Source organism: Arthrobacter sp. PvP103 (genome assembly GCF_017833075.1).
Classification (GTDB): domain Bacteria; phylum Actinomycetota; class Actinomycetes; order Actinomycetales; family Micrococcaceae; genus Arthrobacter.
In genome coordinates this window covers 3370507-3425861 of record NZ_JAFIBQ010000001.1, presented here as the reverse complement: position 1 = coordinate 3425861, position 55355 = coordinate 3370507, and the positions used below count along the sequence as shown (strand labels likewise).

Genomic DNA, 55355 nt, shown 5'->3' with positions numbered 1-55355 from the left:
GGTGGCCCACGCCGTAATGGTGGGAGAGGGCAAACCGTACCTCGGCGGCCTCGTGCTGCTGGACCCGGAATCCGTCGCGGCCTGGGCCGCGCGCGAGGGCATCGCGGACCTGGCCGGTTTGCGGATCCCGGACGACGGCGGCGCAGTCCAGGTCGACGACGCGCGGCTCCTCGCCGCGATCGGCAGCGCTGTCAGTGCCGCGAACGCGAAGATCGCGCAGTCCGAGCAGGTGCGCCGCTTCGTGCTGCTGCTCACCGACCTCAGTGAGGCCAGCGGTATAGTGACGCCCACCATGAAGCTCAAGCGCGCGGCCTTTGCCGAACGCACCCGGCACATCGTCGAAACCCTCTACGCCCAGCCAAGGAGCCAAGCATGAACGTCCGAGTCAAAAAGTGGCTGCTCGGCTACGCGGCCGCGGCCGTCGTCTTCGCCGTCATCGACGTTGCCTGGATCATCACCGTGGCGAACAGGCAGTACGAAAGCCAGATCGGGAACCTGCTCGCTCCCAGCGTGAACCTCGCCGGCGCCGTCGTCTTCTACCTGATCTTTGTCGTGGGGATCGTGCACTACGGCATCCGGCCCAACGACGCCGGCGCCACCATGCGGCACCGGGTGACGGGTGCCGCCCTGTTCGGCTTCTTCACCTACGCCACGTGGGCCCTGACCGCCCTCGCCGTGCTGAAGGACTTCCCGGTCCTGGTGGCCGTGACTGACATCGCCTGGGGCGCCGGGGTGTGCAGCGCCGTCACCTGGCTGACGGCCACCGTGTTCCGGCCGGCCCGTGTCCAGCAACGTGCGTCGTAATCCCCGACGCCGCCAACCCGGTCAGTAGCTCCCTGATGCCTGGTCACGGCGCAGGGGTGTTCCCCGGAGCGCAGAGCCAGTCCCAGCCCACACTCGCGGACGTGGCGCGCTCGGCCGGATCGGAAATCGTCAGCGTCGTGGAGATGCCGGCCGATGACCAGCAGGTTGTGGCGGGGTCGGTGCTGTACGATTCGACGGCCGCCCCCGCCAAGTTTCCCGGCGCTGTTGCCCTGGCCATCGGCCTGTCGCTGTCCGGAAAGCGCCTGCGGGCCAAGGTCCAGGAGCTCAAGGACGCCGGCTACGTGGCGATTGTCTACAAGACCAACGGGAAACCGGATGCCGCCCTCCGGGCAGCGGCCAGGGAAACGGGCATGGCGCTCTTCCGGGCTTCCGACTCGGTGCCGTGGAACCAGCTGGCGGAAATCATGGACGCCGCCGTCATCCCCCACCGGCAGTCAGGCCGCACCCTGGTGGACATCCGTCCCGGGGACCTGTTCGACCTGGCCAACACCGTTGCGGCCCAGGCCGGCGGTGCCATTGCGATCGCCGATCCGGACCAGACGATCCTGGCCTATTCCACCCTCCCGGACCAGCCCATCGACGAGACGCGGCGAAGCTCGATCCTGCGCCTGCACGTGCCCCATTCCGTGCAGACTGACAAGGACTACCGGCGCGTCCATGCCGCGAGCGACGCGCTGGATGTGGCGACGGAGGACCCCCGGCTCCGGCGCACGGCCATCGCCATCCGGGCCGGCGGCGCGGTGCTGGGATCGCTCTGGCTCCTGGAACGCGCAGAGCACCACAACAAGGATGCAAACCGGATCCTGCGCGAAGCCGCCAACGTTGCCGCACTCCATATCCTGCACAAGCGCACCACCTACGTCTCGACCCTCACCCGCCAGATGGACCTGGTGAAGCCGCTGCTGTTCGAACCCGAGCGCGCCGAGCTGGCCGCCATCCGGCTGGGAATATCGGCGGCTTCCGTCCGTGTGGCCGCGCTCAGCGTCTGGCCCGCGGACGCCATAGCGGCCGAAACGCTGCAGTCCCGCCTCCGGCTGTTCGACACCATCCGGACCGCCTGCGCCATCCGGCTGCCCTCCGCGGTCTGCGGGCTCTCGGACGGCATCGTGTACATCGTCCTGCCGCAGAGCACTGAATCGTCCCTGCAGTTCCAACGCGGCACGCTACTCAAGATTGTCCAAAACGCCCGGCGGCTTCTCGCACGCCCTGTCCTGGCCGCACTGGGCGCGGCGGCCACGATCGACCGGCTCACAGAGTCCCGGGTCAACGCGGAACTGGTCCTGTCCGAGCTGGTCCGCAACGTCGTCGACGGCCGGATAGCCGCCGACTCCGATGACGTGGTGGCCGACGACGAGTCCCTCGGCTCGCGGCTGCAGCTGCGCCAGATCGCCTCCTCCCTGACGGCGTCCGGTCAACTGCCCGGGACGCATGCGCTCCGGATCGCCGAGTACGACGAACACCACAAGAAGTCGTTTGAAGAGACCATCTATGCCTACCTGAGCTGCGGCGGCAACGCTGTCGAGGCCGCCAAGGCCCTGGACGTCCACGTGAACACTGTCCGCTACCGCCTGGCCCGGGTGCAGGCCCTCTTCGGCATCGACGTGGATGACCCCGAGACGCGCCTGCTGCTGTGGCTGCAGTTGTGGGCGAGGCACAACCGCTAGGTCCGGTTCTTTCGTCAGCGTCTTTCGCCCGTGTCCGCGGGATGCCAGAGTTGAACGATGAACGAGGAAACCGGCGTGCTGGTCCTGAACCTGGAGTGCACGCTTCCTGCCCGTCCGGAAGAAATCTTCCGGATGCTGACGGAAGCGTCCGAGCTGGAGAAGTGGTGGGGCCCGCACGGCTTCGTCATCCCGTCAGCAGACGTGAACCTCGTGGAGGGCGGCCGCTACCGGTTCCGCATGGCGCCCCCGGACGGAGAACCGTTCCACCTCTCCGGCGAGTTCTTGGAAATCGATCCGCCCTGGCGCCTCGTGTACACCTTCCGCTGGGAGGAACCCACGCCGGATGACCGGGAGACCGTCGTCGACCTTTCACTCCAGACGGCCGACGACGGCACGCGCCTGGCGCTGTCGCAGGGACCGTTCCTCACGGAGGAGCGGCTGGAACTGCACCGCGGCGGCTGGACTGATTCGTTCGAGAAACTGCAGTCAGTCCTGGCGAGCCGCGGCTGAGGCGGCAGCCGCTCCAGAGCCGCCCTGGACGACACCTGGCAGGCCGGCATCAGCCCCACCGCAAAATAGCGGGTTCCGCCTTAGTCCGTCAGTGGTCCAGGCCCTTCGCGTAGGCGGCCTGCCCCACATGCTGGAGGCAGTCGGCGATCGTGCTGACCAGCCGCACCCCGAGGGTGACCGGCGGGTCCCAGCGGGTGTCCACGACGCGGTCGAAGTCGTCGTCGCCGAGGGTTTGCAGGAAGTCCGCGGTCTGCCGGTGGACGGCGTCATAGTACTCGAGCAGCAGAGCCGCCGGGGCCTTCACGGAATCGACTTGGGCGCTCGAATGGCCGTAGCCGGTGTCACGCTCGCGAAGCGGCAGCTTGAAGCGGCCCACAAATCCCTGCGAAGTCCAGACCTGGTCCAGGCCGGCGGCCGCGGCCACCTGTGCGTCCTCCACCCGGCCCAAGTGCCAGATCAGCCAGGCGATCGAGTTACCGGTGCCGGCCGGACGGCGGGCAAGGACGCCGTCGTCCACCCCGTCCAGGGTTGCTTCCACCGTCTCGCGGATCCGGCCGAAGGCGTCCAGCAGCAGTTCGTTGGATTTCATCACGTCCCCTTGCTGTGTGTCGGTGAGGCCCATGCTCGCACGGATGCGCCGCCACGGCATAGGGCCAGGCGACGCGCGGGATAATGGAGTTATGACCGAACAGGACCAGAGCCGGGATCCGTGGGAAGAGTTCGACAAGCTCCAACCCGCAGGCCCCGACCGCGTTGAGGGGCTCCCCGGCGGACAGCCGATGGGCTTTGGCTTCCGCACCGGCGTTCGCAGCGCCAAGGTGGCCTTCGGCTTCGCCGTGTATGCGCTGGTCCTCGGAACCGTGCTCGTTCTCACCGGCGCCGTCGTCTTCATCAGCCAGGGGCAGTGGCTGCTGCTCGGACTGATGGTGCTGATAGAGGCCGTTTTCGTCTTCGCCTTCAGCCAACTGGTGCGCCTGGCGCGCAACCGTCGCTCCGCCTCTTAGACGGGAGCACGCCGTCGTCCCCGGAACACAACAGCCGGACCGTTGCCCCGCCGTGACGGCCTTGCAATACTTCACACATGCCTGCCCTCCCCACCACCTTCGCCGAAGACGTCATCAACCAGCCGGCCCGCGCCCAGTTCGAGGCGTTCCTCAATGAGCACCGCAGCATGCTCAATGCCTGTCTGGACGGGCTGACCGAGGAGCAGGCGCGGCGGTCCCTGGTGCCGTCGCGGACCACGCTGCTGGGCCTGGTGAAGCACGCCACCTTTGTGGAGAAGGTCTGGTTCGATGAAGCCATCACGTGCCGATCCCGCACGGAGATCGGCATCCCGGCCACCCCGGATGAATCGTTCATCCTCACTGACCGGGACACCATTGCATCCGTCCAGCACGAACACCGCGAAGCGTGCGAGGCTTCCGTCCGCGCCACCTCAGTCCTCGAGCTCGACGACGTGCTCCGCGGCAACCGCCGCGGCCCGCTGCCGCTGCGCTGGGTGTACCTGCACATGCTGCGCGAACTCGCCCAGCACTGCGGCCACGCGGACATCCTGCGCGAACAGATCACCGCCCGCTGAGGCCACGAACGCAGCCATGGACTACACCAAAGACCCGCGCGTAGACCGCTACATCGAAGTGCTTCCGGCCTGGCAGCAGGCCATTTGCCGGCAGGTCCGCGACCTGGTCCACGCCGCGGATCCCGCCGTCGAGGAAACCATCAAACGCACCGTCCAGCCCTACTTCGTCCTGGACGGGAACATCTGCGCCCTCCTGGCGGCGAAGGACCACGTGAACGTGTTTATGTACGACGGCGGCATTGTCCCGGATCCGCACAACATCATCACCGCCGGGCACAGCAACAAAACAGCCCGAACCGTCGCCTTCCGGGAGGGCGAATCCGTGAACGAGGAAGCGCTCGGCGAGATGTTTCGCACGATCATCGCCAACAACCGCGCGGGCGGCTGGCGGAAGATCAAGGGCGGTGGATAGACCGGCAGGTGAGCGCCGCTGCAGCGGGAACCCTAGACATGTGACAGTGAGGTGGGCGGCGGCAACCGAGCGGCTGCCTGCCGGGACTGTCCCCGCCAGCGCCCCGCGTTACTGCCCGGGAGCCCGGTACGCCGGTGTCTTCTTGGCTGCGTCGTCGATGTCTTCCGGCGTCATGAGCGGCTTCAGGCGGACGTTCACGCTGCCCGTCGAATTGATCATCAGCGAAAGGGCGGCGGCGTCGGCCGAGCTGGGGACCTCGAACACGCCAAGGACGTCAGTGTCCCCGAAGGCGTAGTAAAAGCTCTCGAGCGATCCTCCTACGGAATCAAGGGCCTGGACCAGCGCCTCACGCCGCTTGGTACCGCCTTCGCGCATGAGCCCCTTGATTCCCTCGCCCACGTAATTCGCTTCAAAAAGATACTTGGTCATGGTCTTTCCTGTCTGGAAACGGTCCCCGGGGTGGGGCCGTGGGCACAGCGTAGGCTCTCTGCATTGTGCTGACAACGGGTTCCGCAAAGTCCGTAGGCGCCCGGCATGCATGAGGATATCTTGAGCAGACAAGAGCAGCCATAACACTCACGCACCACATCTCCGGAGGCAAGAAATTGACAGAACTGGACGACCACGGGCTGCCGCTGACAGCCCTTGCCGTGGCTGCCGGCCGTGCCGTCGAAACCTCCCGGGCCGACCCGCTCGTGGTGGATCCGTTTGCTGCTGCCCTGGTGGACGCCGCCCATTCCCGCGTAGAGCTGCCGACGGTGTGGCCCGCCAACCCCGAAAGCGCCCCTCCCCTGCAGCAGCCACTGCTTCTCGCCTCCATCTACCTCGGCCTGCGGACCCGTTTCATCGACGACTTCCTGGCGTCGGGCCCGCAGACCAGCCGGCAGACCGTGATCCTCGGCGCCGGGCTGGACACCCGCGCCTTCCGGCTCCCGTGGCCTGCCGGCGCCCGCGTCCTGGAGGTCGATTTCGCCAACGTCCTGGAGTTCAAGGCATCCGTGATGACAGCTCTGGCCGCGCAGCCCGCGTGCGAGCTGATCACAGTGGCCGCCGATCTCTCACTGCCGTGGCGCGGTCCGCTCCTGGCCGCCGGATTCGACCCGCAGCAGCCTGCCACCTGGGTGGTCGAAGGCCTCCTGCCCTACCTCGATGCCGCAGCCCAGCTCACTCTGCTGCAAGCGGTAGCCGAATTGTCGCCGTCGGGATCGCGGGCCGTGATTGAAAGGGCGGTCCCGCTGCCCGCTACCGACGATGTTGAAGCGAAGCTACGCGAATTCAGCCTCCAGACCGGCCTGTCCATGGACGAACTGCTGGCCCGGGCCGATCCGCCGGACCCTGCCGAGCTTCTGGAAGCGGCCGGCTGGGACTGCACCGCACACCCGGTGCAGGAGCTGTGTTCCGCCTACGGGCGTAGCCTCTCGCTAACTGAAGGCAGTGCGCCCGGACAGGGGCCAACGGCGGAGCCCGCCGGCAGTCCCGGCCCCTCCCGGGGTGGCTTCGTCACTGGCTGGCTGCCGTGACCCGGCAACGCCGAAATATTCCCGTCAGGGTGGGTCTGGCAGACCCTGCCTCACGCCAAATAAATCAGGTAATTTGAGTGGAGGACCCCGGCAACAGGCGCCGCGTTCCTCCCCACTCCCTGAAAAGGATCCACACCAGTGTCTCCCGCGACCTCCGCTTCCGCACGTGACCGCATGCCCTTCGGCGCGCTGCTGGTGCTGTCGATGATCGGCTTCACCGCCATCACCACCGAACTGCTGCCCTCCGGCCTGCTCCCCCAGATCAGCGCCGGCCTCAACGTGTCCGAGCCTGTGGCCGGCTATCTCACCGCCGGGTACGCCGCCATCATCGTGGCCACGGTGATCCCTGCCGCCATGCTCCTCGCCCGCATCCCCCGGCACACACTCCTGGTGGCGCTCGTGCTGACCTTCGCTATCAGCAATGCCCTGGTGGGCCTGGTGTCCGACTTCGGCGCCGCCCTTGCCGCCCGACTGGTGGGCGGCATAGCGCACGGCCTGCTCTGGACCGCGATGGCGCCCTTCGTTGCCCGCATTGTCCCCGCCCACAAGGTAGGCAAGGCGATGGCCATCGTCTTCAGCGGCAACAGCCTGGGCCTCGCCATTGGCGCGCCGCTCGGCACCGCACTGGGCGGGCTGATCGGCTGGCGCGCATCCTTCCTGCTGCTGGCGGGCACCAGCGTGGTCCTCGCGGGACTTGCCATGTGGCTGCTGCCCGCCGTCCGCCGGCTCCCCGACGCGCCTCGGCCGTCCCTGCGCAAGGCCATCGGCCAGCCCGGCGTGAAATCGGTGGCCATCGCGTGGCCGCTGATGCTCATGGCGCACTTCGCGCTGTTCACCTTCATCGCGCCGTTTCTCCGCGAGGCCGGCCTGCCCGACTACACCATCACCCTTTCCCTCACCGTCCTGGGGTTCTCCGGACTGGTGGGCATCTGGATCGCCGGCATCACCGTGGACATGCGGCCGCGCCGCTCGCTGCTGATTACGACGGCGGTCATCGCCGCCGCGTTCCTCGTCCTTCCGCTGGGCGGGAGAACAGTCCCCGGAGCACTAGTGCTCATGGGGATATGGGGAGCGGCCTTCGGCGCAATCGGCATCTACAACCAGTCCGCCATCCTCCGTGCCGGCAAGGAGTACCGTGAAGCCGCCAACGGCCTCACCGTGCTGACCATCCAACTGGGCATCACGATCGGCGCCCTCTACGGCGCAGCCGCCCTCACCACGGCGGGACCGCTGATGGTGCCTGTCGCGGCTGCTGTGCCGGTCGTCGCCGCGCTCGTGATCACGGTGACCGGGCGCCGGCACGCCTACCCGCCCGGGCCGAAAGAGGCCGGGTACGTTGCGCCTGTTGCCGCTGCGGCGGAGGCACCAGCCGCCGTCGTGGCCGCAGCATCGGAAACTTCAGCGGACGCGCACGCCTAAGGGTGCGGCACCGCCACGGGACGGCGCCGCACGTGGTGAGCCCCGGCGTCGGGCATTAAGCCGTCGGGCATTAAGCCGGGGAAGCGGCGCAGGCGGAGGGCCGGGGCGGATCAGGCCGGTGCGGCCGGCGCGGCCCCGATCTGCTGCATGAGGCTAAGCGTGTCGGAGGATCCCCAGTGTTCGGCCACCTTCCCGTCGTCGATCCGGATGATGTCGGTGTTGCTGAATTGCACGCTCTTGCCGCTTGCCGGAATACCCATGAACTCCCCCTTGTGCGTCCCGGACATCACAACGTGGGAGGCCTCCAGGTTGCCGTCGGCGAATGCGGGTTCCAATTTGACGCTGAGGTCGGGGAACGCCGTACGGATGACGTTGGTGTAGAACTTCACGCCGTCCTTTCCCTGCGGCTGCCCGGGCATCGGCTCCACGTGGTCCTGGATGTCGTCCAGCACAAACTCGTCGATCAGGGCGAGATTTCCGCCCACCAGCACTTCTTCGTAAAACCGCCTGAGGAGTCCAGTTCCTTCAGCCATTTTCGGCTCCTTTTGTTTGGATGAGACCGGTCAAGAATCCCCCGCTGTCGCCGCCCGCCCCTGGGTGCGCGTACGGCCACTTACATCGCCATCCCGCCCATCACTGCCGGCGAAAATGCCACCGCCACCCCAATCAAGGCCAGTGCCACCGCAACGGAACGGTTGGCGAGCCGCTTCCAAGGCAGCATCTTCTCTCCGGCGATGAAGGCCCCGATCAGCGCCATCCAGCCGACGCTCATCACCCCGAGCGCGAACAGCGCCACCATCAGCGCCCAGCAGCAGGCCACGCACCAGGCGCCGTGCTCCATTCCCATGACCAGCGCTCCCCGGTACCCGGGCCGCATGCGGTGCAGGACGAAGTCCATGGGCGTCCGGCACTTCATCAGACTGACGTTCTTGGCGGGCGTCAGCTGATAGACAGAAGCCAGCAGGATCACGCCGACTGCGAGGTAGCGTCCGCCCTGGTCCGAACCGAAGAGCCCCGGAGCCAGCGACGCGACCGACATGTACAGCGAGTAGGCCACCAGCCCAAAGGCCGTCCACGAAATCAGGTAACCTGCCACAAACACGGCGGTGGCTCCGGCGGGCGCGTACCGTCCCGTGGTGCGGCGGTGCCGCAGGATCCGGTCATAGGCCACCACCATGGGTGCGACGGACGGGAACATCATGGCCGCCAGCATGACCACCCACGTGGCGACGAAAAACCCCAGCGGACCAGGATCCGTCCAGCGGCCCATATCCATGCCGTTCAGCTGGGTTGAGGTGACAATCCAACTCGCCGCAGCGAGGAGCAGGAGGACTGCGACGAGGCCGGCTTCCCGCGGGTCGATCCGCGGAGCCGCGGCGGCCCGGGAGCGGGGGTGTCCGGCTCCCTGCATGCCCCGGCTCCTGGCCATCTTCCGGTGATACATCGGGCCGGCCTCAGCCGCGGCCCTTGGGGGCACCCTCCGCCATTTCACTGGCGAAGCTGAAATCGGACGTCTCGCCGTACACGCCGTCGAAGGCCAGGCCAAAGAGATCCGGGTGTCCCGTCCCCTTTCCTATCTGGAATTCGGGCGCGAAACCGTACATTGCATTTTTCACAGTGGTCACGCCGCCGTCGGGTCCGGGCAAAGGCTCGAATGTAATGACCACGCGGTCCGCCACGGAGCCGGCCGGGGTATCGCCGCCGGAAAACTTGACCCCCGCGCGTTCCAGGCCCAGCCATTCGCCATAAAGCGCCGCCAGGTCACCGAACGGCCCGCCGGCCTCGCCCCGGAGGATGCTCCCGAGGGCGCGCACCTGTGCGTCCGAAGCGGCGTCGTCGACGACGGCCCCCACCTTCCAGCCGCCTGCGGTCAGATGGGACGGGAACCAGTTTGCGAAAGCGAAGTCGACACCGGAGAGGTCCGTGTCGTCCATCTTCCCGCTCGCGATGTGGAAGACGTTCAGGCCACGGCACTCGCCGTCGGGACCGGTGGGCAGGCCGTCCACTGGGCAAGGACAAATTAACTGGCAAGTGCAGCTACCAACGTATGTTCCGGAAATTTCCCATGACATGGGACCCTCCTCGCTGGCGCCGTCGCCCAGCAGAAGCGGCCCGGATTCGGCGCCGAAAATACTTAGGAAACGGAGCGGAATGCCCCGATAAGGCAGAGGTTATTCCGGCGGAATCCGGGTGTCAATAAGCCATGAAAACAACGAAATCAGGGTGCGGATGGTGCCCCACGCGGCCTTTTTGGGCTTCGCCCCTCGGCTCACTTCCGCTCGCGCCACAGCAGCGTCACGCCCAAAGCCACCGCGCCGAGCACCAGCATGGTGAGCACCATTAGGCCCCAGTTGGCCTGGTTCACGCCGCTGCCGTAGAAGATGCCGATCATAACTGTGGCCGTGATGGCGCCCAGGTACCGGCAGGTCTGGAAGATGCCGGCGGCCACCCCGCGCTCGTGCGGCTGGGTGGAAATGTACATGCCCTGGCTGGACGCGATGCTCACCACGCTCCACGGAATGCCCATCAGCGCGGTGAGCGCCAGCACCAGCGGGATAGCGAAGGAAGCGGTCAGCAGCCACATGGCCGCCGCGGCGGCCACCAGGAACAGCACCCCGGCAATCAGTACCCGCCGCACACGGAAGCGATCGATCGCGCGGACCGCGAACGGCGTCGCGATCACGGACATCGCTGCCAGCGGCAGCATCAGTAGGCCCACGACGCCGGGATCGTAGCCGGCCGCTTCCTGCAGCAGCTGGGGCAGGCCGAAGAACGCGAAATAATAGATGCCGTTAAACACTGCAAAGCCCAGGTAGACCAGCAGCAGCGGCCGGTTCCGTCCGAGCAGCCGCAGGTCCAGGAACGGCGGGCTGAATTTCAATTCACGCCAGACGAAGAAGGCGGCCAGCACCGTGCCGCCGGCCAGCAGCCACCAGCGCGCGCCCGGCAGGACGTTCAGCAGCGCCATCATGACCAGCGTCAGCGATCCGACGAAGCCGATGATGCCGGGAATGTCCGAATCGCGCAGCAACTCCGAGGCGCTGCCGCGTTCGCGTTCCTCGTCCACCGGGGCAAATTTCCGGACGATGAGGAGCGCCGCGAGGGACAAGGGGACGTTGATCAGGAACAGCGCCTGCCAGCCGACCAGGCTCACTAGCAGGCCGCCCACCACCGGCCCCACCGCCGCCGCGGAGGTGTTGGCCATCTGGATCCGGCCCAGCGGCCGGGTGGACTTCACCTTCGTGGCGCGGTCCAGCGCCCCGACGATCACGACGGCACTCGGGTACGCGGTGGCCGTGCCGAGGGCCATGAGTGCCCGGGCGACGCAGAGCAGGGCGAAGTTCGGAGCGAACGGAGCCAGCGCGCACGTTACCGCGACGAGGACCATCCCGAAGCTGAAAAGGCGCCGCGGCCCGAAGCGGTCAGCCAGCCGGCCCATCAGCGGCTGGCCCGCGGCGGAGGTGAGGTAAAAGGCGGTGATCACCCAGGTGACGGTGGCGACGTCGAGCCCGAAATCAGCGCGAAGCACCACAAGGGCGACGGCGATCATGGACGAATTCAGCGGGTTCAGCGATGTGCCGAGGCTGAGGCCGGCAACGGCGAGGGCTGTCCGGGGTTTGTTGCTCACGGAAACAGTCTCGCCTACATCGGCACGGGAGTCCGAACTTGGTTACGGCCGCCAGTGGGGCCCGGAGGAGGCTGCGACGACGTCAGCCCTGCTTCGCGCCCTTCGCAACGGTAAACAGGAACGTCGAGTCCTCTTCCGCTTCCAGGCTGTGGAGGCCGTCCGGGACGATCAACAGGTCACCCGGCCTGCCGTCCCACGAGTTGTCGCCGGCCCGCAACCGGAGGCTGCCCTGGAGCACAAAGACTGTGGCGTCGCCGGGGTTCTGGTGCTCGCTCAACTGGGTGCCGGCTTTGAGCGCCATGACGGTCTGGCGGAGCACCTTCTCGTGCCCGCCGTAAACGGTGTCGGCAGCACGCCCGTTGTTCGCTGCAAGCGCCGCGGCGAGCTGCTGCCGGGCAAGGGCTTCGATCGAAATCTTCTGCATGAGGCCACGGTACCCATCAGGACTCCCGGGCGATATAGGCCGGTGGTCCTGCATCCGGGTCAGCCGGTTGCCTACCCCTTCCGGGGTGGCGCCGTGGATCCCCTGACCACCAGTTCCGTCCCCAGCTCGATCCGCTGCGGCAGTTCCTCATCCCCGTCAAGGTGCCGGAGCAGGGCACGCATGGCGGTCTCGGCCATCTGGACCACGGGCTGGCGGATCGTGGTCAGGCCCGGCTCGACCCACTCGGCTGCCGGGATGTCATCGAAGCCGATGATGGACAAGTCCTCGGGAATACGCAGCCCGGCAGAGCGCGCGGCCCGGTAGGCACCCAGCGCCTGGGCGTCATTGCCGGTGAAGATCGCCGTCGGCGGGTCGGCCAGCTCCAGCAGCTTCCGGGTTCCGGCCTCGCCGGCTTCGATCGAGAAATCTCCCGGGACCATCAGTTCGTGGTCCACCGTAATGCCCGCCCGGCGCAGCGCCGAGCAGTAGCCGTCCTCGCGGGCGCTGCTGCACTGCAGGTCTTCACGTCCGCCGATCATGCCGATCCGCCGGTGCCCCAGTTGCAGCAGGTGCTCCGTGGCCGAGTGCCCGCCATCCCAGTTGGCAGCCCCCACGGTCATCAAATCCGGTCCGGGCTGGCCGACGGGGTCGATGAGCACCACGGGGATCCCCAGCGACTTGATCCGCTGGATCTGCTTGGCATCCAGCTGGTACACGGCCATCAGCAGACCGTCTGATTTCCGCTCGGCCAGGTTCGCCAGCCACGGCCGGATCCGTGATCCGTCCATGCTGAGGCTGCTCACCACAGTGCCGTACCCGGCGTCCTGCGCCACGCGCTCCACGCCCTCGATGATCTCCAGCGCCCACTCCGAGCCCAGCCCGGGGAAAACCAGGTCGATCAGGCCGGCCTTTTGCCTCCGCTTTGCCGGGCGGCGTGCGTAGTCACGCCGGGCAATGATCTCTTCCACCCGGGCACGGGTTTCCGCCGCCACATGGGCATGGCCGTTCAGCACCTTGGAAACAGTGGGGACGGAGACCCCGGCCTCCCTGGCAATTTCGCTGATCGTCGCGCGCCCGGTGTCCTGTTTGCCCACCATGGAATCCCACCTTCCAGCCGGGACCGGCCCGGACCGCTAGTTATCGGAAAGTTCCCACGTCTGGATGCGGCCGCACATGCCGTACATCCTGCGGGTTTTCCGTTTTCCCATGGTAGTCCGCGCTTCCTGAAGATAGAAACTTTCGGCCATGTCCAGAGAACGCAACTGTTCCCTGGTGGTCTCCGCCTGCCGCGCCGCGCCGTCGGCCAGGAACTCCGCCCACCTCCCGGTCTTCGAACTGACGAGCCGTGCGGCTGCTGCATGGAACCCGGCCAGCGCGCCGGGTCCTGTTTCCAGAACGGCCTCCTTGAGCGCAAAATAGCCTTCCAGCGCCAGATCACGACGACGGCGGGCGGCGTCCTCGCCCGCCGCCACGCCGGCGTCGGCATCCGTGAGTTCGAGCGCCGCCACGCGACGGTACGCCGCGGCGTCCGCAAGGTGTCCGGGCGGGAACGTCATCACTGCGTCGCCGTTCTCCGGCAGCCCCGCATTCTGCATGACCACGAGGACCACCAGGTCGCCCGAATCATTGATCGCCCGGTGGACCGTGCCGGGCGTGAACCACAGCACCGCCCCCGGAGCCAAGGGCGTGGACGTGAAACCGCGCGAGTCCAGGGTCTCCAGCCTGCCCGTTCCCTGTTGCACCACATAGGCCTCGGTGGAGGCAGTGTGCATGTGCGGCGTACCGCCGGCGGCACCGTCCGCGCCGGGCCAGTCGTAGATACTGACCTCGGACAGGCCTGTGGCGCCCGGAAAGGATGTGATCACCGCTCAAACCCAGCTCTCCAGCGCAGCCCGGGCGGCGCCGGCCAGGGCCGCGGCGGAACCCTCATCCACTCCGCCATCAGCAATCACCACGGCATAGCGGTACGTGAGGGGCTGGCCTTCGCGCAGCGGCACCACTTCGCTGAAGAACGGCGCCGACCCCAGGCAGGCAAACATCGAGGAACGGGCAAACCACTGGTTGGGTCCCCCGGGGTTGGCGGCGTCTTCCACAAACGCGATGGTGGAGAAGCGGCAGCTTCCGTCATGCCGGCCCGTGAAGGCAATCCACGGTGAGCGCGTGCCCATGAACTCGTCCGTGCCGGCGCCGTGCTCCGAGCGGAACTCGCCGCCGGTGAAAGACCGCGGCCCGCGCCAGAACAGTCCTCCGTAACCGGCGTTGTCCCGGCCTTCAGTGGTGGGGCTTCCGATGCCGATTTCCGCACCGGAAATGTTGCTCATGCGGGTCTCGAACAGCAGCACCCAAGCGCCGGCCGGTAGCTCGGGAACATCCAGCAGCCGGATGTTGAAGCGGCGTTCCTCGGCGATCACCGGCTGACCGTCCTGGCCCGACCAGTGCAGGATTTCCGCGGCGGTGATCCCGGCACCGGAGTCGTCGATTGCGGTGAAGGCCTCGTGGGCCATGGCCCCGTTGTTGTCCAGGTTGGCGTAGCCCGTGGCCCGGGTGTAGGTGGCACCGCCCCAGAAGTTGTGGTCCCCCACGTTGGGCAGCGCCCAGGAGAGCCCCTTGTGCCAGACGTGGTCCCATGGCCGCGAGATGGTCACCTCGTCGCCTTCGAGGGTGGCGAGCGGGTGGAAGAACGGCCGCGGGCTCTCGTACTGGTCGTCTGTGGGCTTGTAGGTGTACTTGGCGATCTGCCGGTCGCCGGCAGTGAAGGTCAGGACGGCGCCGTCGTCGGAATAGCTCAGTTGGGTGGCGTCGGCTGCCTTGATGGTTACTGCGGTGCTGGTCATGGGAATCTCCAAAAGTAGGGGGTTGTGTTCAGGCGCGGACGCCGGCGAGCGGGGCGGTGCCGGCAAGCGCCGTGGAATCCAGGACACGGCCGCCCAGGCCTTCGCCGTCCATTCCGGTGTAGAAGCTGTGGCCGGGCACAATCTCGCCGCGCCGCACGGGTTTTCCGGTGAAGGCGGAGGCGTAGATCGCGGCAGCGAACTCCAACGTCTGCCGCGCGGAGTCCGCGCCGGCCGGGAGCGGCAGACCGGCGTCGAGCGCGTCATACATGGCCAGGAACTGGGCGGAGTGCCCGCTGCCGCGTTCCAGCGGCTGGCCCTCCCACGCATCCCGGACCGCGTCCTCATGGCCGGGCGCAGCGGTGACGGTCCAGTTGTTGGTGCCGTACCCATAAAGGTGGCTCAGCTCCACGGTGGCGAACTCGCAGTCGATCCGGATGTCCGAGGTCTCCCGCGGGGACAGCAGCGAGTTTATGACGGTGGCCACGGCACCGTTCTCGAAGCGGACCAGCGCCGCGGACAGGTCCTCAGTGGAGGTGGCGCGGGCCTGCCGGGAGGCAAGGGCAGTGACCTCCGCCCACGGTCCCAGCAGGTGGAGCAGGAGGTCGAACTGATGGATGCCGTGGCCCATGGTGGGGCCGCCGCCCTCGGCGTTCCAGGTCCCCCGCCACGGCACGTCCCAGTAGCTGTCCGGGCGGTACCAGAGGGTGTCGCAGCGGGCCACGAGCGGGCGGCCGAAGCCGCTGGCCCCGATCAGGGTCCGCGCGGCAGCGGACGCGTCGCCGAAACGGTGCTGGAACACGCAGGAGAACTGCGCGCCGCCCTGCGCCTGCGCAGTCTCCAGCCGGTCGAAGTCGGCCAGCGACAGCGCCGGCGGTTTCTCGGAGAGCACGTGCACTCCCGCTTCCAGGCACTCGATGGCCTGGTCGATGTGCATCATGGGCGGCGTGCACAAGTGCACGATGTCCGGTTTGGCCACGGCCAGCAGTTCGGTAAGGCTCTGGTAGCGGCCGGCAATCCCGTGCTGCTCGCCGAAGGCATCCAGCCGCGCCGGGTCCACATCGCAGGCCGCCACGAGTTCCGCCCTGTTGCCGGTCCGTGCCAGGTTGTCCGCGTGCACCGCGGCGATCCCGCCCGTTCCCACGATGGCCACTTTGTACGTCCGCATTTGAAATTCTCCGCCTTTGCAGTAATTCATCGGCTACCTTCAGGACTTTCCGAAAGTTTCATGACTGCATCAGAACTTTCTGATACAGATTCAGGGCATGCTCAGCCCAGCCCTTCAACCGTAGGAAGTTATCCGCTGCAAAGTCAATGAATCTTGGCCTAGAAAGTAAATATAACTTTCTGATAGTTTCTAAGAAATGACTTCCAACCGTAGGAGAAGCCCGTGACCAGCGGTGCCGCCGAAAAGCAAGCCCTCCCCCGCGCCGCAGGGCCGGACACCGTCGAACGCCTCATCCGCGAGATGACCCTCGAGGAAAAAGCCGCCCAACTGGCGGGCGTGTGGGTGAACGCGTCCACCGACGGCGACTCGGTGGCCCCGCTGCAGAGCCAGATGGCGGGCGACGCCCGCTCCTGGGATGACGTGATCTCCCACGGCCTCGGCCAGATCACCCGCATGTACGGCACCACGCCGCTGGAGCCGGCGGAGGGCGCGCGCCGCCTGGCCGCCGCGCAGGAACAGATCATGGCCGCCTCCCGCTTCGGCATTCCGGCCCAGGTGCACGAGGAATGCCTGGCCGGACTCGCCGCGTGGAAAGCCACTGCCTTCCCGGTGCCGCTCGCCTGGGGCGCCACCTTCAACCCCGGCCTGGTCCGCGACATGGCGGCCCGGATCGGCGCCGACATGCGGTCCCTGGGAGTACACCAGGGCCTGGCCCCTGTGCTGGACGTGGTGCGAGACCTCCGCTGGGGACGGGTGGAGGAAACCATCGGCGAAGACCCCTACCTGGTGGGAACCGTGGCGTCCGCCTACGTCCAGGGCCTGGAGTCCGAGGGCATCGTGGCCACGCTGAAACACTTTGTGGGCTACTCCGCCTCCCGTGCCGGGCGCAACCACGCGCCAGTCTCCATGGGCCCGCGGGAGCTTGCCGACGTGATGCTGCCGCCGTTCGAGATGGCCATCAAGCACGGCGGCGCGCGGTCCGTAATGCATGCCTACACGGACATCGACGGCGTACCGGCGGCCGCCAACCGGGCGCTGCTCACCACGCTGCTCCGCGAGGAATGGGGTTTCGCCGGAACAGTGGTGGCCGACTACTTCGGGGTCGCCTTCCTGAACGTCACCCACGGCGTGGCCGCCGATTCCGGCGATGCCGCCGTGCTGGCACTCCAGGCAGGGGTCGACGTCGAACTCCCCACCGTGAACTGCTACGGCGAGCCGCTGCTCCAGCGGGTCCGCGACGGCGCGCTGAACGAGGCCGTCATCGATACTGCGCTGCGCCGCGTACTCACCCAGAAGCTGGAAGCCGGACTGCTGTCCCCGGACTTCGACCCCGCTCCGCCGGTCCTGGGCGGCGGCGCCATTGACCTGGATCCGGCAGAAAACCGCTCGCTGGCACGGCAGCTGGCACAACAGTCGCTGGTGCTGCTGAGCAACAGGGAGTACGACGGCGGCCCGGCACTGCCGCTACCACCGTCCGCCCTGGGTTCGGTGGGGGTGGTGGGCCCGCTGGCCCTGGACCCGTTCGCGATGCTGGGCTGCTACTCCTTCGACGCGCATGTGGGCGCCTCGCACCCGGACGTGCCGATGGGCATTTCGGTGCCCACGGTGGCCGAAGCGGCTGGTGCGCGATGCGGTGCGGTCCGCAGTTCGGCCACCGGCACCTGCGAAAGTGCCAGTGAGGAGCAGATCGCCGAGGCATGCCGCATCGCCGAATCCGTGGACACCTGCGTGATTGTGGTGGGTGACAACGCCGGGCTGTTCGGGCGCGGCACATCCGGGGAAGGCAACGACGCCGCAGACCTCCGTCTGCCCGGTAACCAGCACGCCATGCTGGAGCGTGTCCTCGCAACGGCCGCGGGTGCCGGTACCCGGACCGTGGTTGTTGTGCTCAGCGGCAGGCCCTACGCACTGGGCGACTTCGCGGACCGCACCGACGCCATGGTCCAGGGCTTCTTCCCCGGTGAGGAGGGTGCCGAGGCGCTGTGGGATGTGCTGACCGGCGTCGTCAATCCGTCCGGCAAACTGCCGGTATCCGTTCCGCGCACCTCCGGCGGCCAGCCGGGCACCTACCTGCACAGCACCCTGGCCGGCCCCAGCGGCGTCAGCGCGCTGGACCCGTCACCGCTTTTCGGCTTCGGCCACGGACTGTCCTTCACGTCCTTTGAGATCTCGGGACACCTGGCCAGCGCGCCCACGGTGTCGACGTCGGGCGCCGTCACCGTAAGCTGCACGGTTACCAACACCGGCTCCGTTGACGGCGCCGAAGTGGTGCAACTGTACCTGTCGGACCCGGTGGGCGAAGTGGTCCGGCCGGTGCGCGAACTGATCGGCTACGCCAGGGTGGAGCTGGCCGCCGGCGCCTCCGCAACAGTGGCGTTCACCGTCCATGCGGACCGCACGTCCTTCACCGGGCTGAATCTGGAGCGCATCGTGGCTCCGGGCCTCGTGAAACTGCACGTCTCGACGTCGAGCACGCACGACGTCCACACCCACGAACTGATTCTGCACGGCGAGCGCCGGGTGGTGGGCTTCGGCCGCGAGATGCTCACGCCGGCAGAGGTCACGCCCCTGCACTAGCCATTCCGGCCTTCGGGCTCGGCGCGTCTCAGGGGTTGCGCGGACGGACAGTTGCGGTCCCGTCCTCACCGTCCCACCACGCGAGCACGCGGGTGCCGAAGAAGGTCAGCCATTTGGACGGCTCGCCAGGGGCCACGTCGACTTCGAACCACACCCGGCCAGCGTGGCGGCGTTCCTGCAGCCAGGTGCCGTCAGGGCGGCGGGCGGCTCTGATCACCCCGATCGCATCCGCCAGCCGCGGATCCGGCCGGGCACCGTCGGGCAGGGCGGCATCGCACAGGGTGGCCGCCCGGAAGTAGTCCGCCGCGTTGAGCGCGCTGTAGAACGAGCGGAAGGGGTACGCGAAATGCGTCACCCACGGCCCCACAAGCTCTCCAGTGGAAAGGGTGCGGAGCAGCCGGCGCTGCAACAGGTACTCCTCCCCGGCCCGGCGTGCGGCGCGCAGCCCGTCGCTTCCGCCGGTGGCGGCTTCGTAGTAGAGCAGCCCCTTAAGGGAGTTGAGCGTGGAATGGAATGACGAACGGGTGGAGCCATCCACCCACTCGCAGTTCCAGCCGCCGTCGGCCATACGGTGGTCCAGGAACCACCGGGCAATTCCGGTGACGTCCGCGCCGAGCCACGCCCCGTTGGCAAGTGTGTAGGCGTTGATGCAACAGTCCACCTCGCCGCCCCAGTAGGGCAGGTTGCCGTACTCCCAGCGGCTGTTCGCGGCGAGGAGCCCGGCCGTATCTGCAAGGACGGCCGCATCGAGGCCCCAGTCGCGGAGAGCATTGAGCGTCCACGTCGTTGCGGTCCACGGCTGCCCGGCATCAGGGGCAGCCTCGGGACCATAAAAGTCGAAGTCGCCAGGGAAGAACGCTCCACCCGCCCACTGCCCGTCGGGATCCTGCAGCGCAAGCAGCCGCGCCGCGAATCCTTCCGTCGCAAGCCGCGCCCGGGTGGCGCCCCACACTTCACGCGGGGCGCCCGCAACGTCGCGCTCCACCTGCCAGCGCAGCGCCGGGTCGGAGTCAAGCAGCCAGTCGAGCAGGGCAGGGTCCACAGCCATCGTCGGCAGGCTACCACGGTCACTGCTCCGGCGGCCCGCTTTTCCGGCGGCAGCGGCATTAGCCGTGCACGCCTTGCTCAAGCTATCGATTATCGATACTCTTTAGCTGTTATTCGACACCCTAGGAGACTTGATGGGAAAGCTGACCGTCCTCGCGCTGCGGATTGTCCTCGCGATGGGAATTACCGGTTCCGTGTTCGTGCAGGCGGTGATGGTGCCGCTGCTGGCCCGGGACCTCAACGAGGACATGGGCCCGGATATCGCCAGCGTCAGCGTTCCGGTCATCGTGATAGTTCTCCTGGGCATCCTGACCGTCCAGGTCTCCATGCTCTGCGTCTGGCGACTGCTCACAATGGTGCGGCGGGGCACGGTGTTCTCGCACGCCGCTTTCCGTTACGTGGATGTGGTGGCCGGCGCCATCGCCGCGGCATCACTGCTCACATTCGCTCTCGGCGTCGTCTTTGCCCCGGGCGAATCCGTCGCTCCCGGGGTCGTCCTCCTGATTGGCGGTGCCGGCTTGCTGATCGCCGGGGTCGCCTTGGTGGTCGTCATACTGCGCATGCTGCTGGCGCAGGCGGTGGCCCGCGACGCCGAAGCCAGGCACCTGCAGGACGAACTCGACGAGGTGATCTGATGCCGATCATTGTGGACATCGACGTGATGCTTGCCAAGCGCAAGATGCCCGTCGGTGCGCTCGCGGACCGGGTGGGGATCACGCCCGCAAACTTGGCCGTGCTCAAGAACGGCCGGGCCAAAGCGGTACGCTTCACCACCCTTGAGGCGTTATGCGAGGTGCTGGAGTGCCAGCCCGGCGACCTGCTGCGCTGGGAGCCGGAGAACACCGGGGAGCCGGACGCTGCTGATTAGCCTACGTTCTGCGTGGCCGGACCATCCGGATCACGGGGAGCTCCTCCCACTCGGGTGGAAGCAGTTTGCGTGCACCGTCGGGCCGAAAGCCGTGTTTGAGGTAGAAGGCCCGCGCCCGGGGATTGTCCTCGAGCACCCAGAGGTACGCCGGTGAATCGCTGACGGCGGCTTGCAGCAGGGCGGCACCAAGGCCGCTGCCGTACGCGCGCCGGAGGATGTAGATCGCATATACCTCTAACGGTTCTGGCCCGTCTGCATCGAGGCCGGGGCCCGCGTCGGCCAGCCCAACCACTTCATTGCTCTCGTCCAGGGCAATGAGCCTCGGGTCAGGGGACGCCAGGAATTGTCGGCGCTGTTCAACGCGCTCGGGAATACTGGCCCTGCGGGTTCGGAAGAACTCCGATGACAACTGGCGCGCGTAGCACTCTTCGTGTGCCAGCGTATGCATAAGCACTACGGCTTCGGCATCCTCGGGAGCGGCCTGGCGGATGTTAAAGTCCATCATTTCAGCCTAACTTCGGTGGCCGCCTCCGTCTTGCTGTTCGGCGAGCTTCTTCCGGTCCTTCCGGACGCCCAGCAGGTAACAAATGAAGAGGAAGATTCCGATTCCGCCGAAAATACAGGTCAGGACGGTGCCGACTCCCCTGAAGAACACGCCGTCGCTTTCAAACCCCAGCACCGTTGCCTGACCCGGGTCGGCTTCCCGGTAGGCCACCGTGACCTCCTCGCCCACTACGGGGTGCTGTTCAAAGTCCACCGCTACCCACTCGTACTGGGCCGCACCGTCGGGTGTCTGGAACTCCACTTTCATCCTGCGGTCGGAAGCCTTCGATCTGTCGTGGAATTCCGTGATCGTTCCAGGGACCTGTTTCCCGGTCCGCACCAACCCGTCGTCCGCGTTGATCTGCAGTGTGCCGACGACCATCAGAACCGGTCCGAGGCAGAGAACCAGCGCGGTCACCACCAGGTTCCCCAGCCTCCAGGGCTTCAGTTTCGACTTACGGTTCACGGTTCCGTTCGGTGAGGTCACGCCCCCATTCTGCCTGACGGCAGGTCAACCCGCCGCCGTGAACTTCCGCTCGATGAACGCCAGCAGCGGCCGCGAGTTCAGGCAGATCAGGAACACCACCGGTCCCGCGATCAGCGTCATCAGCCCCGCCGTGGTGACCGTCAGCACGAACGCTGTGATGAACAGGATGCCGGCGTTGCCCAGGGACACCCGCTTCTGTGCCCCCAGGCAGTAGAGCGACAGCCGGTAAAGATCGCGCACTCGGAACGTGAACCGGGACAGCAGCAGCATGGCCGTCACGCCGGCGGTGGCCACCAATAGCCCCAGCCCCAGCAGCCCCACTCGTGCGGCTGCTCGGGTGGGATTCCCGGCGTCGAGCGTTCCGGGCAGGAGCAGGAGGTTGACGACGACGACGGCCAGCACCGCCAGGTACGGCAGCCAGACCGCGAGCGCCTGCCGAAAGTTGCTCCGGTAGCCGCGCACGAAGTCGCGGAACACCCCGGTCTCCTCCCCCGCCAGCAACCGGTTGAAGGCATACGCCGCGGCGACGAGGGATGGCCCCACCGGCACAAACGCCAGGAACACGAGCCCGAGTTGCGCGCCGTAACCCGGGCCGGACCGGGGCACGGACGCGGCCGCCATGCCGGCGGACAGGGCGACGAGCAGTGGCGCCAGCACCAACAGGAAATTGGCAAGCACCAGCAGCACATCGCCCACCATCACGCTGTAAACCGTGGTGGCCGCCTTGAACAGCGGACCTGAACCGTACTCCGCCTTCTTCTGTGCCACTGGTGCCCTTCCGCTAGAACCCGCGCTCAACCCGCCGTCGGCCGTTGGCTATTTCTTGTCCGCGTAGGCCTTGTACGCCTTGTTCGCCAGTTCAACGTACTTGGACCGCCCCTTTCCGTCGAGTTCCTTAACGTAGGCGTCGAATTCGCTCAGGTTGCGCTGGCCGGTGATGAATTTCAGGGTGTTCTGCTTGACGTGGTCCTTGAGCGGAGTCAGCACCAGGGTGGCCTGCTCACGGTCCGCGTCGCTGAACGGTACCGGCGGGGCCACAGCCCTGGGCTTTTTGCTCTTCATGGCCTTCTGGAATGACAACTCTTCCTCGTTGAACGTGGATTGCAGCAGGTCCGTGGTGCCACCATAGGCAAAGTTGCCCCCGGAGAAGCCGTAGTCCACGCGGAGGTCCTTGGTCCCGGCCGGGTTGAGGCCCTGGAAGTTAACGTTCGGCGCCGGCTTCCGCTTGCCGCCCTCCTTGGTGAACGTGGTGCCCTCCACGCCCCACTTGGAGAATTCCTGGCCGGCGTCGCTGTAGAAAAGCCAGTCAATGAACTGGATCAGCGCCACGAAGTTGTCCTTCTCGGCTACGGAGGAGTTGAGCATGATGCCGTTCTCCAGGCGCGAGCCGCCGATCACGTCGCCCGCCGGACCGCCCGGAACGGTGATCTTGCGGACCGCGAACTTGCCCTTGCCCAGGGACTGCTCCATGGACGTCCGGTACGTGATGATGTTCTGCGAGTTCGCGCTGATCACAAAAGACTTGCCCGACGTGAACTTCTGGATGGCGGAGTCGTCCGTCTGGGTGAAGCTCTCCGGGTCCATCAGCCCCTCGGACACGAGCGAGTTGAAGTACGTGACCAGTTCCTTGAACTGCTGGGAACCGGCACCGAAACTGAACTTCTTGTCCTTTTCGTCAAACACGAGTCCGTCCACCAGGCCCCAGCCGGCCACCGTGCCGAACGCCGTACCGGCGATGTTCAGCACGCTGTTTCCGTTGAAGCGGTCAGAGAAAGGCACGACGTCGGGATAGGCCTTCTTGAGCGACCGCAGGACTTCACGGAATTCGTCCCAGGTCTTGGGTTCCGCAATGCCCTCCTTCTCCAGGATGTCGGTCCGGAACGCCAGCGTGTAGTCCGGCCACAGTTCTTCGTGCAGGCCCGGCAGCACATAGTACTTTCCGTCCTCCTGGGTGAGGCCCGCGATCTCCGGCTCCAGCTTCCACTTCTTGACCTTGTCCTGGTAGTGCGGCATGAGGTCCACGTAGTCGCTGACCGGCAGCACGGCCCCGGAGGACACGTAGGCGGATTCCTGGCCGGGATAGGTCTTGGCGATGATCTCCGGGGCGTTGCCCGAGCTGATGAGCAGGCTGCGCTTCTGTTCGTAGTCGCTGCTGGGGACGATGGTGGCGTCCAGGGTGACGTTGGTGTCCTCGGCGAGCTTGGTGAAGAACAGCCAGTCCTTTTTGTAGGGGTACGTGGGCTGGTCGCTGAAGAGGAAGCTGAACGTCAGCGGCGCCGTCGCCTTGAACGTGTCCCCAACGCCAAAGCTGTCCATGGCGCCCGTGCGGGACTTGGAAGTGTCCACTTCAGGTGCCTCGGAATCACAGCTGGTGAGCATAAGGCCGATGGTGACAACGGACGCAAGGCCGAGGAAGTCTCGTCTACGGAGCTCTCGTTTAGGGATCATTGGATGTCCTTTCATAAGGGGTTATTCCTTGACGGAACCGAGCATGACGCCCGAAAAGAAGTACTTCTGGACAAAGGGGTAGACACACAGGATGGGGATGACGGTAAGGACGATGGTGACCGACTGGATGTTGGCGGCGATCTGGCCCACGTTTTCCACGGTGCCGCCGGCGGAGCCTGCAGTGGTGACGCCGGCGATCATGTTGCGCAGGTAGATGGTGACCGGGAACAGTTCGGGCTTGTCCAGGTAAAGGAACGCCTGAAACCACGAGTTCCAGTTGGCCACGGCGTAGAACAGGACCATGGTGGCCACGATGGCCTTGCTGAGTGGCAGGACCACCTTGAACAGCACGCCGTACTGGGTGAGCCCGTCGATCGCTGCGGCCTCCTCCAGTTCGCGGGGCATGTTCTCGAAGAAGGACTTCATGATCAGCAGGTTGAAGACGCTGATGGCATTGGGCAGCACCACGGCCCAGATGGAATCCCGCATCCCCAGCGAGCTGATGAGCACGTAGTTGGGAATCAGGCCGCCGTTGAAGAACATGGTGAACACCGCAATGCCGATGAAGAAACTGCGGCCCTTGAGGTCCTTCTTGGCGATGGCGTAAGCGAACGTGGTGGTCAGGACCATGGAGATGGCCGTTGCCACCACCGTGTACAGGACCGTGTTGCCGTAGTTGTTCCAGAACGTGGAGTCCGCCAGGATCAGCTTGTACGTCTCCACGTTGAAGCCACGGGGGAACAGGTTGACCTGCCCGGAGTTGATGAAGCCCTCGCTGGAGAAGGACTGGGCAATGATGTTCAGGAACGGGTACATCGTCAGGAACACCACAGCCAGCAGGAACACCAGGTTGAAGATCCGGAAGACCTTCATGCCGGTTGATTGCTTCATGTCCTTGAGCAGGACGCCGGTTTCCTTTTTGGCTGCCGTGAAACCGGCCCGGTTCAGGAGTTTTCCCTCCATGTTTATCCCTTTCACCACAGGCTCGTTCCGGCCAGACGCTTGGATATCGCGTTCGCGGAGAGGATCAGCGTGAGGCCGATGACGGATTCGAACATTCCGATGGCGGCCGCGTAGCTGAAGTTGCTTGATTCCAGGCCCACCCGGTACAGGTAGGTGGAGATGACATCCGATGTTTCGTAGTTGAGCGGGTTGTAGATGAGCAGGATCTTCTCGAAGCCCACAGCCATGAAGGTGCCGATGTTCAGGATCAGGAGCGTAATGATGGTGGGCCGGATGGCAGGCAGTGTCACGTGCCAGGTCTGCTGCCAGCGGTTGGCGCCGTCGATCCTGGCCGCTTCGTAGAGCGATTCATCCACCCGGGTCAGCGCGGCGAGATAGAGGATGGCGCCCCAGCCCATGGTCTGCCACACCTCGGAGCTGATGTACATGGGCCGGAACCAGCCGGCGTCTTGGGTGAAGTTCACCGTGGTGCCGAACAGCGTGCCGGCGATCTGGTTCACCGTTCCCGTCATGGAAAAGTTCTGCAGGATCATGCCGGCGATGATCACTACCGACATGAAATGCGGCAGGTATGCCACGGTCTGGACGAACTTCTTAAACTTCTGCGAGCGCAGTTCGTTCAGCATCAGCGCGAAGATGATGGGCATCGGGAAGCAGAACAGCAGCGTCAGCACGCCCAGGATGATGGTGTTCTGGAACGCCTGCCAGAAACTGGGATCGTTGATGAACAGGGTGACGTACTTCAGCCCCACCCATTTCTCGCCAAAGATGCTGCCGCCGGGCTGGAACTGCCGGAACGCGATCACGTTGCCGGCCATGGGCAGGTAGCGGAAGACTGCGAAGTACAGCAATGGGAGCGCTAACAGGGTATAAAGGCGCCAGTCCCGCTTGAGCGCCAGCTTCCAGCCGCCCGGTTTGGTCCTGGGCTTGCCGCTCTTTCCGGGCCCCGCGGCCGGGATCGCTTCCGGTGGAGCTTCCAATCTGATTGCCATGGCGTTACCTGCCTATCGTGAGGTTTCGTCGGCGGCGTCTGCTGTTGCGCCGGATTCTTGAAGCACCAGCACTCCGTTGGCGGCGAGCTCCACGGACCCTTCAACCGGACGGCCGCTGAGCCGGTCGGTTCCGCCGCGGCCGACGTCGACATTGACCGGTGCGTCGTTGTGGTTCAGCACCAGCAGGAAGCTGCTGTCCTTGCCAGAACGACGGCGGACCTGGACTCCCGGTGGGGCGGCCAGTTCCGGATGGACCCCCGACGCCTCGCGCTCGGTCGCAAGCAGGGCTTCCAGGAACGTGTCGTCCACCCGCGCGGACAGGTAGACCGCCGTACCCTTCCCGAACGAGTTGCGGGTGACAGCCGGCGATCCTGCGAGCCGGCCGGACTCGTACGTGGCCAGCACCTCCGCCGTCTCGGTATGCACGTGCTCCGTCCAGTAACTGGCGGAGGCGGTGCCGCCGTCGGCCGTTTCGAGTTTCACTTCCTCACCCTCCCCCGCGAGCGGGTGCATTTCCTCGCTCCAGGCGCCGAGCACTTTACGGAGGGCGCCCGGATAACCGCCCAGTCGGATGGTGTTGGACTCGTCAACGATGCCGGAAAGGTAGCTGACCACGAGGCGGCCGCCGTCGGACACGTAATCCTCGAACCGCCGCGCGGCGGCGTCGGTGAGCAGGTAGGTGGCTGGAAGGATCACCAGGCTGTACGTGGAGAGGTCGCTCCTGCCGTCCACGAAGTCCACGGTGATGTTGGCGTCAAACAACGGCCGGTAGAAGCGGAGGACCTCCTGGGCGTAGTTCAGGTCCGACCGGGGAGAGTTGCCCAGCTCCAGGGCCCACCAGCAGTCCCAGTCGAAAACGATGGCCGCTTTTGCGGTGGAGCGGGTGCCTGTGATGGTGCCGAGCTCCTTGAGTTCGTTGCCCAGCTGGGTGACTTCGCGGAAAATCCGGGTGTTGGGGCCGGCGTGGTTCACCATGCCGGAGTGGTAGCGTTCCGTGCCGCCCCGGGCCTGGCGCCACTGGAAGAACAGGATGGCATCCGCGCCCTGGGCGATGGCCTGGTAGGAGCCCAGGCGCATCTTGCCGGGCAGTTTGGACACATTCACCGACCACTGGCTGACAGCGCCGGTGGCCTGCTCCATGACCATCCACGGCTGGCCTCCGCGTAGCGACCGCATGAGGTCGAAGTTCAGGGCGGCGGCCACGTGGGCGTCGGATTCGCGGGGGTCCGGGTAGATGTCCAGGGCTGCGGCATCCTCTTCGGCGGCCCAGGCCCAGTAGTCGTTGGTCTTGTAGAAGCGCATGAAGTTGGTGACGATGGGCAGGTCCGGAGTGTGGCGGCGCAGGATGTCCCGCTCGGCCTTGTAGTGCTCCAGCATGCTGTGGGACGTGAACCGGTGGTAGTCCAGCCGCCGGGTGGGATTGGACCAGGTCCGGGGCTGGGCCGGTGCGCCCACCTGATTCCAGTCCGAATAGACCTGGCCCCAGACGTCGGTACTCCACGCCTGGTTGAGTTCCGCCAGCGAGGGATACTTCGCCTGCAGCCATGCGCGGAAGGCCTTGTCCGCCCAGGGGCCGTAGGAGACGGGGCCATACTCGTTGCCCACATGCCACATCATCAGGGCGGGGTGCTTGGCGTAGTGCTCCCCCATCCGCTCCGCGATGGCCAGGGCCTTTTCGCGGTAGACGGGGTGGGAGACATCAAAGTGCTGCCGTGAACCAAACCCGAACGTGGTGCCGTCTGTGAGCACCGGCAGGATGTCCGGGTGCCGGGCGATCAGCCACGCCGGCGGGACCGCGTCCGGGGTGGCCAGGTCCACACCGATGCCGTGCTGGTGCATGAGGTCCATCACGTCATCCAGCCACCCGAAATCATAGACTCCGTCCGCAGTTTCCAGCCGGCTCCAGGAGAAGACGGCCAGGGTGACGAGATTGACGCCGGCTTCTTTCATGAGGCGGACATCTTCAAGCCACACCTCGCGGGGCCACTGCTCCGGGTTGTAGTCCCCGCCGTAGGCAATGCCGCCCAGGCGTTCATGCATGCGCCGGAGCCGCTCCTCGGCCGTGCGCGCGTCTGTGCTGATGGTCATCTTTGTCCTTTGCTTGGCGCTTCCGCCGCACGATTCCCCACCATGCGACCTGCATCACATGTAGAAACTATCGTAAAGTTTACGCAACCACAATGACCAGTCAGAAGAAGACCGGAGTTTGGCACTCCATGGATTGCCGCCATTACGGGGATTCCCGAGCAATCAGGCGCAGATACCGCGGCAGGGATGCACCTACTGGCTTCCATGGCGGGTTGTTGTTTCTGATCATCTATGGAAACTATCGGGACGTCTCGCTTTGCGCGCACGCCAGAGCGAGGCATCACTAAATGGCAGGCCCCTCCCGCCAAACCGTGGCTATGGAAAGCACCGCCGGCGTTGCCGCGCGGGCCCAGCCCCGCCTAACGCTGGCGCTGCGCCGGCTAAGCCCGGGCGCGCGCCGCGAGCGCCGCGCTGAGGAACTCCAGATGGGCCGGCGTCGTCGCTACGGTGCCGGCGGCGTACTCCGGGTGCTTGGTGAGGAACTTCTTGATGTAAGGGCACACCGGCACAATGGCCAGCCCGGCGGCCACGGTCTCGTCCAGGGCAACGGTGGCGAGCTTGCCTGCGAGCCCCTGGCCGCCGTATTCCTCGTTGATCACTGTGTGGTAGAAAATCCGCTGCGGCGAGACGCCGGCGTCGTACGTCTTGTACGCGGCCTTCCCGATCACGTTGCCGGCAACAAGCACTTCAAAGCGCTCACGGTCCGGGTTATGGCGGATAGTCACATCAGTCATCGGGAACTCCTTGATAGCGTCTCTCGCTACAGCCTAACCTCGAGGCATCTGCCGTTATTTCCGACCGAGGAGCGAACATGCCCGCCACCGACGACGAAGCACAGATCCTGGACCAGTGGAGCCACCGGCTGGCCCACGCACTGCAGCTCCTCGACCTCGACTTCGACCGCGAACTGATCCTTGACCTGGCCGGGGAATCCGCACGGTCCGTCACCCACGCAGCGGCCCCGATCACGGCGCTGATGGTGGGCTACGCTGCGGGTCTCGCCGCCGGCGCGAGAAGCACGGGCACCGCAGGCACAGCCACCGGAAGCGGGGGTTCCAAGGAGGATTCCGCTGCGGCTGTCGCCCAGGCTGCCGCCGTGGCTTTCCGGCTGTGCGAGGACGGAGCCGACGGAGGCCCGTCCGGCAAAGGCTGGGCCGACACCGCCCAGTAAGCCGACACCGCCCGGCAACAACCGCCCGGTAGGGTTGTTATCAACCCCACCGACTGGAAGGCACGCAGCATGCAGGTCCCCCTTTACGTATGGATACTGACCATCGTCGGCATCGTGGGCCTGCTGGCCTTCGACTTCTTTTTCCACGTCCGCAAGGCGCACTCCCCCAAGCTCAAAGAGTCGGCCACGTGGTCGGCGATCTACGTGGGCCTGGCGCTCGTCTTTGGAATCGGCGTCCTGGTCTTCGGCGGACCCACCATGGGCACGGAATACTTCGCCGGCTACGTCACGGAGAAGGCCCTGTCCGTGGACAACCTCTTCGTATTCCTCATCATCATGGCCAGCTTCAAGGTCCCCCGGGCAGACCAGCAAAAGGTACTCCTGTTCGGCATTGTCTTTTCCCTGATCGCCCGCACCGGCTTCATCTTCCTGGGCGCCGCCCTGATCAACAGCTTCGCGTGGGTTTTCTACATCTTCGGCCTCATCCTGCTGATCACCGCCGGCAACCTGCTCAAGCCGGATTCGCACGACGACGACTCCGAGGGCCTGGTGGTCCGGCTCGCCAGGAAGTTCCTTCCGGCGTCGCAGCACTACGACGGCGACAAGCTTTTCACCGTGGAAAACGGCAAACGCGTCCTGACCCCCATGCTGCTGGTGATGGTGGCCATCGGCGGGACGGACATCCTGTTCGCACTGGACTCCATTCCGGCAATCTTCGGCCTGACCCAGAACGTCTTCGTCGTCTTCACCGCCACGGCATTCTCCCTCATGGGCCTGCGCCAGCTGTTCTTCCTCATCGATGAACTATTGGACCGCCTGATCTACCTCTCCTACGGCCTGGCCGCGATCCTCGGCTTCATCGGCGTCAAGCTCATCCTCCATGCGCTGCACGAAAACAACCTGCCGTTCATCAACGGCGGCGAACACGTGACCGTCGTCGAGATCAGCACCGGCCTCTCCCTGACCGTGATTATCGGCGTCCTGGTGGTCACCGTCCTTGCCTCGATCTACAGCCCCAAGGGCAAGGCGAAGAACATGGTCTCCGGTGCCAAGCGGCACGCCACAGAGTACGTGGACCTGAACTACGAGACGGGCATCGCCGAACGCGAGGAGATCTTCAACAAGATGGTGCGCGAGGAAGCAGAACTCAAGAAGCTTCCCGAAAAGTACAAGCGGCTCATCCGCGACGAGACCGAATTCATGGACCTGCTCAGGCAGGCCCACGCCGAGCACGACGAAGCCCTGCAGCGGGAAGGACTCACGTAGGGTCGGCCGCCGGCCCAGCCGCCGGCGTCCGGCTCAGTACACCACGTCGAAGCTGCTGAACTCCCCCGTCGCCGGCGACACCGACTCCTCCACGTGGTCCACGCGCCCCGGCGCGTCATCGGACCTCAGCCAGCGGCGGAACTCCAGCACTACCGATTGAGGACCTTCGACGACGACGGCGACCGTGCCGTCGTCCTCGTTCCTCACCGTTCCGGTCAGCGAGAGTTCCTCAGCCTTCCGCACGGTCCAGTACCGGAACCCGACGGCCTGGACCACACCTTCAACGCGCGCCCGCAGGCGGACGTCCTGCCCCGCATCCTGATCTGCAGCATCAGCCATGGTTCCAATGTAGTGCGGTGACAAGCGGTTTCGCTCCCTACCGGACAGGCTCAACCTGCCGGGGTTGTGTTGGCCGCATGCTTGGCTTTGCGGCGCCTGGAGCGCGACCACACGAGGATGGCGCCAATGGCTCCGATGAGCACCGGGATGGTTACGCCCAGCGGCTGCGCCCAGTCCTTCACCAGCGCGTTCAGCACATAGCCCAGTTCAATGTCTACCTGGATCTCCTCCCGGAACGTCTCCAGGCTCAGGTCCGGCCCGTCCTCCGCGGTGGCAAACAGTTGCAGGGTCAGGGTCTTCCGTCCCGCGTCCAGGGGCGTAATCCACCAGCGCCACTCCGCCACGCCCTGTTCCGGGACCAGCATCTCGCCGCTCGGGCTTCCGGCCCGTTCAATGGTCATGCCCGGGCCCGACAGGTCAGCCCGCATCTCTTCGCACACAATCGGCGCACGGGTTTGCACCGGGTTGGTTCCGGGGATGTTCTGCTGGTGGTCCACGCCGGGATCACCCATCGTGACGTGCAGGACGAATTCCCTGGTCTCGCCCTGGCGCATGGGCGACGGCGGCCTGAACGTCAGCTCACCCTGAATGCAGGCGACCAGGATCTCCTTGGCCCGCCTGGCCCGTTCGAAGGCGGTCGAGGTGGGGAGCGGCGGAGGCGTTGACGCTTCGCCCTCGGAAGACTGCGCTTCGCTCGGCGACTTGGTCGGGAATGGACCGGGCCCCGCTCCAGGTTTCCACCCCGTGGGCTCCCCCACGCTGCGAGTAGGTTCGCCCCCGGCTGATGGCCGCGGGGTGGTGCCGGTCGACGTTGGCTCCGCATTCGGGCCCGGGGTGCAGGCGCCCAGGCCCAGTACTACCGTGAGCACCAGACAGACGGCCACGCACAGCTCACCCAGGGCGGATGCCATAGCCTTTGCAGCGTTCGCAAGCCGCTGCTTCCCCAGTGCGTACATCAGAACCCCGACTACTGATAGAACCGAGTCCTGATTCGAGTCTGCTCGGGCGCACGGGGCCAGTCAAGGAGCCCCCGCAAGCCTGGGCCGCCTTAGCGCGCGGGCCGAAGCGAGGTGATCATCCGCCGGATGTTGCGGTACTCCCCCGTCTCCACGTACAACTTCGCCTTCTCCCAGTACGGAAGCGACGGGTCCCCGGGGGTGCTGTTGTTCGCGGGGTCGTAGCCTGCCCCGAACATCGCGCCGCTGGGCGGCCACCTGAACAGCAGAAAGATGGGGCACGCCAGCGTCCCGACTTCCTCCGGAATCATGGTGATGCCGTAGGCCGCGATGGTTTCAGCCGTCCGGGCCGGCGCCGAAGCGTCTCCCCTGGTCTCAAACATGAAGCGTGGCGCGTTTTCGTCCGGCACGCCTTTCTCAGCCAGGGCTGTCATGGGTTCGGAGTCCAGCACCGCAAACGGGTACTGCTGGACGCACTCCGAGCCGGTCACGATCCTGGTTTCCAGGACAGCCATCGGCTTCCCCGCCACGTTCAACACCTCCACGCGCACCCCGCCGAGCGGCGATTTCCCGGCCGGATCCTTGATGGTCCAGTCGCCCGGATAGTCGAACGTCAGGTCCCGGTCCGCCGTCGTAAACGTCTTCCAGCCTGAGGCGGTGGGCGACGGCAACCGGCTGGGGGACGTACCCGACGGCGCCGGTTCCGCCGGCGGCGCGCCCGCCGTCGCGCTTGGCGGGACGGCCGTACCGGTGGCCGACGCGGTGGCAGTGCCGGCGGCGGTTCCGCTCGCTGTTCCGGTCGACGCGGCGCTTGCGGAATCGCTTGATTCAGTTGCGGCCGCGGACCCCGGGCCAGGTGGAGCAGGGGACGGCCCGCAGGCCGCCAGGAGCACTGCGAGGCAGGCCCCCACAGCAGCTGTTGCACGGGAACGGGCCGGTCCAGATGATCCATAGCCGGGCGTCATTGATCGGCGCATGCAATCCTCCTCATACAGCTGAGGGATTAATTGTGGCCCTGCGGGTGGCGGCCTGCGCGGGGCGGGGCCAATCTGCCGCCAAAACGTTGCGCACCGCGGACTGTCCGCGGTGCGCAACGTTCTTCCGCTGGCCCTGGATCCCTAAGCGGGCCGCAGCGAGGTGATCATCTGCTTGATTTTCTTGTACTCCTGCGTGCCCATGTATACCTCGGGGGTGTCCACATGCATCTCGTTGCCGGGGGTGGTGTCGAAGGGGTCGTAGACGCCGCCGAACATGGCCCCGCTGGGCGGCCAGTTGAAGAAATGGAAGATGGGACACGCTTCCGCTCCGGTGGGTTCAGGCGCGGTCGTGATGCCGTACGCGAACACGGTCATCAGCTTGGGATCCGTGGCGGCGGTGTCCGTCCGGGTCTCGAACGTGTACCGCGGCACGGTGCCGTTCTGTTCCAGTGCCGGAAGGGGCTGCGACTCATAGACGCCGAACGGCTGTTTCACGGTGCATTCGGAGCCTGTGACCATGTTCGTCCGGAGCGACGCCAGGTTCTTGCCGTTGGCGTTGGTGATTTTCACGAACACGCCGCCGGCAGCTGCTTCCCCGGCCGCATCGGTGATCTTCCACTCCTCCGGATAATCAAACGTCAGCCCGTCGGCGGTGGTGTAAGACTTCCAGCCCGCCTCGGGGGTCGAGGAGGCTGAGGTTGAGGCAGTGGCGCTCGGCGATGCCGACGCGGTGGAGGTGGGGGAAGCCGTGGAGGTGGCGGCGGCCTCCGGGGAACTCGTCGACGGTGACGAGGCCGGCGGGCCGCAGGCTACCAGCAGGAAGGCGAGGCAGAGAGCCCCGGAAACTGCGATGGCCGGGGGTGCTGAGCGGTGCATCTGTTCTCCTGAATTTCATGAGACCGCGAATAATTCCTCAATTGTGGACCGGCGCCCGGCTTCGCCCTAGCAATAAATCCAATCGATGTCCAAATGTTATCGGCGCGCCGAGGGCCGGCTGGATTTCAGCGGTTCCCGGAAGCTTGATAGAGCTTAACCAATGCAAGAATTCCTCACCCCGGCAATGCCCTTCCTGGCCACGGCGCTCGCAGTAGCGGCTGGCCTGGTCCTCTCCTGGCTGATCCGTAAGACAGTCCTCCGGCTCAACCGCCGCCGCCCCGAGCTCCACGCCACCTCCCGAGTGGCGCGGCTTCCGTTGCGGCTGGCACTGTGCCTGATCGGCGTCCGAATCGCTCTGGTGCTGACCACGGACGACGGCGGGTGGCGGTCCGCCGTCGACCATCTCCTGTTGATCGCCCTCATGGGCGCCCTGGCCTGGCTCGCCATCGCCGTGCTGCTGATCGTGGAGGCACTGGTCCTTAGCCGCTACAGCGTGGACGTGGCGGACAACCGCCGGGCCCGGCGCCTGCGGACCCAGATGATCCTGGCTCGCCGGATCGGCGTCGCCCTCATCGTGGTGCTGGCGGCAGGCAGCGTGATGCTGACCTTCCCCGCCATCCAGGCGCTCGGCGCCGGGCTGCTTGCCTCCGCGGGCGTGATCTCCATCGTGGCAGGCCTCGCCGCCCAGACGTCGCTGGTGAACGTGTTCGCCGGCATGCAGCTGGCCTTCACCGACGCGATCCGGGTGGACGACGTGGTGGTGGTCCAGAAGGAGTGGGGCCGGATCGAGGAGATCACCCTGACCTACGTGGTGGTCCACATCTGGGATGACCGCAGGCTGATCCTGCCTTCCACGTACTTCACCACCACACCGTTCGAGAACTGGACCCGCCGCCAGTCCGAGGTGATGGGCACCGTGGAGTTCGACCTCGACTGGCGGGCTCCCATCGAGGAGATGCGTACCGAGCTCCGGACGGTGCTGGACGGAACGGAACTATGGGACGGCCGCGTGGGAATCCTGCAGATCACGGATGCCACCAACGGCTACGTCCGGGTGCGGATCCTGGTGAGCGCAGCGGACAGCGCAGCGCTCTTCGACCTGCGCTGCCTCATCCGCGAAGCCATGGTGACTTTCCTGCAGCAGGGCCATCCGGAGTCGTTGCCGCACGTGCGTTGGGAGCCGGTGCACCCCGCTCCCTCCCGCGACGCGCCCCGGCAACCCGCCGTGGAGTCCTTTGACCAGGGGCATCAGGGGCACGCCCGCCAGCAGTCCGGCCCGCAGGACTCCCAGCTCTTCACCGGCTCTGTTGAAGCCATCGAGCGGTCCCGCGCGTTCACCGGTCCTGGCGAGGACGTCTTCGAAGACCGCGACAAGACGCTCTCCGCGCGAAACTAGCGCCGCCGCCGGCTTCCCCGGATCCCCTGCTCTCCCCTGCTCCTCCGCTGCCGGATCAGGCCCTTTCCTGCCCGGCCGATCTGATCAATAATCAAACCGAGCCCCATCATCAGACCCGCCGCAAGCAACTGAGGAGACCAGGCCATGACCACCCACGCGGAGCCCGCAACGGAACCCCCTGTCAGTGCTGCGGAGGACAACGATGACGAGACAACCACGGACCCCGGCTGGTTCCATAAAGCGGTGGTCTACCAGATCTATCCGCGCAGCTTTGCGGACTCCGACGGCGACGGCATAGGCGACCTGCCGGGCATCATCAGCAAGCTGGACTACCTGCAGAAGCTGGGGGTGGACGTCGTCTGGCTCTCCCCCATCTACACCTCCCCGCAGGATGACAACGGCTACGACATCAGCAATTACCGCGACGTGGACCCCATCTTCGGCAGCCTGGCCGATCTGCAGCAGCTGACCGACGGGCTGCACGCGCGGGGCATGAAACTGGTGATGGACCTGGTGGTCAACCACACCTCGGACGAGCACCCGTGGTTCATCGAATCCCGCTCCTCCAAGGACAACCCCAAGCGCGACTGGTACTGGTGGCGGCCGCCCAGGCAGAGTCCCGTAGGCGGCGGCGGTGCAGAACCCAACAACTGGGGATCCGCGTTCTCCGGCCCGGCCTGGGAGTTTGACCAGGCCACCGGCGAGTACTACCTGCACCTGTTCTCCCGGAAGCAGCCGGACTTGAACTGGGAAAACCCGGAGGTCCGCGCAGCCGTCTACGACATGATGAACTGGTGGCTGGACCGCGGCGTGGACGGCTTCCGGATGGACGTCATCAACTTCATCTCCAAGGACACCTCCCTGCCGGACGGGCCGAAGGCCGAAGGGATGCTGTTTGGCGACGGCAGTCCGCACTTCATGTCCGGACCCCGGATCCACGAGTTCCTGCACGAAATGCACCTCGAAGTTTTCGCCGGCCGGGATAAGCCTCTGCTGACCGTGGGCGAGATGCCCGGCGTCACGGTGGAGGACGCCGTCCTGTTCACAGACCCTGCCCGGCGCGAGGTGGACATGGTGTTCCAGTTCGAGCACGTGGCGCTGGACCAGGAAGACGGCAACAAGTGGCGGCCCAGGAAGCTGCGGCTCACTGACTTGAAACAGTCCCTTGGCCGCTGGCAGGAAGCCTTGGCCGGGCGCGGCTGGAACAGCCTCTACTGGGGCAACCACGACCAGGCCCGTGCCGTGTCCCGCTTCGGCGACGACGGGCAGTACCGCGAACTGTCCGCCAAGATGCTGGCCGGCGTCCTGCACCTGCACCGAGGCACCCCGTATGTGTACCAGGGCGAGGAACTGGGCATGACCAACATGAGCTTCGGGGCCATCAGCGACTACCGCGACATCGAGGTGCTCAACCACCACCGCGAAGCCACCACCCACCTGGGCCACACCGACGCCGAAGTCCTGGCCGCCCTGGCGCCCCTGAACCGGGACAATGCCCGCACGCCCGTGCAGTGGGACGCCACCCGGCATGGCGGGTTCACCACGGGAGCGCCATGGATCGCCGTCAACCCGAACACCAGCCACATCAACGCCGCGGAACAGGAGGACAACCCGGACTCGGTGTTCAGTTTTTACCGCCAGGTCATCGCCCTGCGCCACGCCGAGCCCGTGGTGGCGGAAGGTGACTTCAGCATGCTGCTGCCGGACGACGAGCACGTGTACGCCTTCAGGCGGTCACTCCCGGGGTCTGCGGCTGGTGCGGCTGCCGGTGCCGCTGCGGCGCCGGGTGTGCAGCTGCTGGTACTGGGCAACTTCTCCGGGGAAGACCGGACCGTGGAACTCGATGGCGGCGGCTGGGGCGATGCCGAAGCCGGTGCGGATGAACCTGAACTTGGCCACTACCCGGCTGAGCTGATCCTGGGAAACTACCCGTCCGACGGAGCCGGGACACATGCTGAAATCACCCTCCGCCCCTGGGAGCTGAAGGTCTTCCGCCGGCAACACAACAACTGAAGCACCACCAGCAAGGCAAGGAGAGCATCATGACTATTCCACCGCTGCCGGAGCCGGATCCGTTCCCGCCGGAACCGGGGCCCACCGGACCGCCTGACCCGGACAACCCGTTCCCTCCCAGCAGGCCGGACCCCACGGAGCCCCGCCCGCATCCGGGACCGGAGCCGTCACCGACGCCAGGTCCGCTGCCGATCCCCGACCCGGGACCCATGCCGCCAGTGCCGCCTGCACCAAATCCGGACCCCACACGGTTCTAGGATTTCGACGGGCTCAATCTTTCGACGGGTTCAATTCGACGGGCTCAATCGCCGATGCCGTGCAGGAACCGGCGCACTTCGCTGTTGAACGCCTCCGGCGTCTCCGCTGCCACCATATGTCCGACGCCGGGAATCACCACGAGCTCTGAACCGGGAATCTGTCGGTGCATGTCACGCGCCACCGCCAGGGGCGACCGCACGTCTTCCTCCCCGTAGAGGAGCAGGGTGGGGACGCTGATGGTAGGCAGCACGTCACGATAATCGGCATGACCGCTAGCGCTCAGCAGTGCCCGCATGCCGGCGGGGTGGAAGTCAGCCATGATGTCACTCGCCTCTTGGACGACGGCGGGATCCGCGCGCGCCGTGAACAACGTGGGCATCCAGACGGGGATGAACTGTTCGGGCGGCTGGTCGAGCTCGGCCAGGATCTGCGCGTACCGGCGCTCGACTTCCTCCGGCGGTAGCGAGCCCGCCCAGCCGGCATACGCCGAAACAAGCAGCAGGGAAGCCGCCATGTTCGGGTGGCTCCGGTACAGCTCCAAGGCGACGCCCGATCCCCAGGACAGTCCGAGGACGTGCGGTTTCCGGGGTGATACCTCGCGAAGGAAGCCCGCGAGCGCGTCACCCAGTTCACGGCCGGAAAAGTCCGGCGGAGGATCGTCGGAGCGGCCGCAGCCCGGGGCGTCCCAGGCTATGACGGTGAACTCGCCGGACAGACCCTCCAGCTGCCGGCTCCAGACGCGGCTGTCCTCGTACGCACCGTGAAGGAGCACCAGCGGAGGACCCTGGCCCGCACGCTGGTAGCCGATTCGCAGTCCTGAAATCTCAACGGTGTCCATGCCGCACCGCTCCTAAGTGGAGCTGACCCTGATGGCTCTGATTCTAGGCCGATCAGGGTCAGCTGCCTACAGGAACAGCCGCACGCCCTGCTCTGTGCGGGGCCCTGCACAATGGGGGTTAGACCAGAGTGATGTCCCGGGTCCGGTGATCGTAGTTGAACGTGATCCGGCCGCCGGGGTGGTGGAGCTCGTGGTTGGCGCCATCAAATGCACCGAACGCACCGTAGTTCTCATCCCAGGAGCGGTTGAGCGCGATCTTGAAGCTGTAGTGCCCGGCCGGGAGGTCCGTGGTGAGCTTCCACAACTGGTCCACTGCATCCAGCTTCATCTGGGCCTCGTCGTACTGCGGCGCCCAGTTTGCCGGTGCTCCCAGCAGCACGTTGAAGTCGCCGGCGATGGCGACTGCTTCCGGCTGGTCGATCGATTCCACGCTGGGGACCTCTGCCTGGGTCTCCTCGCCGGGGGCCGGCGTGGCGGCAGCCTTGCGCGTACGCACAGCCTTCGCCACAGGTGCAACCGCCTCTTCGATCAGCTCGGCAGCCTTTTCGACCACCTTCGCTGCCTTGGAGGGCGCCTTTTTCTTCGGTGCAGCCTTGGGAGCTTTTGCGGCAGCGGCCTTCGGGGCCGCAGCCTTGGCGGGAAGCGATGTGGGTACGGGAACGTCCGCGGGAACCGGAGTTCCTTCCGCGAGTGCGGTGGCGAATGAGTCAGCATCCGGGAATGCCACCGTGGCGCGGAGGCCCTCCTCGGTGATGGTCCAGCCGCTGCGTCCCTTGACGAGCCAGCCGGCCTTGACGAGCTTGCTGGTGGCGGTGGTGAGGGCCTTGTGTCCCCGGGGAATGCCTCCGCTGAGCAGCTCACTTTCCTTCTCGTTCAGCGGTACCCGGACCGTGGCCTGGGCCAGGACCGCGCCCGCGCCGAGGGTCTCGCCCGACAGAACGCTTTCCGCGAGGATGTCGAGCACTGATTTGAGTCGAACAGTGGTGGTGTCTGCAATAGCCGTGGGCATATTTGTCCTTTCGAGCAGGTGATCACTCAGCATTTTGCCAGTGAACTGTAACCGGAGGCGACTATGGGCGTTAACAACGTGTGTCGTGACCGACTGTGACGCCGAATGCAGCACAAGTGATCCTAGGGTCTCAGCTGCGGGGCGAAAACATCGGGACTTTGGACCCGTTGACAAACAAGCGATACGACCCTCACGGGACCACCCGTTGTGGGTGCCGAGCGTACCTGCCTATAGTGGCGTCCTGCCTTTACTAAGCAATCTTCCGATGAAGCCACACCGCCAGTCCCGCCCTTCTTCTATGAGGAGACCAGCATGGAGACCCGCACGCTTGGCGCTTTGACCGTATCTGCCCTTGGACTCGGCTGCATGGGCATGAGCGAGTTCTACGGCACGGGCGATGACACCGAATCCGCCGCCACCATCCAGGCCTTCCTGGACGCGGGCGGAACACTGCTGGACACGGCCGATATGTACGGCCCCTTCACCAATGAGCAGCTCGTGGGCCGGGCCATCGCCGGGCGCCGGGCCGAGGTGGTCCTCGCCACCAAGTTCGGCAATGAGCGCCGTGAGGATGGCTCGTGGGTTGGCATCAACGGCCGTCCCGAATATGTGCGTGCTGCCTGCGACGCGAGCCTGCAGCGCCTCGGGGTGGACCACATCGACCTCTACTACCAGCACCGCGTGGACAAGACCGTGCCCATCGAGGAAACGGTGGGTGCCATGGCGGAACTGGTCCAGGCGGGTAAAGTCCGCTATCTGGGCCTCTCCGAGGCCAGCGCCGACACCATTCGCCGCGCCCACGCTGTGCACCCGATCACCGCACTGCAAACGGAATATTCCCTGTGGGAGCGCGAACCGGAGGCCAAGGTTTTCCCGCTGCTGGCGGAACTGGGCATCGGATTTGTGCCGTACAGCCCGCTGGGACGTGGCTTCCTGACCGGCCAGCTGCGCACGCCGGAGGACTTCGCTCCGGACGATTTCCGGCGCCACTCTCCCCGCTTCCAAGGCTCGAACTTCACGCGGAACCTCGAGCTGGTGGACCGGGTGAAGGAACTGGCTGATGAGAAGAAGTGCACCCCGGCACAACTGGCCCTGGCCTGGCTGCTCGCCCAGGGTGACCACATCGTCCCCATCCCCGGCACCAAGAAGCGCGAACGCCTCCAGGAAAACCTGGGTGCGCTCGACGTCGAGCTCTCTGCCCAGGACCTCAGCCGGCTCGATGAGCTGGCCCCCGCCGGGGCGGCGGCGGGAGCACGCTACCCGCACATGGATTCGATCGACGTGTGAGGCCGGCTCCCGCCGGCCTATACCGAGCGACCCCACGACCGCAATGAAGGAGACACAGTGACCGAACTCAATGAAGAAGACCTGGCCCTGGCCCAATGGAGCCGCCGGCTCTCCCATGCGCTGCAGATTCTGGATCTGGAGCTTGACCACGCGCTGATTCGCCGACTCGCCAAAGAATCCTCCGAGGCAGTCAACGACGGCGCCGGTCCGATCAGCGCGGTGGTGGTGGGCTATGCGGCAGGGCTGTCCGCGGCCAAGGGGAAGGCCAGCCCCAGCGAGGCCATCGAGTCGGCCACGGAGGTCGCCTTGAAGTTGTGCGAGCACGGAGCCGACGGCGGCCCGGACAGCGAAGGCTGGAGCGGCACCGCCCAATAGCTACGTGGTGCTGGGCTCCAACCGCACGATGACAGCCTTGGACACCGGAGTATTGCTGCCCTCGGCCACGCTTTCCAGCGGAACGAGCACGTTGGCTTCCGGATAGTAGGCCGCCGCGCACCCCCGGGCCGTGGGGTACGAGACCACACGGAACTTCCGGAGCACCCGCTTCACGTTGTCCTCGTATACGCCGTGGATGTCCACGTGCTGGCCATCGGACAGGCCCAGCTCGGCGATGTCCTCGGGGCTGACAAAGACCACGTCGCGGCCTTTCTTGATGCCCCGGTAGCGGTCGTCGTGGCCGTAAATGGTGGTGTTGAACTGGTCATGTGACCTCATGGACTGCAGGATCAGCGTGCCCGCCGGACGTTCCACGTGCTCCAGGTGGTTGACGGTGAGCATGGCCTTGCCCGTGGGCGTGGGGAACGTGCGCGAATCCCGGGGTCCGTTGGGGAGCACAAAGCCGCCCTTCTGGCGGATCTTCCGGTTGTAGTCCTCGCAGCCCGCCACCACATGGGAGATGTGGTCGCGGATGAGGTCGTAGTCGCGCTCGAACCCGGCCCAGTCGGCGTCGGTCTTCCCATCCAGGGTGGCGCGGGCCAGCCTGCTGATGATGGCCACTTCCGAGAGCAGATCCGGTGCCACGGGCCGTACCGTGCCATGGGAGGCGTGGACGGCGCAGACGGTGTCCTCCACCGACACGAATTGCGGGCCGGAGGCCTGCATGTCGATCTCGGTGCGTCCCATGGTGGGCAGGATCAGGGCTTCCTTGCCTGTCACCGTGTGGGAGCGGTTGAGCTTTGTGGAGATCTGCACCGTCATCTCTGTGTTCTCCATGGCGCCTTCGGCTGCCTGGGAGTCGGAGATGGCCCCCACCAGGTTGCCGCCGAGGCCCACGAAGACCTTGATGCCGCCGTCGCGCATCCTTCGGATGGTTTCCACGGCGTCTGCGCCGTGCTCCCGGGGCGGATCGAAGTTGAACTCCTTGCCCAAGGCATCCAGGAAGGCCGGTGGCATTTGTTCCCAGATGCCCATGGTGCGGTCGCCCTGGACGTTGCTGTGGCCGCGGATCGGGGACGCTCCTGCGCCGGGCTTGCCCATGTTTCCCCGCAGCAGCAGGAGGTTGATGATCTCCTTGATGGTGGCCACGCCCTTTTTGTGCTGCGTGATCCCCATGGCCCAGGTGATGATGACCTTCTCGGCCCTCAGGTAGCGTTCGGCAAGTTCATCGATTTCTTCGCGCCGCAGGCCGGTGGCCTCAAGCACTTCGCGCTCATCCAGTTCGGCGAGGTGCTCCTTGAGTTCCTCAAGCCCCTGGCAGTGCTCCTGGAGGAACTGGTGGTCCAGCACGCTGCCCGGGTTCCTGGCCTCGGCGTCGAGAACGCGCTTGGACACCGCCTGCAGGAGCGCCATGTCCCCGCCCAGCCGGATCTGCAGGAACTGGTCGGCAATCTGCGTGCCGTGCCCCACGATGCCCTTGACCTTCTGCGGGTTCTTATAGCGGCGCAGTCCGGCCTCGGGCAACGGGTTAACGGCAACGATCTCGCCGCCGGCTTCCTTGGCTTCCTCGAGGGCGGTGAGCATGCGCGGGTGGTTGGTGCCCGGGTTCTGCCCCATGATGATGATCAGGTCCGCCTGCGCGAAATCATCGTAGGAGATGGTGGCCTTGCCGATGCCGATGGTCTGGCCCATGCCCCAGCCGGAGGACTCATGGCACATGTTGGAGCAGTCCGGCAGGTTGTTGGTTCCGTATGCCCGCACGAACAACTGGTACAGGAAGGCGGCCTCGTTCGAAGTCCGGCCGCTAGTGTAGAACGCCGCCTCGTCGGGGCTCGCCAGGCTCTTCAGCTTGCCGCCCAGGATGGAGAAGGCTTCGTCCCAGCTGACAGGCCGGTAGTGGTCCTCCCCCGCCGGCTTGTACACCGGTTCGGTCAGCCGTCCCTGCATCCCGAGCCAGTATTCGGACATCCCCCGCAGTTCGCTGACCGGGTGCTCCGCCCAGAATTCCGCGGGGACAAGCACCGGGGTGGCCTCCCACGTGACAGCTTTGGCACCGTTCTCGCAGAACTCGAACGTCTTGCGGTGGCCGGGGTCCGGCCACGCGCAACTCATGCAGTCGAAGCCGTCCTTCTGGTTCAATGCCAGCAACGTCTTGCGGGACCGCTCGACGCCCATCTTCTCAATGGCGGGCTTCATGGAGTGGTAGACGCCGGGAAGACCCGCGGCCCAATCCTTTGGTTTGCCCACCTCAAGGTTGTTCTCGTCGGCTTCTTCCACGCGCGGGGTCTTCCGGGGCATGCTGCGCCCTCCTTGACTCGGACTTGCTACTCAGTGCTGCTTTGAACTGGTGTCCCCACGGACAGGACCTGTCCTCAGGATTAGCAGTTATGGGTGGACGCCGCAACCACTGGCAAGGCCGGCTGTGTTCAGGAGTAGCCGAGCTCCGCGAGGAGCTCCGTTTTGCGTTCCTCGTCCGCGAAGGAAGACCGGATGGAGTTGGAGGCCAGCCGGACCCGGTCGAACTCGGACAATCCCAAAACGGTCTGCAGCTGCACGAAGTTGTCGTCCACGTACCCGCCGAAGTAGGCGGGATCGTCCGAATTCACGCTGACGTTCAGTCCCGCGGCGAGCATTGCCGGAAGCGGGTGCTCGGCCAGGGTGTCCACGGCACGGAGGCGCACATTGGACAAGGGGCACACGGTCAGCGGCACGCGCTCCGCGACGAGGTGTTCCACCAGGTCGGGATCCTCCATGCAGCGGATGCCGTGATCGATCCGCTCCACGTCCAGCAGTTCCAGCGCATCGATGATGTACGACGGCGGGCCCTCCTCGCCGGCGTGCGCTATCCGGTGCAGGCCGGCTTCCTTCGCCCGGGCGAAGAGCCGTTCGAATTTGGCTGGAGGGTTGCCCACTTCGGCCGAGTCCAGGCCGATACCGGCAATGGGCGCGTTCATGGCCAGCAGCTGCTCCAGGACGTCGAGGGCCGCTTCCTCAGGCAGGTCGCGCAGGAACGCGGCGATGAGCAGGGTGGACACCCCGAACTCCTCCAAGGAATTCGCCAGCACGGACGCAACACCGTTCACGCAGGTCTGCAGCGGGACCCCGCGGGACACGTGGGCCTGAGGGTCCATCATGATTTCGGCGTGCCGCACTCCCGCGGCCGCTGCCCGCTCCAGGTACGCGCGGGTCATGTCCGCGAAGTCCTGCTCCGTCTGCAGAACGGCCATGTTGGCGTAGTACAGGTCCAGGAAGGACTGCAGGTCCGTGAACTCGTAGCGGGCGCGCAGCTCGTCCAGGTCCGCGTACGGCAGCCTGATGCCATTCCGTTCGGCAAGTGCGAAGATCAGCTCCGGCTCCAGGGTCCCCTCGATGTGAAGGTGCAGCTCCGCCACCGGCAGAAGTTTCACGGGAGCCTCGGCCGCGTCCTCTTCGGTGTCGGGTTGGGCCGCCACGGCCTCTTCGGTGCCGGGCTGGGCCGCTGTGGCCTGCTCGGGGGCGTGTGCAGGAGCATCGCTGAGTGCTGGCGCTCCGCCGGGTTCGGGCGCGCCGTCGTAAGTTTCCATCCGGTAAGGATATGCCCGCAGCGGCCGCGCACCGATAGAGTCGAACCAATGCAACATAACAAGCAGGCTTCCAATGTGCCCTTCCTGACTCCGGACCACCCCGCCGATGGATTCGTCCGGGTGCGCGGAGCCCGGGAAAACAACCTGCGCAACGTGGACGTCGACGTGCCCCGGGACGCCATCGTTGCGTTCACCGGCGTCTCCGGTTCAGGCAAGTCATCCCTCGCCTTCGGCACCATTTACGCGGAAGCCCAGCGCCGCTATTTCGAATCCGTCGCCCCGTATGCGCGGCGCCTCATCCAGCAGGGGCACAATCCCAAGGTGGAGATGATCACCGGGCTGCCTCCCGCCGTCGCGCTTCAACAACGGCGCGGTACGCCGAGCAGCCGGTCCACCGTGGGTACGGTGACCACGCTGTCCAACTCGCTGCGCATGCTGTTCTCGCGCGCCGGCACCTATCCGGACGGCAAGGCCCAGCTGGATTCGGACGCGTTTTCGCCTAACACGGCCGCCGGGGCCTGCCCCGTCTGCCACGGCCTGGGCATTGCCCATACGGTCAGCGAATCGTCCCTGGTACCTGACACCTCGCTGAGCATCGCCGACGGCGCCATTGCGGCCTGGCCGGGCGCATGGCAGGGCAAGAACCTCCGCGATATCCTCAGCCACCTCGGCTACGACGTCAACATCCCCTGGCGGAAGCTGCCCAAAAAGCACCGAGACTGGATCCTGTTCACCGAGGAACAGCCCGTGGTGGAGGTGACGCCGAAGCGGGACCGGGTGGCCAAACCCTACAAAGGCCGCTTCTGGAGCGCCAAGAGCTACGTGCTCCACACACTGGCGGACTCCAAAAGCGACACCATGCGCCAGCGCGTCCTCCGGTTCATGGAAACGGGACCGTGCGAGCGCTGCGGGGGCAGCGGGCTGACGCCCGACGCCCTGGCCGTGACCTTCGCCGGCCGCACCATCGCCGAGCTCAACGCCGTACCCATGACGGAACTGGCCGAGGTCATCCGGCCCACCAGCGAGCTCAAGGACGCCGGGACGGCCAGCAGGGCCGCTGCATCAGGCGAGACCAACGAAGTTGCCGTGGCCATCACCCGCGACCTCCTGCTGCGGATCACCGTGCTGCTGGAACTGGGCCTGGGCTACCTCGCCCTGGGCCGGGCCACGCCCACGCTCTCCCCCGGCGAGATGCAGCGGCTGCGGATCGCCACCCAGCTGCGCTCCGGGCTGTTCGGCGTGGTGTACGTGCTGGACGAGCCGTCCGCGGGGCTCCACCCCGCCGACGCCGAACCGCTGCAGGCTGTGCTCGAAGCGCTCAAGTCCTCCGGCAATTCGGTGTTCGTGGTGGAACACAACATGGACGTGGTCCGCCGCGCCGACTGGCTGGTTGACGTGGGCCCGCGCGCAGGCGAGGGCGGCGGCGAGATCCTCTACAGCGGCCCGGTTGCCGGGCTCGCCGAGGTGGAGTCGTCCGTCACCCGCCCCTTCCTGTTTCCGGACGGCGGCGCACAGGGCGACGGCGGTGCGCGCCGGGAGTCTGTGGTCAGGCAAGCGGACGGCTGGCTCGCGTTGAAAGGCATCAGCCGGCACAACCTGCGTGATCTCGATGCCGAGTTCCCGCTGGGCATCCTGACGGCGGTCACGGGCGTTTCCGGCTCGGGCAAGTCCACGCTGGTGAGCCAGGTCCTTGCCGAAGTAGTGGGGGCGCGGCTCCACCCGGAAGCGGTTGAGAATACGGCGGCTGCGGAGAAAACCCCCGAGGCCCTGGACGCCGGGGACGCCGGGTCCGGAGAACCGCTCATCGTTTCCGAAGCCGTGGCAGAAACCAGCGGAATGGAGCGGATCGACCGTCTGGTGCGCGTGGACCAGAAGCCGATCGGACGCACGCCGCGGTCCAACCTGGCCACGTACACCGGGCTGTTCGACGCAGTGCGCAAGGAATTCGCCGCCACCGAGCAGGCACGTGCCCGCCGCTTCGGCGCCGGACGGTTCTCCTTCAACGTGGCAGGCGGCCGCTGCGAAACCTGCCTGGGCGAAGGCTTCGTGGCTGTTGAGCTCCTCTTCCTCCCGGGCAGCTACGGCCCCTGCCCCGAGTGCGGGGGCTCGCGCTACAACCCGGAGACGCTGGAGGTGACCTACAGCGGCAAGAACGTGGCCGAAGTGCTTGCCATGACGGTGGACGCCGCCGCGGACTTCCTGGCTGGCATCCCGGCCGCTGCCCGCAGCCTGCAAACCTTGCGCGACGTTGGCCTGGGCTACCTCCGGCTGGGCCAGCCCGCCACTGAACTCTCGGGCGGCGAGGCACAGCGGATCAAGCTGGCCACGGAACTCCAGCGAGCGCGCCGCGGCCACACCCTCTACCTGCTGGACGAGCCCACCACGGGGCTCCACCCGGCAGACGTGCAGCTGCTCATGGCCCAGTTGCACGGCCTGGTGGACGCCGGAAACACGGTCATTGTGGTGGAACACGAGATGGACGTGGTGGCCGCCGCAGACTGGGTGATCGATCTCGGGCCTGCCGGTGGCGACGCCGGCGGTGAGATCGTGGCGTCCGGAACGCCTGCCGCCGTCGCACGTTCCGCCCGGAGCCGGACGGCGCCGTACCTGGCGACGGCGCTGGACCAATGATCGGCACCGGCAATCACGCCCGGCACGCACCAACACCGCGCCGGATATCTATTTCGATTTGATAACGCACCCACACTGTCCTAGCGTGGAACGTGATCCCGCCGAGCGGGACAACGAATGCCCGGTGCTGCCACCACCAGTTACTGCCCGGCCGGCAGACACCGTACATGACCTCTAGTTCGTCAGGGGCGGGCAGTGGCGCGACAACGTCCGGGGACGGACCGAGCGCAGGTGGCCCTCAGGAGCATCCACTTTCATGAACACTTCCACTCGCATGAACACCCCCATGGGCAAATCCAAACTGGGGACCGCCGCGCGCCGCGGAGTAACGCTGGCCGCAGTTTCCGCGGCAGGACTCGCGCTCTCCGCCACCGCCGCCAACGCGGCTGTGCCCACCGCAACGAGCACCAGCACCTGGGATGCCCTCGCCCAGTGCGAGAGCGGCGGCAACTGGAGCACCAACACCGGCAACGGCTTCAGCGGCGGACTCCAGTTCACCGACAGCACCTGGGCGGCCTACGGCGGCACCGGATCGGCGGCAAGCGCCACCCGCGAGCAGCAGATCGCCGTCGCCGAGAACGTCCAGGCCAGCCAGGGCTGGGGCGCATGGCCCGCCTGTGCAGCCAAACTGGGCCTGAGCGGCGGCGGCGGAGCACCCGCACCGAGCGTCCCGGTCACCCCGGCCCCCGCCGAGGTACCTGTACAGACCGCGCAGGCTCCCGTGCAGGCCGCTCCCGCTGCAGTGGTGCCCGCCCAGGCCGAACCCCGGCACGCCGCCCAGGTTCCGTTGAGCGGCGAAACCTACACGGTGGAGGCTGGCGACACCCTGAGCACCATCGCCGAGAAGCTGGACATCACCGGCGGCTGGCAGACCCTTGCCGATGCCAACACGGACACCATCGTGGATCCCGACCTGGTGCTTGAAGGACAGGTTCTGCAGCTACCTGCCTAAGGTTTAGGCAGAGAGCGTTAAACAACGACGCCGGAGCTTCCCTTGGCGGGGAGCTCCGGCGTCGTTGTTTCCTAGCGTCGTTGTTTCCTGAGTTAGTTCAGGCCGCCTGCGGCAGTTCCCGGACGATCCGGACCTTCCAGGCGGAGTCGTCGCTGGTGTCCAGAAGGGCCACAGTGCCGATGTGCAGGTGCAGGGCCACCCGCTTGGCTGCCAGGAGCTCCAGGTAAAGGTGCTCGTTCATGCGCGCCGGCGAATCGATCACGAACTTCACGGCATCGCGCACTTTGCGGTAGTTGTCGCTGCGTTCGCGGTGCAGATGCAGCTCCAGCGAGTGGCGCTGGCGCACCTTCGGCTCGTGCGCGTTGAGCCACGAAACCGCTGCGTGCACCCCAACCACAACGGCAAGGGACACGGCGTAGATCCACCATCCGGTGGACAGCAGGAACAAGGGGAGGTTGGCTATGGCCACCACCGCGATGAACAGGCGGAGGGCAACGATGCGCCGGAGTTTCAGTGCAACAGAGCCGAGGGCGGCGCGGAAACCATGTTGCTCCTTGCGGGCAGCTTCCGGGTCGATGGTGAATTCATCAAGCACCAGGACGCCCTTGGCTTCCGGGCTCAGCATTTGTCCGAACTTCGGCGTGAACGGAACTGCTTGGGTAAGTGTCATTTCGTGTCTTCCGGAGGGTGGCTGAGGCGGGATTTGATTGGGGTCATCTTAGTGAAATTGTGACCGTGTTGTCGCCCCCGTCTCAGCATACGGTCCAGTAGACTACGCCGCGCTGCTCTCAGGCCGCTCACAGCCTACCAGCGTTTGCCGCTGCAACGCCGCCACCTCAGCGGGGCGTGGCGGCCGCCGCCATTTGGTCTTGGACCCCGGCACCTCCACACTTGAAGGATGCAGACTTTCCTTCCCTACCCCGATTTCCAGCAGAGCGCCGCGGTCCTTGACCGCGTCCGGCTCGGCAAGCAGCGTGTCGAAGCGCTGCAGACACTGCGTGCGCTGGTGATCCCGGAGTACGGCTGGCAGTCGCACCCGGCCATCCGCATGTGGATGGGCTACGTCCCCGCACTGACCATGTACGGCCTGGCCATCGCTGATGAATGGATCGCCCGCGGCGGCGAGGACACCACCCGGGCAAAGATCGCCGAATTCGCGCCGCAGGCGGACCACGCGGCTTACAAGGCCAAAATCCCCATGCCGCCGTGGCTTGGCGAGCCTGACCTGCACCTCAGCCACCGCTCCCGGCTGCTGCAGAAGGAACCGCGCTTCTACAGCGAACTGTTCCCCGGAACGCCGGTGGACCTGGAGTATGTCTGGCCCGAACCCCGGCATGAGTTCCTTCCGGAAGATCCGGCCGGTGACCGGCTCTGGATCCTGCGTGCCCAGGTGGGAGACATTGCCCCGGACAAGCTCGACACCATCAGCCTGCCGGAGGTTGGCCGCGCCGCCAAGGCCGCCGCCCAGTCCGAAGAGTACGAGTTCGTCTACGCCGAGACCGACTCGCGCCGCCCGGCCAAAAACCCCAAGAAGCGGCCGCCCAAGCAATTGGTGAAGAAGCCCACGAAGAAACGCCAGCAGCAGGAAGAGGCCTTCCGGACCCTCCCCGGCAATTCCGCCATCGCTGTACCGTTCGACGGCGGCGCCACGTTCGCGATCGGCAAGGTCCAGGGGCGTCCCATCACCGTGGACGGCCGGTTCGCCCGGAACTTCCAGGTGACGGACGTCGTGGAACGCTCCTCGTTCGACTACCCAGCCCTGCTGCAGGATCCGCGCCTGTTCTTCCCGATTCCGGCGCCCTAGCCGTAGATCCCGAGCCTAGCCAAGGCTTCGCCGCCGCTCTGGCAGACTGGCCGTATGACTGTTCTTATGGCCGGCTGCGGCGATCTGGGTACCGAGGCCGGGCTGCGTTTCGCGGCCGCAGGCCACCGCGTGGTGGGCTGGCGGCGGTCGCCGGACAAGCTTCCGGCCGCCATCGAAGGTGTCGCGGCTGACTTGACCGTTCCGCCTCTGCCGCCGATCCCGGCGGACACCACCGCCGTCGTCATCGCGGTTGCGGCTGACTCCCCCACGGAAGAGGCTTACCGGGCCGCCTATGTGGACGGAGTGTCTAACGTTCTGGATGCGCTGGAACGCGGACGCGGGCATGACGGCGGCGCGGCGCCTTCGACGCTCCGGCGTGTGTTGTTCGTCTCCTCCACTGCCGTGTACGGCGACGCGGACGGCGGCTGGGTGGATGAGAGCACGGCGCCGGCGCCGGGCGGATTCTCCGGCCGCATCATCCGCGAGGCCGAGGACCTGCTGCACCGGCGCCTGCTCGGCACCGGGATCACCCCCGTGGTGCTTCGCTTGGGCGGCATTTACGGGCCGGGGCGGACCCGGCTGATCGATCAGGTCCGATCAGGAACTGCGGCGGCTCCGGCGGAACCGCGCTACACCAACCGCATCCACCGGGACGACGCCGCGGCGGCGATCGTGCACCTCTGCACCATGGCCGCCGAACCCGGACCCGTGTACCTCGGCGTGGACAACGATCCCGCGGAGCTCGGCGAGGTCCAGCGTTTCCTGGCCGACGAGCTGGGACTCCCTCGGCCGTCGTCGGACGCTCCGGATGGTGACGGTGGCGGCCGCGAACCGTCCCGCGGTGCCAACAAACGGTGCAGCAATGCCCTGCTCCGCGGCACCGGATTCGAGTTTGCCTACCCCTCATTCCGCGAGGGGTACCGCTCGATCCTCGCCGGCGAAGGCGTCCGGCACCCGTGATGGCGCTGCCCTTTTCCGTGTCCGAAGCCTTCTAGGGGGAACAGTGGATTTCCAGCACATTATCGAGACGGTGGGCAGGTTCATGGACTTTGCCGGCGTCGCCGTCATGGTGATCGGCGCCGTCGTCTCCATTCCCATGGCCCTCCGCGGATTCCAGCCGAAACGCCTGCCGCCGGGATCCGAACCCCTTTCCATGTACCGCTCCTACCGGCAGTTGCTGGGCCGTTCCATCCTGCTGGGCCTTGAACTCCTGGTCGCGGCGGACATCATCCGGACGGTCGCCGTGACGCCGACCTTCGAGAGCGTAGGTGTGCTGGCGATCATTGTGCTCATCCGCACCTTCCTCAGCTTCTCGCTGGAGCTCGAGATCACCGGCCGCTGGCCCTGGCAGAAACAGCCCGCCGGAGCGGCAGCCTCAGCCGGCGCGTCGGGCTCATCAGCGGAGGGCTGAAAGCCTTCTCCGCTGTCAGCGCCCTCGGTTAGGCTCGCAGCATGACTCACACCACCGCAGCAAAAGCCTCTGAACTTCTTCGCCTCCACCAGGCGCCGGAAATCCTGCAGGTCATCAACGTCTGGGACGCCATCACCGCCAAGGTTGCCACAGACGTCCCGGGCACCGCCGCGCTGGCCACGGCCAGCCACTCCATTGCGGCCTCGCTGGGTTATGAGGACGGCGAAAACATTCCGGCGGACCTCATGATCGAAGCGGCGGGGCGCATTGCCGCGTCCACCAGCCTTCCGGTCAGCGCGGACCTCGAGTCCGGCTACGGCAGCCCGGGCGAGACCATCCGGAAGGCGATCGGGGTGGGAATCGTCGGCGCCAACATCGAAGACCAGATGCGCCCGCTGGCCGACGCCGTTGCCCAGATGGCGGCCGCCGCTCAGGCGGGCCAGGCCGAAGGCATCGATTTCGTCCTCAACGCGCGCACCGATGCTTTCCTCAAGGGCAAGGACCGCGACCCCGCTGACGTCCTGGCCGACGCCATTGAACGAGGCCGCGCGTTCCTCGACGTGGGAGCAACCACCGTTTTCGTTCCCGGCTTACTGGACGAGCCCACCGTGGCCGCCCTCGTTGAAGGCATCGGCCGGAACAAGGTGTCCGTCATCAACGTTCCGGGATCGCTTGCCCCGGCAAAGCTCCAGGAACTGGGCGTGGCACGCATTTCCTACGGCCCCTGGACCCAGCGGGTTGCCCTGACGGCCTTTGCCGACGCCACCGCCGAGCTCCTGGCCGGGGGCGCGCTGCCCGAGGGAACACGGGCACTCAACTAGTGGCTCCCCCGGAGCTGCAGGGCCCGGGATTGCACGACCCGTGGCCGGAGCCGCCGGAGCTGCCCACCCCGGTGATCATGGACCAGCGGTGGACCGATGCAGTGTTCCTGCACTGGCGCATCCCCGAAGCGGCGGCGGCAGCGTTTATGCCGTCCGGGGTAGTCCCGGACGTTTTCGACGGCTCAGCTTGGGTGGGACTGATCGGTTTCCGCATGCAGGAAGCGGGCATCGGACGAGGCCCCGCAGTGCCGTTCTTCGGGGATTTCAACGAGGTCAACGTCCGGCTATATTCGCGGGAACCTGACGGCACCCGGGGCGTGGTGTTCCTCAGCCTGGACGCGGACCGGCTGGCCGTGGTCCTGGCCGCACGCGCGGCCGGCATTCCCTATGTGTGGTCGCACGCCCGGTTCCGTCCGGCCCGCCCCGGCAGCCCCTCCACAGGCTACTCGGTGCGGCGCTTCCGGCGCGGGGCCCGAAGCGACTTCGCAGTTGTACCGGCGCTCGACGACGTCGCGGCGGACCCGTTGTCCGTCCACCTCACGGCCAGGTTCGGCCTGCACTCCCGCTTCCGCGACCGCACGCTGTACATCCCAAACACCCATTCGCCCTGGCCGCTGTACCGGGCTGAGCTGACGGTCCTAGAGGACGGGTTGATCAGCGCCGCCGGGCTCGATGTGGCAGGTCCGCCCGAGTCCGTGCTGTTCTCCCCCGGCGTCCGGACCCAGTTTGGCCGGCCGCGGGTGCTTGGGTAGGAGGCGCAAGTGTCCGTTCGCGAAGCCGCTATTTTGTCGTAGGTCTTTGGCAGAGTTATGCCATGGAAGTTATGGGGGAACTTGCAGCAGCACGAGGGGCGTTGCGGTGGGCCAAAATGGACGCTGCCGCTGACGCTTCTGCTGCTTTCCCCGCGTCGGTGCGCGGTTTGCGAAGTGTTCCCTCCGGGCAGCAGCCGAAGCCGTTAGCGTTCGACGGCGGTGGTTCCTGTGGTCTGGCCCGGTGCCTTGAGCTGCTGGAGGCCATTAGTTCGACGGCGGTTGCCGACGCTGCGGGGATGCGCTTCCGGGAGGCTGCTGACTTCGCTTCCCGGGTCGAGGACATCTCCCGCGCCGCTGAATATTTGCAGGTGGTTGCTGCCGGGGCTGTGGACCGGTCCCGGCGGGAGGCTATTTCTGCTGCTGCACGGGCTGGTGCGGGCCGTGGCGCGGCGGTCGGCTGGACCACCGGGTGGGGCAACGAGACGGACCTCCACGGACCCCTCGGCTGGGCTGCCGGAACGGAGGCCCAGCCCGCGGACGCCGGAAGTGACGCGGCTGAAGGGATACCTGCGGCAACACCGAAGACGAACGATCCGGATCCGGCCGATGACGGGTGCCGGAACACTACCGAGTTCCTCCGTATGAGGTTGCGGATCGGTGCCGGCGAAGCCCGCCGCCGGCTCACCCTCGCCGAAGCCGTGTTGCCCCGGGCCGGGATCACCGGCCACCCCCAAGAACCGGAACGGCCCGACCTGGCCGCGGCCGTCGCGTCCGGGTCCGTGGGCTCCCGGTCCGCGACCATCATCACCCTCGCCCTGGACCGGGTCCGGCACCACGCCACCGAAGACACCACGGCCCGGATGGAACACGCCCTGACCCGCACCGCGGCAGAGCACGACACCGATTTCGTGACCCGCATCGCCCGGCAGTGGACAGAGGCGATCGACCAGGACGGCAGCGAACCCTCCGAGGAGGAACTCCGCCACCGGCAGGGCGTGTTCATCCGGAAACCCCGCCGCGGACTACAGCACGTGGAATTCTTCGCCACCCCGGACCAGTACGAACCCCTCCTGACCGTCATGAACACCGCCACCAACCCCCGCACCCAACCAGAAGCGGCTGAAGGCAACGACGGAACCCATGGTGGCGAGGGCGGCCTGGACCGGCGGACCCGGCCCCAGCAACTCCTGGACGGCCTCGTCAGCGCCGCCAAAACCGCCCTCGCCACCGGAAACCTCCCCGCCGCGGGCGGCCTGCGTCCCCAGGTCATGGTCACCATCGACTACCGCGACCTCCTGGACCGCTTGAACCGCCTCGACCAGAACAGCGACAGGCCAACCGGCACCGGAGGCATCCCCGGCACCCCAGTCACCCCGGGCACCGGGTCTTTCACGTTCACCGGGCCCGTCACGGCCGCCACGGTCCGGAAGATCGCTTGCGACGCGGACATCATCCCCGTCCTCCTCGGCAGCCAGGGCCGGATCCTGGACATCGGCCGCACCACGAGGATCTTCCCGCCCCACATCCGCAAAGCCCTCACCGCCCGCGACCAGGGCTGCGCCTTCCCGGGCTGCACCATCCCCGCCCCCTGGTGCGAAGCCCACCACATCACCTACTGGTCACACGGCGGAACCACCAGCACAGAGAACGGCACACTGCTCTGCTCCCATCACCACCACCTGATCCACAAAGAGCAATGGCACATCCAGGTCAAAACCGGGATCCCCTGGTTCATCCCGCCACCCCACATCGACCCACACCAACAACCGCAACGAAACAACTACTTCAGACTCGAGTGATGCTCCACCATGCCGGCCCGAAGTCCTTAGGACATGTCTCCCGCTAGTACTTCCCTTGGGTTTTTGGGCGAGGGACTGTTCGTCGGCCCGGAGTCCTGTTAATTTCCTAATGTGAGGACGAAGGGGACGGGCTGGAGGGGCGGCGCAAGCCGGTACGGCCGATGACGGTCCGGCGTGGACCACCAGCAACAAAGCACGGACGTACAGAGACTTACAGAAAAGAGAGCACCATGAGCAACGAACAGGTGTCACCTGAGACGAAAGGCGTCACGGTGGAGTTACTTTCAACGGTTGACCTTGCCTCCGAGATCGAGGGCATGGAAGGACGCCAGCTTCGAACTCGAATGGTGACCATCGAGCCCGGCGGCGTCTTCGGCCCGGTTCACGACCACGTAGGCCGGCCCGGCACGGTCTACATCCTGCAGGGAACGATCACTGACCATCGAAACGGAGTCGCCACGGACTACGGGCCGGGAGTCGGATGGCCCGAGGATCGGAACACGACCCACTGGCTCGAGAACAGGGGAACGGTTCCGGCGGTGGAGATCTCGGTCGATATCGTCAGGAAGGACTAAATCGCGGCTCGAGCGGTCATTCGTTAGGGCGGAAGCCCCTACCGCCCTGCCGCGTACCCCTGCGCGCCGCGCGGGTTCGCCGCGGCCTGCAGGACGCCCGTCAGGGGATCACGGACGACGGCGGACAACCGTCCCAGCGTCCAGTCACCGGCCCACGTTATCCGGTGGCCGCGGCGTTCCAGGCCTGCAATGACGTCCTCCCCCAGCCTGCCCTCCACCACTGCCCCGCCGGGCTCCCAGGTGCGGGGCCAGAACGACCCCGGCATCGACGTCGTATGGAACGTCGGGGCGTC

At 66.3% G+C, this 55355-nt stretch carries 57 protein-coding genes (2 of these 57 only partly in view); 27 read left to right on the top strand and 30 right to left on the bottom strand.

The genetic code is table 11. The features are described from left to right. The 4 genes in view from JOE41_RS15845 to JOE41_RS15830 are tightly spaced (at most 57 nt apart) and all read left to right on the top strand, a layout consistent with a single transcriptional unit that may run on beyond the window. Nucleotides 1-376, top strand: partial view of a long-chain fatty acid--CoA ligase gene (locus JOE41_RS15845; protein WP_209752900.1) — the 3' end only. Its footprint begins 1493 nt before the window's first position; only the last 376 of its 1869 coding nucleotides appear in the window; its start codon lies off the left edge, out of view; it ends in the stop codon at nt 374-376. Further along, on the top strand, nt 373-804 hold the full coding sequence (locus JOE41_RS15840; protein WP_209752899.1) for a DUF2177 family protein: 432 nt from the start codon (nt 373-375) through the stop codon (nt 802-804). The genes JOE41_RS15845 and JOE41_RS15840 overlap by 4 nt, the downstream gene beginning before the upstream one ends. A 35-nt stretch (nt 805-839) precedes the next feature. Beyond that, entirely contained in the window at nt 840-2489 is a 1650-nt protein-coding gene (locus JOE41_RS15835) for a CdaR family transcriptional regulator (protein ID WP_209752898.1), read from the top strand. Nucleotides 2490-2546: 57 nt separating this feature from the next. Continuing rightward, a complete protein-coding gene (locus tag JOE41_RS15830; protein WP_209752897.1) occupies nt 2547-2999 on the top strand; it encodes an SRPBCC domain-containing protein in 453 nt (150 codons plus the stop codon). 88 nt (nt 3000-3087) lie between these two features. Here the strand turns inward: JOE41_RS15830 and JOE41_RS15825 are convergent, their stop codons facing one another. Beyond that, the gene (locus JOE41_RS15825) at nt 3088-3588 is read right to left on the bottom strand and encodes a DUF664 domain-containing protein (RefSeq protein ID WP_209752896.1); all 501 of its coding nucleotides are present in this window, start codon (nt 3586-3588) and stop codon (nt 3088-3090) included. Nucleotides 3589-3679: 91 nt separating this feature from the next. Here JOE41_RS15825 and JOE41_RS15820 point away from each other — a divergent pair, with 91 nt between their 5' ends. From JOE41_RS15820 to JOE41_RS15810, 3 genes are all read left to right on the top strand, one after another. Beyond that, complete coding sequence (locus JOE41_RS15820) at nt 3680-4003, top strand: hypothetical protein (protein ID WP_209752895.1); 324 nt, start codon at nt 3680-3682, stop codon at nt 4001-4003. A gap of 77 nt (nt 4004-4080) precedes the next feature. Then, a complete protein-coding gene (locus tag JOE41_RS15815) occupies nt 4081-4578 on the top strand; it encodes a DinB family protein (protein ID WP_209752894.1) in 498 nt (165 codons plus the stop codon). Between the two features lie 16 nt (nt 4579-4594). Continuing rightward, entirely contained in the window at nt 4595-4990 is a 396-nt protein-coding gene (locus JOE41_RS15810; protein WP_011690799.1) for a DUF1801 domain-containing protein, read from the top strand. A gap of 108 nt (nt 4991-5098) precedes the next feature. Here JOE41_RS15810 and JOE41_RS15805 read toward each other — a convergent pair whose 3' ends face one another. Then, nucleotides 5099-5419, bottom strand: coding sequence for a GYD domain-containing protein (locus JOE41_RS15805; RefSeq protein ID WP_011690798.1), 321 nt, complete (start codon nt 5417-5419; stop codon nt 5099-5101). Nucleotides 5420-5595: 176 nt separating this feature from the next. On the opposite strand from JOE41_RS15805, the gene JOE41_RS15800 reads away from it, so the two are divergent. Both JOE41_RS15800 and JOE41_RS15795 read left to right on the top strand, forming a co-directional pair. Next, a complete protein-coding gene (locus JOE41_RS15800; protein ID WP_209752893.1) occupies nt 5596-6510 on the top strand; it encodes an SAM-dependent methyltransferase in 915 nt (304 codons plus the stop codon). A 138-nt stretch (nt 6511-6648) separates the two neighbouring features. Further along, nucleotides 6649-7929: an MFS transporter gene (locus tag JOE41_RS15795; protein ID WP_209752892.1), complete on the top strand. Its 1281-nt coding sequence runs from the start codon at nt 6649-6651 to the stop codon at nt 7927-7929. Between the two features lie 110 nt (nt 7930-8039). On the opposite strand, the gene JOE41_RS15790 is transcribed toward JOE41_RS15795, so the two are convergent. The 9 genes from JOE41_RS15790 to JOE41_RS15750 form a co-directional block, all read right to left on the bottom strand. Next, on the bottom strand, nt 8040-8462 hold the full coding sequence (locus tag JOE41_RS15790) for an ester cyclase (RefSeq protein ID WP_209752891.1): 423 nt from the start codon (nt 8460-8462) through the stop codon (nt 8040-8042). Nucleotides 8463-8542: 80 nt separating this feature from the next. Next, on the bottom strand, nt 8543-9340 hold the full coding sequence (locus JOE41_RS15785) for a DUF2182 domain-containing protein (protein WP_245200734.1): 798 nt from the start codon (nt 9338-9340) through the stop codon (nt 8543-8545). 43 nt (nt 9341-9383) lie between these two features. Continuing rightward, nucleotides 9384-10001, bottom strand: a complete 618-nt coding sequence (locus JOE41_RS15780; RefSeq protein WP_011690793.1) for a DUF1326 domain-containing protein — start codon at nt 9999-10001, stop codon at nt 9384-9386. A 197-nt stretch (nt 10002-10198) separates the two neighbouring features. After that, nucleotides 10199-11557, bottom strand: a complete 1359-nt coding sequence (locus JOE41_RS15775) for an MFS transporter (RefSeq protein ID WP_209752889.1) — start codon at nt 11555-11557, stop codon at nt 10199-10201. Between the two features lie 82 nt (nt 11558-11639). Next, on the bottom strand, nt 11640-11981 hold the full coding sequence (locus JOE41_RS15770) for a cupin domain-containing protein (protein WP_011690791.1): 342 nt from the start codon (nt 11979-11981) through the stop codon (nt 11640-11642). A gap of 71 nt (nt 11982-12052) precedes the next feature. Next, the gene (locus JOE41_RS15765; RefSeq protein ID WP_209752888.1) at nt 12053-13078 is read right to left on the bottom strand and encodes a LacI family DNA-binding transcriptional regulator; all 1026 of its coding nucleotides are present in this window, start codon (nt 13076-13078) and stop codon (nt 12053-12055) included. Nucleotides 13079-13114: 36 nt separating this feature from the next. Next, nucleotides 13115-13846, bottom strand: coding sequence for a cupin domain-containing protein (locus JOE41_RS15760; protein ID WP_209752887.1), 732 nt, complete (start codon nt 13844-13846; stop codon nt 13115-13117). Nucleotides 13847-13849: 3 nt separating this feature from the next. Next, nucleotides 13850-14815: a PmoA family protein gene (locus JOE41_RS15755; RefSeq protein WP_209752886.1), complete on the bottom strand. Its 966-nt coding sequence runs from the start codon at nt 14813-14815 to the stop codon at nt 13850-13852. A gap of 28 nt (nt 14816-14843) precedes the next feature. After that, nucleotides 14844-15980 (bottom strand): Gfo/Idh/MocA family protein, encoded by a 1137-nt coding sequence (locus tag JOE41_RS15750; protein ID WP_209752885.1) that lies wholly within the window; start codon nt 15978-15980, stop codon nt 14844-14846. 222 nt (nt 15981-16202) lie between these two features. Here JOE41_RS15750 and JOE41_RS15745 point away from each other — a divergent pair, with 222 nt between their 5' ends. Beyond that, the gene (locus JOE41_RS15745; protein ID WP_209752884.1) at nt 16203-18557 is read left to right on the top strand and encodes a glycoside hydrolase family 3 N-terminal domain-containing protein; all 2355 of its coding nucleotides are present in this window, start codon (nt 16203-16205) and stop codon (nt 18555-18557) included. 28 nt (nt 18558-18585) lie between these two features. On the opposite strand, the gene JOE41_RS15740 is transcribed toward JOE41_RS15745, so the two are convergent. Beyond that, a complete protein-coding gene (locus JOE41_RS15740; RefSeq protein WP_209752883.1) occupies nt 18586-19605 on the bottom strand; it encodes a squalene cyclase in 1020 nt (339 codons plus the stop codon). A gap of 133 nt (nt 19606-19738) precedes the next feature. Here JOE41_RS15740 and JOE41_RS15735 point away from each other — a divergent pair, with 133 nt between their 5' ends. Next, nucleotides 19739-20239, top strand: coding sequence for a DUF2975 domain-containing protein (locus JOE41_RS15735; protein WP_209746972.1), 501 nt, complete (start codon nt 19739-19741; stop codon nt 20237-20239). After that, nucleotides 20239-20472, top strand: a complete 234-nt coding sequence (locus JOE41_RS15730; protein WP_209752882.1) for a helix-turn-helix transcriptional regulator — start codon at nt 20239-20241, stop codon at nt 20470-20472. The genes JOE41_RS15735 and JOE41_RS15730 overlap by 1 nt, the downstream gene beginning before the upstream one ends. Before the next feature lies 1 nt (nt 20473). Here the strand turns inward: JOE41_RS15730 and JOE41_RS15725 are convergent, their stop codons facing one another. The 8 genes from JOE41_RS15725 to JOE41_RS15690 form a co-directional block, all read right to left on the bottom strand. After that, nucleotides 20474-20974, bottom strand: coding sequence for a GNAT family N-acetyltransferase (locus JOE41_RS15725; RefSeq protein ID WP_307800708.1), 501 nt, complete (start codon nt 20972-20974; stop codon nt 20474-20476). 9 nt (nt 20975-20983) lie between these two features. Continuing rightward, a complete protein-coding gene (locus JOE41_RS15720) occupies nt 20984-21502 on the bottom strand; it encodes a DUF3592 domain-containing protein (RefSeq protein WP_209752880.1) in 519 nt (172 codons plus the stop codon). Nucleotides 21503-21526: 24 nt separating this feature from the next. Then, the gene (locus tag JOE41_RS15715) at nt 21527-22270 is read right to left on the bottom strand and encodes a DUF624 domain-containing protein (RefSeq protein ID WP_209752879.1); all 744 of its coding nucleotides are present in this window, start codon (nt 22268-22270) and stop codon (nt 21527-21529) included. Nucleotides 22271-22318: 48 nt separating this feature from the next. Beyond that, nucleotides 22319-23965: an extracellular solute-binding protein gene (locus JOE41_RS15710; RefSeq protein ID WP_209752878.1), complete on the bottom strand. Its 1647-nt coding sequence runs from the start codon at nt 23963-23965 to the stop codon at nt 22319-22321. Nucleotides 23966-23971: 6 nt separating this feature from the next. Further along, complete coding sequence (locus tag JOE41_RS15705) at nt 23972-24841, bottom strand: carbohydrate ABC transporter permease (RefSeq protein ID WP_209748581.1); 870 nt, start codon at nt 24839-24841, stop codon at nt 23972-23974. Nucleotides 24842-24924: 83 nt separating this feature from the next. Then, on the bottom strand, nt 24925-25905 hold the full coding sequence (locus tag JOE41_RS15700) for a sugar ABC transporter permease (protein ID WP_209752877.1): 981 nt from the start codon (nt 25903-25905) through the stop codon (nt 24925-24927). A gap of 12 nt (nt 25906-25917) precedes the next feature. Further along, nucleotides 25918-27993: a beta-galactosidase gene (locus tag JOE41_RS15695; RefSeq protein ID WP_209752876.1), complete on the bottom strand. Its 2076-nt coding sequence runs from the start codon at nt 27991-27993 to the stop codon at nt 25918-25920. Nucleotides 27994-28373: 380 nt separating this feature from the next. After that, complete coding sequence (locus JOE41_RS15690; protein WP_209752875.1) at nt 28374-28727, bottom strand: GNAT family N-acetyltransferase; 354 nt, start codon at nt 28725-28727, stop codon at nt 28374-28376. A 77-nt stretch (nt 28728-28804) separates the two neighbouring features. Between JOE41_RS15690 and JOE41_RS15685 the strand changes: the two genes are divergently transcribed. Further along, nucleotides 28805-29164, top strand: coding sequence for a DUF6457 domain-containing protein (locus JOE41_RS15685; RefSeq protein WP_209752874.1), 360 nt, complete (start codon nt 28805-28807; stop codon nt 29162-29164). Between the two features lie 69 nt (nt 29165-29233). Then, complete coding sequence (locus JOE41_RS15680) at nt 29234-30430, top strand: TerC family protein (RefSeq protein WP_011690783.1); 1197 nt, start codon at nt 29234-29236, stop codon at nt 30428-30430. A 33-nt stretch (nt 30431-30463) separates the two neighbouring features. Here JOE41_RS15680 and JOE41_RS15675 read toward each other — a convergent pair whose 3' ends face one another. The 4 genes from JOE41_RS15675 to JOE41_RS15660 all read right to left on the bottom strand — a co-directional run bounded on the left by JOE41_RS15675 (nt 30464) and on the right by JOE41_RS15660 (nt 33578). Continuing rightward, nucleotides 30464-30769, bottom strand: coding sequence for an acylphosphatase (locus tag JOE41_RS15675; RefSeq protein WP_245200732.1), 306 nt, complete (start codon nt 30767-30769; stop codon nt 30464-30466). 50 nt (nt 30770-30819) lie between these two features. Continuing rightward, a complete protein-coding gene (locus tag JOE41_RS15670; protein ID WP_209752872.1) occupies nt 30820-31680 on the bottom strand; it encodes a hypothetical protein in 861 nt (286 codons plus the stop codon). Between the two features lie 137 nt (nt 31681-31817). Further along, nucleotides 31818-32702 carry a hypothetical protein gene (locus JOE41_RS15665; protein ID WP_209752871.1) on the bottom strand — a complete coding sequence of 295 codons (885 nt, stop codon included), beginning with the start codon at nt 32700-32702 and terminating at the stop codon, nt 31818-31820. A gap of 141 nt (nt 32703-32843) precedes the next feature. Beyond that, entirely contained in the window at nt 32844-33578 is a 735-nt protein-coding gene (locus JOE41_RS15660; RefSeq protein WP_011690779.1) for a hypothetical protein, read from the bottom strand. Nucleotides 33579-33738: 160 nt separating this feature from the next. Here JOE41_RS15660 and JOE41_RS15655 point away from each other — a divergent pair, with 160 nt between their 5' ends. Continuing rightward, nucleotides 33739-34974 (top strand): mechanosensitive ion channel family protein, encoded by a 1236-nt coding sequence (locus tag JOE41_RS15655; protein WP_245200731.1) that lies wholly within the window; start codon nt 33739-33741, stop codon nt 34972-34974. A gap of 144 nt (nt 34975-35118) precedes the next feature. Next, entirely contained in the window at nt 35119-36987 is a 1869-nt protein-coding gene (locus JOE41_RS15650) for an alpha-glucosidase (protein ID WP_209752870.1), read from the top strand. Between the two features lie 301 nt (nt 36988-37288). Here JOE41_RS15650 and JOE41_RS15645 read toward each other — a convergent pair whose 3' ends face one another. Further along, a complete protein-coding gene (locus JOE41_RS15645) occupies nt 37289-38083 on the bottom strand; it encodes an alpha/beta fold hydrolase (protein ID WP_011690776.1) in 795 nt (264 codons plus the stop codon). Nucleotides 38084-38201: 118 nt separating this feature from the next. After that, nucleotides 38202-39092, bottom strand: coding sequence for a glycosidase (locus JOE41_RS15640; protein ID WP_209752869.1), 891 nt, complete (start codon nt 39090-39092; stop codon nt 38202-38204). 312 nt (nt 39093-39404) lie between these two features. Here JOE41_RS15640 and JOE41_RS15635 point away from each other — a divergent pair, with 312 nt between their 5' ends. Together JOE41_RS15635 and JOE41_RS15630 are read left to right on the top strand one after the other, a co-directional pair. Then, complete coding sequence (locus JOE41_RS15635) at nt 39405-40379, top strand: aldo/keto reductase (protein WP_011690774.1); 975 nt, start codon at nt 39405-39407, stop codon at nt 40377-40379. A gap of 57 nt (nt 40380-40436) precedes the next feature. Beyond that, nucleotides 40437-40754 (top strand): DUF6457 domain-containing protein, encoded by a 318-nt coding sequence (locus JOE41_RS15630; RefSeq protein WP_209752868.1) that lies wholly within the window; start codon nt 40437-40439, stop codon nt 40752-40754. Here the strand turns inward: JOE41_RS15630 and JOE41_RS15625 are convergent, their stop codons facing one another. Both JOE41_RS15625 and JOE41_RS15620 read right to left on the bottom strand, forming a co-directional pair. After that, a complete protein-coding gene (locus JOE41_RS15625) occupies nt 40755-43052 on the bottom strand; it encodes an FdhF/YdeP family oxidoreductase (RefSeq protein WP_209752867.1) in 2298 nt (765 codons plus the stop codon). A gap of 128 nt (nt 43053-43180) precedes the next feature. Beyond that, nucleotides 43181-44317: an adenosine deaminase gene (locus JOE41_RS15620; protein ID WP_245200730.1), complete on the bottom strand. Its 1137-nt coding sequence runs from the start codon at nt 44315-44317 to the stop codon at nt 43181-43183. 48 nt (nt 44318-44365) lie between these two features. On the opposite strand from JOE41_RS15620, the gene JOE41_RS15615 reads away from it, so the two are divergent. Continuing rightward, complete coding sequence (locus JOE41_RS15615; RefSeq protein ID WP_209752866.1) at nt 44366-46948, top strand: excinuclease ABC subunit UvrA; 2583 nt, start codon at nt 44366-44368, stop codon at nt 46946-46948. A gap of 256 nt (nt 46949-47204) precedes the next feature. Beyond that, nucleotides 47205-47900: a transglycosylase family protein gene (locus tag JOE41_RS15610; RefSeq protein ID WP_245200729.1), complete on the top strand. Its 696-nt coding sequence runs from the start codon at nt 47205-47207 to the stop codon at nt 47898-47900. Between the two features lie 97 nt (nt 47901-47997). Here JOE41_RS15610 and JOE41_RS15605 read toward each other — a convergent pair whose 3' ends face one another. Further along, complete coding sequence (locus JOE41_RS15605) at nt 47998-48570, bottom strand: hypothetical protein (RefSeq protein WP_209752865.1); 573 nt, start codon at nt 48568-48570, stop codon at nt 47998-48000. A gap of 228 nt (nt 48571-48798) precedes the next feature. Here JOE41_RS15605 and JOE41_RS15600 point away from each other — a divergent pair, with 228 nt between their 5' ends. From JOE41_RS15600 to JOE41_RS15570, 7 genes are all read left to right on the top strand, one after another. Beyond that, nucleotides 48799-49704: an MSMEG_6728 family protein gene (locus JOE41_RS15600; RefSeq protein WP_011690767.1), complete on the top strand. Its 906-nt coding sequence runs from the start codon at nt 48799-48801 to the stop codon at nt 49702-49704. A 54-nt stretch (nt 49705-49758) separates the two neighbouring features. Further along, nucleotides 49759-50664: an SDR family oxidoreductase gene (locus JOE41_RS15595; protein ID WP_209752864.1), complete on the top strand. Its 906-nt coding sequence runs from the start codon at nt 49759-49761 to the stop codon at nt 50662-50664. A gap of 43 nt (nt 50665-50707) precedes the next feature. Next, complete coding sequence (locus tag JOE41_RS15590) at nt 50708-51115, top strand: DUF1622 domain-containing protein (protein ID WP_011690765.1); 408 nt, start codon at nt 50708-50710, stop codon at nt 51113-51115. Between the two features lie 41 nt (nt 51116-51156). After that, nucleotides 51157-51936: an isocitrate lyase/phosphoenolpyruvate mutase family protein gene (locus tag JOE41_RS15585; protein ID WP_209752863.1), complete on the top strand. Its 780-nt coding sequence runs from the start codon at nt 51157-51159 to the stop codon at nt 51934-51936. Nucleotides 51937-52013: 77 nt separating this feature from the next. Next, on the top strand, nt 52014-52688 hold the full coding sequence (locus tag JOE41_RS15580; RefSeq protein WP_245201169.1) for a DUF2071 domain-containing protein: 675 nt from the start codon (nt 52014-52016) through the stop codon (nt 52686-52688). Between the two features lie 62 nt (nt 52689-52750). Then, nucleotides 52751-54487, top strand: coding sequence for an HNH endonuclease signature motif containing protein (locus JOE41_RS15575; protein WP_209752862.1), 1737 nt, complete (start codon nt 52751-52753; stop codon nt 54485-54487). 230 nt (nt 54488-54717) lie between these two features. Further along, a complete protein-coding gene (locus JOE41_RS15570; RefSeq protein WP_209752861.1) occupies nt 54718-55062 on the top strand; it encodes a cupin domain-containing protein in 345 nt (114 codons plus the stop codon). A 38-nt stretch (nt 55063-55100) separates the two neighbouring features. Here JOE41_RS15570 and JOE41_RS15565 read toward each other — a convergent pair whose 3' ends face one another. Then, nucleotides 55101-55355: the final stretch of a gamma-glutamyltransferase family protein gene (locus JOE41_RS15565; RefSeq protein ID WP_209752860.1), read on the bottom strand. The gene runs 1575 nt beyond the window's last position; only the last 255 of its 1830 coding nucleotides appear in the window; its start codon lies off the right edge, out of view; it ends in the stop codon at nt 55101-55103.

What these genes read in the sequence shown, in the direction of transcription:
- JOE41_RS15840 (WP_209752899.1), top strand. Translation starts at nt 373, where the DNA reads ATGAACGTCCGAGTCAAAAAGTGGCTGCTCGGCTACGCGGCCGCGGCC.
- JOE41_RS15835 (WP_209752898.1), top strand. Translation starts at nt 840, where the DNA reads ATGCCTGGTCACGGCGCAGGGGTGTTCCCCGGAGCGCAGAGCCAGTCC.
- JOE41_RS15830 (WP_209752897.1), top strand. Translation starts at nt 2,547, where the DNA reads ATGAACGAGGAAACCGGCGTGCTGGTCCTGAACCTGGAGTGCACGCTT.
- JOE41_RS15825 (WP_209752896.1), bottom strand. Translation starts at nt 3,588, where the DNA reads ATGAAATCCAACGAACTGCTGCTGGACGCCTTCGGCCGGATCCGCGAG.
- JOE41_RS15820 (WP_209752895.1), top strand. Translation starts at nt 3,680, where the DNA reads ATGACCGAACAGGACCAGAGCCGGGATCCGTGGGAAGAGTTCGACAAG.
- JOE41_RS15815 (WP_209752894.1), top strand. Translation starts at nt 4,081, where the DNA reads ATGCCTGCCCTCCCCACCACCTTCGCCGAAGACGTCATCAACCAGCCG.
- JOE41_RS15810 (WP_011690799.1), top strand. Translation starts at nt 4,595, where the DNA reads ATGGACTACACCAAAGACCCGCGCGTAGACCGCTACATCGAAGTGCTT.
- JOE41_RS15805 (WP_011690798.1), bottom strand. Translation starts at nt 5,419, where the DNA reads ATGACCAAGTATCTTTTTGAAGCGAATTACGTGGGCGAGGGAATCAAG.
- JOE41_RS15790 (WP_209752891.1), bottom strand. Translation starts at nt 8,462, where the DNA reads ATGGCTGAAGGAACTGGACTCCTCAGGCGGTTTTACGAAGAAGTGCTG.
- JOE41_RS15785 (WP_245200734.1), bottom strand. Translation starts at nt 9,340, where the DNA reads ATGCAGGGAGCCGGACACCCCCGCTCCCGGGCCGCCGCGGCTCCGCGG.
- JOE41_RS15780 (WP_011690793.1), bottom strand. Translation starts at nt 10,001, where the DNA reads ATGTCATGGGAAATTTCCGGAACATACGTTGGTAGCTGCACTTGCCAG.
- JOE41_RS15770 (WP_011690791.1), bottom strand. Translation starts at nt 11,981, where the DNA reads ATGCAGAAGATTTCGATCGAAGCCCTTGCCCGGCAGCAGCTCGCCGCG.
- JOE41_RS15765 (WP_209752888.1), bottom strand. Translation starts at nt 13,078, where the DNA reads ATGGTGGGCAAACAGGACACCGGGCGCGCGACGATCAGCGAAATTGCC.
- JOE41_RS15755 (WP_209752886.1), bottom strand. Translation starts at nt 14,815, where the DNA reads ATGACCAGCACCGCAGTAACCATCAAGGCAGCCGACGCCACCCAACTG.
- JOE41_RS15750 (WP_209752885.1), bottom strand. Translation starts at nt 15,980, where the DNA reads ATGCGGACGTACAAAGTGGCCATCGTGGGAACGGGCGGGATCGCCGCG.
- JOE41_RS15740 (WP_209752883.1), bottom strand. Translation starts at nt 19,605, where the DNA reads ATGGCTGTGGACCCTGCCCTGCTCGACTGGCTGCTTGACTCCGACCCG.
- JOE41_RS15735 (WP_209746972.1), top strand. Translation starts at nt 19,739, where the DNA reads ATGGGAAAGCTGACCGTCCTCGCGCTGCGGATTGTCCTCGCGATGGGA.
- JOE41_RS15730 (WP_209752882.1), top strand. Translation starts at nt 20,239, where the DNA reads ATGCCGATCATTGTGGACATCGACGTGATGCTTGCCAAGCGCAAGATG.
- JOE41_RS15725 (WP_307800708.1), bottom strand. Translation starts at nt 20,974, where the DNA reads ATGGACTTTAACATCCGCCAGGCCGCTCCCGAGGATGCCGAAGCCGTA.
- JOE41_RS15710 (WP_209752878.1), bottom strand. Translation starts at nt 23,965, where the DNA reads ATGAAAGGACATCCAATGATCCCTAAACGAGAGCTCCGTAGACGAGAC.
- JOE41_RS15705 (WP_209748581.1), bottom strand. Translation starts at nt 24,841, where the DNA reads ATGAAGCAATCAACCGGCATGAAGGTCTTCCGGATCTTCAACCTGGTG.
- JOE41_RS15700 (WP_209752877.1), bottom strand. Translation starts at nt 25,905, where the DNA reads ATGGCAATCAGATTGGAAGCTCCACCGGAAGCGATCCCGGCCGCGGGG.
- JOE41_RS15695 (WP_209752876.1), bottom strand. Translation starts at nt 27,993, where the DNA reads ATGACCATCAGCACAGACGCGCGCACGGCCGAGGAGCGGCTCCGGCGC.
- JOE41_RS15690 (WP_209752875.1), bottom strand. Translation starts at nt 28,727, where the DNA reads ATGACTGATGTGACTATCCGCCATAACCCGGACCGTGAGCGCTTTGAA.
- JOE41_RS15685 (WP_209752874.1), top strand. Translation starts at nt 28,805, where the DNA reads ATGCCCGCCACCGACGACGAAGCACAGATCCTGGACCAGTGGAGCCAC.
- JOE41_RS15680 (WP_011690783.1), top strand. Translation starts at nt 29,234, where the DNA reads ATGCAGGTCCCCCTTTACGTATGGATACTGACCATCGTCGGCATCGTG.
- JOE41_RS15675 (WP_245200732.1), bottom strand. Translation starts at nt 30,769, where the DNA reads ATGGCTGATGCTGCAGATCAGGATGCGGGGCAGGACGTCCGCCTGCGG.
- JOE41_RS15670 (WP_209752872.1), bottom strand. Translation starts at nt 31,680, where the DNA reads ATGGCATCCGCCCTGGGTGAGCTGTGCGTGGCCGTCTGTCTGGTGCTC.
- JOE41_RS15665 (WP_209752871.1), bottom strand. Translation starts at nt 32,702, where the DNA reads ATGCGCCGATCAATGACGCCCGGCTATGGATCATCTGGACCGGCCCGT.
- JOE41_RS15660 (WP_011690779.1), bottom strand. Translation starts at nt 33,578, where the DNA reads ATGCACCGCTCAGCACCCCCGGCCATCGCAGTTTCCGGGGCTCTCTGC.
- JOE41_RS15655 (WP_245200731.1), top strand. Translation starts at nt 33,739, where the DNA reads ATGCAAGAATTCCTCACCCCGGCAATGCCCTTCCTGGCCACGGCGCTC.
- JOE41_RS15650 (WP_209752870.1), top strand. Translation starts at nt 35,119, where the DNA reads ATGACCACCCACGCGGAGCCCGCAACGGAACCCCCTGTCAGTGCTGCG.
- JOE41_RS15645 (WP_011690776.1), bottom strand. Translation starts at nt 38,083, where the DNA reads ATGGACACCGTTGAGATTTCAGGACTGCGAATCGGCTACCAGCGTGCG.
- JOE41_RS15640 (WP_209752869.1), bottom strand. Translation starts at nt 39,092, where the DNA reads ATGCCCACGGCTATTGCAGACACCACCACTGTTCGACTCAAATCAGTG.
- JOE41_RS15635 (WP_011690774.1), top strand. Translation starts at nt 39,405, where the DNA reads ATGGAGACCCGCACGCTTGGCGCTTTGACCGTATCTGCCCTTGGACTC.
- JOE41_RS15625 (WP_209752867.1), bottom strand. Translation starts at nt 43,052, where the DNA reads ATGCCCCGGAAGACCCCGCGCGTGGAAGAAGCCGACGAGAACAACCTT.
- JOE41_RS15620 (WP_245200730.1), bottom strand. Translation starts at nt 44,317, where the DNA reads ATGGAAACTTACGACGGCGCGCCCGAACCCGGCGGAGCGCCAGCACTC.
- JOE41_RS15615 (WP_209752866.1), top strand. Translation starts at nt 44,366, where the DNA reads ATGCAACATAACAAGCAGGCTTCCAATGTGCCCTTCCTGACTCCGGAC.
- JOE41_RS15610 (WP_245200729.1), top strand. Translation starts at nt 47,205, where the DNA reads ATGAACACTTCCACTCGCATGAACACCCCCATGGGCAAATCCAAACTG.
- JOE41_RS15605 (WP_209752865.1), bottom strand. Translation starts at nt 48,570, where the DNA reads ATGACACTTACCCAAGCAGTTCCGTTCACGCCGAAGTTCGGACAAATG.
- JOE41_RS15600 (WP_011690767.1), top strand. Translation starts at nt 48,799, where the DNA reads ATGCAGACTTTCCTTCCCTACCCCGATTTCCAGCAGAGCGCCGCGGTC.
- JOE41_RS15595 (WP_209752864.1), top strand. Translation starts at nt 49,759, where the DNA reads ATGACTGTTCTTATGGCCGGCTGCGGCGATCTGGGTACCGAGGCCGGG.
- JOE41_RS15585 (WP_209752863.1), top strand. Translation starts at nt 51,157, where the DNA reads ATGACTCACACCACCGCAGCAAAAGCCTCTGAACTTCTTCGCCTCCAC.
- JOE41_RS15580 (WP_245201169.1), top strand. Translation starts at nt 52,014, where the DNA reads ATGGACCAGCGGTGGACCGATGCAGTGTTCCTGCACTGGCGCATCCCC.
- JOE41_RS15575 (WP_209752862.1), top strand. Translation starts at nt 52,751, where the DNA reads ATGGAAGTTATGGGGGAACTTGCAGCAGCACGAGGGGCGTTGCGGTGG.
- JOE41_RS15570 (WP_209752861.1), top strand. Translation starts at nt 54,718, where the DNA reads ATGAGCAACGAACAGGTGTCACCTGAGACGAAAGGCGTCACGGTGGAG.